Genomic DNA, 57,671 nt, shown 5'->3' on the forward strand with positions numbered 1-57,671 from the left:
TGTTAAGGCAGCTGCTCAGCGAGAGCAGTCTGTTGTGCTTTATTGGCGGGGCGCTTGGACTTTTGCTTGCCGCTTGGGCAATAGAGGGTATACAAGCGATGATGGGTTCGCGTTTGCCACGCTCTTACGAAGTTGGTCTTGATGCCAACGCGCTGATTGCCGTTGTTATCCTGATAACTTTAGCCACCATAGCAACGTCTATCATTCCTGGGTATAGCATAGCCAACCCTAAAAAGCTTGCCGAAGCAATTAAGCAAGCAGGGCGCAAAGCCACTTCAGATAAACAAAGCCAGCAAGTACGCCGTTTTTTAGTGTCAGGAGAAGTGGCTATTGCCGTTGTTTTGTTAATATTCACTGGATTGCTACTAAAGAGCTACACCTTACTTTCGCAACAAGACACTGGGTTTAACAGTGAAGGCATTGTGACAGGACATGTATGGCTAGCTGACAATTATGAGCCAAAACCGACACGCCCAGCTTACTGGTTGAGACTAGTTGAAGAGCTTAAAAATATTCCCTCGGTAATATCGGTTGCAGCCACTTCCACAATGCCAATGGGACGAACGGGTATTGATTTTCCAGTGAGTTATTCATATCCCCAAGCGCCTGCCGTACCGAGAGGTGAAGAACCCAAGGCAGCAGTAAGAACGATAACGCCTGATTATTTTGAGCTCTTAGAAGTTGATATTATAGAGGGACGTGAATTCGATATGAGAGACACGCCTGACAGTGCACCCGTTGTTGTGATTAATGAGCGTCTTGCCAAAGAAGCCTGGCCAAACGAGTCAGCGGTCGGCAAAACCTTAACGGTACCTGATTGGATGGGTGGAAGAAAACTTATTGTCGGCGTAGTAGGCAATGTCAAGCATCGTGGGCTCAGAGCGCAAGTACAAAACGAGTTTTTCTTACCGGTCACGCAATTACACTATCCCGGTATGAGCTTTTTAGTAAAAACGCAGTCCAAAGACTTCAATCAAATTAAGAATATGATGCTACAAAGCGCTATCGAGCTAGAAACTACTGCTCCCATGATTCTACTAGAGTCCCTCGAAGCACTTACCAAAGATTCCATTGTGTCTGAGCGCATAATGCTCAACATCATGGGGATTTTTGCCGCACTGGCCTTATGTCTGGCAAGCATTGGTGTTTATGGCATTAGCGATAACATGGTGAGTCAACGAATCAATGAAATTGGCATTCGCATGGCAATTGGCGCAAATGCATCGCAGATAAGAAAGTGGATTATCTTGGATACAATTAAACCTGTTGCAGTAGGTGCTATCGCCGGTCTCATTTGTGCACTTATTGGTGGTCGCTTGCTCGCAAGTTCGCTCTACGGCGCAAAACCGTGGGATTTTGTTACTTTTGCATCAATCCCACTTATACTGATAATAGTTGGGTTTATTGCTACATGGCTACCTACTCGCAAAGCGACGCGAGTACATCCACAAATCGCATTGCAGTACGATTAAATTTACGCTCTTAATTATATTTAACCTGAATCCTGTTTAAGAAAGACAATAATAAAATGGTAAAACCATGCTCAATAGCACCATATTAGTAGCCGACGACCAAAAGCATATTCGAGACTCGCTTGAACTTTTGCTTGAACCAGAAGGCTACTCACTTATACAGGCAAGTTCTCCACCGCAAATATTGGATAAAGTGCGCAAACACAATATTAGTTTGATATTGATGGACATGAACTATGCAACAGATACCACATCCGGGCAAGAGGGGCTGGCGCTGATTGAAAAGCTTCGGGAAATGGATAGCAAGCTTCCAATCTTGGTAATGACCGCATGGGCAAACATTGAATTAAGTGTCAAAGCAATGAAACTCGGCGCCAATGACTTCGTCGAAAAGCCATGGAATAACCTGCGCTTGCTGTCACTGATCAGCAATCAATGCAAGCTAGCAAATGAGCAAAAAATCAATCAAAAGTGGCTACAACTAAATAGACAAGACAATGAAACCAGCGATTTTGTTGCCCTTTCTATCACTATGCAAAACGTGATAAAGCTTATAGAAAGAACCGCCGCGACAGATGCAAACATACTATTAACGGGTGAGAGTGGTGTCGGTAAAAGTTTGATAGCCGGCCTTATCCATAACTCTAGCAATCGAAAAGACAAATCATTTGTCAGCGTTAATATGGGCGCGCTGGCCGACACGCTGTTTGAAAGCGAGTTGTTCGGTCATCAAAAAGGGGCGTTTACCGACGCAAAATCAACGCGTATTGGCCGTTTTGAAATGGCCGAAGGCGGCACCTTGTTCTTGGACGAAATTGCCAACATTCCTTTGCCACTTCAAGCAAAATTGTTGAGGGTGCTCGAATCAGGTGAATTTGAATCCCTGGGCTCCTCAAAAACCGTACGAGCAGATGTCAGAATAATCTCTGCCAGCAACGTGAATTTTGAACAAGAAATTGAATCAGGTAGGTTTCGGCAGGATTTGCTCTATCGATTGAACACCATTGTGATTGACATACCGCCGTTGAGGAAAAGACCGGAAGACCTTTTACCCCTCGCAGAACAGTTTTTACGTGCACAACTTAAAAAATATAGGCGAACAGGTCTCAAATTCAGCGATGAGGCGCTCAAAGCAATTAGAAAGTATCATTGGCCTGGCAACGTAAGGGAACTGTCACACTGTATTGAACGTTCAGTGCTAATGGCCATGGGTACACAGATTATGGCGCAGGACTTAGGTATTGCGACTGCAGCGTTACCGCTAACCTTGGATAATATGACCTTGGAGCAGGCAGAACAAAGCTTAATTCAAAGTGCCTTGCAAAAGCACAACGGCAATGTTTCGGAGGCCGCAGATCAACTGGGCATTTCGCGAGCCGCCCTCTATCGTCGACTGGAAAAATATGGCAATCTCGAATAAGTATTATTATTCATCAATTTCACTGTAATGTATTGCCTGCATGCAAAATCGAAAAGCATCAAACATTAAAACTAACAGATCGCCAGAAAAAACCGTGTTCGTCTGGCTAGCAGGACTCAGCCTAGTCTTTATCGCAAGTTTATGCCTGATCCTGTGGGTAGCAGACTTCTCGCTTTTAAGCGTTCTCACTATCGTTCCACTAATGATACTGCTGTGCATATTTGTTGTATCCCATGTTCGTAAAGTTCTCGAGTCGCACTTTTTTAGTTTAGCCAACGTACTCGAAAGCTTAAAAATGAGAGAATATGCCTTACGCCTTAATCCACCAACTGGCGATGACGCATGGACTCAGGTATACCGGGAAATTGACGAGCTTGCTAAGGCTCTCCAAAAAAATCAGATTGAGACGGTTGAGTCTGGAATTATTCTTGAAAAACTTTTAGGGGAATTTGATATCCCTGTCTTTGTGTTTGATCGCCACGAAAAGCTTAGCAATATCAATCAGGCTGCCGCTCACCTCTACGACAAAAGCAAAGCAGATCTATTGGGATTAAGCACAAAACAGCTTATGTTGCATGATGCGATGAAGCTTGACTCAGGCCAAGTATTTGACCGGTGGTTTCCAAACAGAGGGGGGCGCTGGGAACTAAAGAAAAACTTCTTCATTCAGGATGGTCAACGGTTCACTTTGGTGCTCGTCAACGATTTATCAAAAGCACTGCGGGAGGAAGAGCGACATGCGTGGCAGCGATTAATTCGCGTATTGGGCCATGAACTCAATAATTCACTTGCATCGATTATTTCAGTAAGTGATAACTTGTCCAATAAACTTCAGGACGAAAAAGACGAAAAATGGTTAAGGTACTGTGAAAAATCGCTCGGTGTGATCAATGAGCGTAGTCAAAGTTTATCTCGTTTTGCTCAATCTTACGCCCAGCTTGGAAAGCTGCCTCGCCCCCATAAAGAACAGTTTGATATAGCAAAGTTGATTGACAGTGTGTGCACCTTGCTTAAAGGCACTTTTGACTATTCAAAAACACAAACACTTCAGATTGAAGCAGACCGAGACCAACTGGAACAAATGCTCATTAATCTTTTAAAAAATGCAGTGGAGGCATCATCAATCACGAGCCCTGTTAACATTGAATGGACAGCATTCGAACAAGGAGTGAGGATGCGCATAAAAGACTGCGGGGCAGGCTTGCCCACGAGCGACAATTTATTTGTCCCTTTTTTCACCACAAAAGAAAACGGTAACGGCATTGGCCTATTCTTATGTAGACAAATTGCAGAAGCACATGGCGGCTTTCTCACCTTGCTTAACCGTCAAGATGCCAAAGGATGCGTGGCAGAATGCTGGTTACCTTGCGTATCCAGCTAGCAATTTCACTATTTTTGCAGACTATTCCCAGCCTTGGATAAACGACAGTGCATACGTTTGTATTACGAGCAGCTGGGCATCAAAACTTCTCAGGTCTCAGTATTTTAATGTCCTCAAGATACGTAATCCCAGAATAGTTCTTAAAATATTTGTCGCGCACCTTATCCATAATCGCTTCTGCCATTTGCGTATTATTTACGATTATCTCAATTTGAATATTAGCAAAATCATCCACCACCGATGCGCGTTCAGTCGTGGAGCGAATATTCCGACTCCCCTTGCCACCAGCGGGAATAATGGTGTAGCCAGTCGCGCCGCAATCATCAATAATTTTGCACACGCCTTTAGCGATAATTTTTTCAGTAACGATTACGACTTTTTCTGCGATATGAAGCGTCATTTTGCTCGTCTCTTTTTCTGTTAAGCGTGTTAAAAAACCATTTGTGCCAGTACGATGAAAAGCGGAATGCATATGGCAATTGCCACTGGAGTGCCCACACTGGTTGATGCGCCAATGTACGCTGACGGATTTGCCCATGGAATACCGCTTCTTAAGGTTGGCGGCCCTGAAATATCCGAGCTAGAAGCGGCCATCACCGCTAGTAACACCACTCCGCCGGGGCTAAAGTCGACTATATGATGGGCAATGTAGCCTAAGCCAAAGGCAATAAGCCCATGCACAATAGGGCCTAAAAAGGCATATACAGCGTACCAATGCGCCACCCTTCTTAACTCATTGATGCGCGCATAGGCCTCCATTCCCATAATATGCATAAGTATAGATAAAAAACCCCGAAACAGCGGCTCATAAAAGCTGTCGAATACTCTGTCGGGCGTGGTCAGCAAACCCAATGCTAAGCCTAAAAGTAATGCAGACAAGGCTGAACCTTGAAGGCTTTCTTTGATAATGCCCCACACATCCACATCGCTCTGGTCGCTTTGTTGGCTGCCATCTTCGGCGCTGCGTTTTTTCATGTATATATTGGCAAGCACAATTGCAAGCACCAGTGCGGGTATGTCCATGAAGGGATACAAGGCTGGCACCCACGCTTCATAAGCAATGGACTCCTCTTCCATGACCACCATTACCGCAGCAAAAGTAGAGGCGCTAACTGCACCGAATAAGCCAGCAGTCGCGTAGCCATCTTCTTTTTTGACACTGGGAATGAGCGAGAATATGAACACCCCTAAAAGAACAATGACGATGCCAGTGACCATTGCAAAAAAAGCCGGTAGCAGCATTTCAGCCAAATTCGCATCACGAATTTCCATACCGCCTTTGATGCCAATTTTCATGAGCAGCATGAACACAATAAATTTATAAATCGCATCCGGGATGCTTAATCGACTTCCTAATGCCGCGATAAGCATGCCGCCCACTAAAAAACCGAGCGTAGGAGACTGAAACTGCGACAGCAAACGCAGTAGAAAGTCGTAAAGAAAGTCCATTTTTTCGTCTACTTCAAGAGTTCGTGATCAGGCGGGAGTTGCTTGCTTATCCATACCACTAATCGGTGCTTTAAATTGGCTAAGTCTTCTTTGTCTTCCGGCAAAGGCACAATGAGTTTATCATGCACTAACAATCGATAAAGGCTTTCAATCTTTTGTTTTGAGGAATCTGTGGGCGAAAAGGATTTATAGCCCCTACCCTGAGCGTAACGCTGAGCAACTTCTATTGCTTTTTTCAAAAGTGCGTTTTCATTTCTTATTTTTTTCATGGCGTCAGTGCACAATGTGCGATCCAAGCTTAGGTAAAACAAGAGTAAGCGATATATATGGGATACGCAACAACCCCCTGACGAAGTCATAGATAGCACCTTTACTGCGCATTCCTCGAAGTTATTGAGAACTAATATATAGATAAAATAATCTCGGGCCCTTGAGTCCTCACAATACCTTTTTGCATTTGCAAGTTCTGAGACTAAGCTTAGTGAGACGATTGCTCTTGGGGATAGACTGAATGCCTGCATATAGAAAGTTTTTGAAAACGAAGCTCGAAGATCAATTGGATAGCAAATTGTTTCCTGGGATGCGCACGATCGGTGCAGGCTTTGATGCTACTTCGGAATTTTGTTCGCCTAAAGGGGTGCGCGCTCAGATCATTGATTTAGGCGAGAACGTGGCGAGTGGGGTTGGCGATCTCATCATATCTGAACGAGTTGAGCTACGTGATGCGGCCTCTGGTATGTCGGAGATGATAGAAACGAGTACAATGAATGAATTTCACTCAGAGCTATCCGCGCGATTCAAGCTCAGCGGAAACTACGGCTCCTTCAAGGGTGAGATTTCAGCGGCGTTAGATAAGAACAGTAGCTCAAAGATTTCAACGCACTATCAATGCTATAACAGACAAATCTACCAGTGGATGCTGCAGTTCAATTTTACCGCTCACGATCTAAGGCGCTACATGTTGGATGAGGTGCAGAAGCATTTCGACGATGATGAATATGCGCCAGCCGATTTAGTCCGCGACTATGGGACACACGTTCTTTACCAGATTATTTTAGGTGGGCGGTGTTCGTATCCCTGCACTATTGATAGCACAGAAATGGTAAACGGAACTGAGATCAGAGGGGCCGCTAAAGCTAGCTTTGAAGCGGTGACGAGTTCAGGTCAAATGGAGGCGGACGCTTCCAAACGCGAGAAATATACTGAGCTAGACACCAAATCTTCAGGGCGCCTGCGAGTAATAGGGGGCGATCCTGCGAAGGCTGATGCTATCAAGACTCCGGGGATGTTGTCTAAATGGGCTGATAGTGTCAAAGACCACCTGATGTTTGTCGACTGCCCCGATAACGGGATCGTTAGAATCAGTGAATTAATTGAGAACTCCGCGCGCAAGAAGGCTGTTGACGAGGCCATCGAGAAGGCGTTGGCAGGCAGCCCATACCCCGCGCCAGATCCAAATTTAGTGCCTATTTATGGTTTCAAACGCACCTGTGATTCTGAAGGTAGACCAAAAGGCTGGCCGTGGTATTTTTCTCAAAATCCGCAACCCCAAACGGGTTTCAGTGCGGCAGGTAAACGATTCTGGGCGTTTAAAAGCCAAGTCGCCGATACCGTACCAGTTTACCAGCAAAAGCAAGGCGCCGATGGGGGAGGTAGTTCTTTCTACAAGTTGTCGGTCGAGAAAAATATTGAGAACTGGACCAATATGGAAATCGCTTTCTACGCCTACCCGAATGAGGTTGGCTCAGCTAAGCCACTTTACGCCTATTTTAGGAATGGTTACAAAGATACAAGCGGCGAGTTTTATACAACAACCCGCCTCAAAAACCAGCCTTGGACGCCCTTACCTGGTGCACCTTGCTACGTTCCAGATGTCTAGCCTCGTAAAAGGTAGCGATATGAAAAAGTGTTTTTTGTTTTTCTTGGTACTCACCATGAATGAAGTACAAGCAAATGAGACCTTAAGGGCTGCTATACCAAGTGCTGAGGTAATCATAAACGATTCAGACTACTATCAACATATAGTAGGTTCTCGCCCCGGACGGAAAAATAGCTTTAGGTTGGAGCTAGAGCAAATAAATGGGCAGACGGTGGTGCATAACTATGGTCATGGTGGCTACGGTGTAACGCTTTCGCCCGGAACTGCGATTACATCTATTCAATTAGCAAAGAATAAGCTGGTTTCTGCGCCTAAAATTGTGGTAATTGGTGCAGGTATAAACGGTGCAACCATTGCCTATATGCTTGCAAAAGAAGGTTACAAAGTCGAAATAGTCAGTAAAGACTATTATCCTAAAAATGTGTCTGGCGTAGCGGCCGCCCTCTGGAACCCATATACTCTCGAGGCTGAGAGTGAAACCCGCTCACAATTGCTTTTTCAAGTCCAAAACGATTCGCTCAATTATTTCATTAATCTTATGCCAGATGATTCATGGGGCATCAGGCCCGTAGACGTATTCGTCCCGACCAATGACGCAGTGGTGTCTGAAATTCCTTTCTTTTTGCCTTTTGAGCAAACACCGATTAAATGGCACCGAACATTACCGATCAGTGGATTCAAAATAAGCGGATATCAAGCCTCCACATATTTTATTGATACAAGCATCTATATGCCCAAGCTCATGAAAGAACTAAACAACGCGGGTGTTTTAATTACTCAAATGGAAATACAGAGCTTGGGTGATTATACAAAAACCCTAGAAGCGGGTTCAGTTGTGTTTAATGCTACGGGATTGGGTGCAAAATGGTTGGTACCAGATACTAGCGTGGAGCCTATCCGAGGAGACTTGTGTATTTTTGACAATCAAGATATACGCTCTGAATTAAGTAATGATTATATTCTTATGTGGGGTGAAAGACCTGATTACCTCTTTACCCGCGTATCTAATAAAAAACAAACGGGGCAATATATTTTGGGTGGCGTTTATGAATATGGCGATGCATCAACCGAGATAAAGCCCCACTTTTGTGAACGAACAATAAAGAGTTACCATGCGTTTATCGAGCAAGCGACAGGTGAGTCCGATTCTGATGAGCCCTGAGTTTGGCAAGTTGACAACAATTAGGAAGAACTTGATACAGCAAAGTCATCTTTAAGCCAATGATGCAATGCACGAATTCATTGGTAATCAAACGCTAATATATCGCAAGAAGCGTTTACACCTCCGTTTAAAAAACAGCCGCCCTTAGAATAAAAATTAGACACTCATCTATTTACAAATCGACGATTAACTGGAATCATCTACTGAGTGATTGCATACGGAAGTACTCGCAACGGTCTTCATTTAAGGCGAGGTAAATGCCACATCTCTCGCAGCTTCAACAGGAATGCTCGCAAACGTTTACAATACTAAATCAACGGACTGTATACCATGAATCAATCTTCAAATTATTTAAGCCGAATGGGGCTTTATAAACTCGCAATAGCGTTTAGTTTCATTTTTTGTGCGGCAAACTCACATGCCAGCGTTATAAACTTTTTCGCCTCAGATACTGATTTGCATGTAGGCGACACCTTTTCTGTTTTTGTTACATATGAAGAGATTGTCCAAGAGCGGGATTCAGCTAACTTGCTTGAAAGCGCCTCTTTCTTTTTTGCTTTCGACCAAGATATTATAAGTAGCACAGGTTCCGAAATACTGCCCGAAGGAATCGGTTTCTTTGACTTAATTTCTAACCAAGAAGTGTTTGTCCCAGGCCCGCCGGATAGTGACCTTACCGTTAGAGATGTTGAACTCACATTCTCACCTACCACCACAGACGATATGCGCTTTGCGTCGCAAGTTACCAATAATGCGGACGATTTTTTTACGATTGGTCGATTCGATTTCATTGCAACTGACGTTGGCTCTTGGACATTTTCTCTAGGTGACCCAAGCAGCTTTTTTACCACACAAGAGGTGCTTGAAACAATTAACACAACGTTTCCTAGATTTACCATCAATATAAGCGAACCAATAACGCAAGCCAATGCGCCATCATTGGTTGTATTTAGCTTGTTGTGTTTAGGGCTAATTGCTTATCGCAAAACGCCACGGTAAGCATCCCTCATACGACATAATTGCTAAAAAGCTTGGGCGGATTAGTCGAAGCCCTCTGCCTAAGCTTCGGCCCGCTTGTTACGACTATTCTCAAGATGCAGAAAATACACACGCAACAAATTCAGCCGCTCATACGACACCCTTTCACCGAGTGCTTCAAACACGGGTTTTAATCGCTCAGTGCCGTGCTCTTTAAATGCTGCTAGGCCTGTTGCGAGCGTTACATCGTCCAGCGCCATCTCTGACAAAATCTGTGTTGTCGAATTTAGGCTTTCACCCTGTTGTACATACTTGTAGAGGTGAGTGAAAATGGTGCCTTCTTTCACTTTATGCGCCTGAACAAGTTCTGCGATAGACTTGCCGCTAACAAACTGTTGAGCTATCTCGCGCGTTTTATTGCCTAATTGCGGTTTATCATTGGCTTTACTTGCCTTGCTTGGTTTGACTGAAGCACTCTTATGGTTCTCGACTTCCTTTAAGTTATTGTCTTCGCAATATTGGGCAATAATCGGTATGAAAATGTCGGCATATTTTTGCGCTTTACTTTGCCCCACCCCATGAATTTGCAACAAGCTTGGCTCGCTATGCGGAAAGTAATATGCCATTTCTTGCAGTGACCTATCTGAAAATATGGCGTAGGGCGGCACATTGGCTTCATCCGCCAAACGCTTACGAAGGACTTTAAGCTGCATCACTAAATCTTGATCGCCAACTGGCATTTCAGGCTTGGAAACAGGTGTTCTAGATGTGCGTGATTCAGGCTTTTGCAGGCGCGCCATAAATGCTACACGCCCCTTCAAAACATCTTGGGCAGAAGGGGCTAGTTTTAGACCACCATATTGTGTGTCTTGCAGCAAATACCCTTTCTGAATAAGCTGCCTGCCCAGCGCCATCCACTGTTTTTTGCTGTATTCATTTCCGATGCCGTAGGTGGATAACAAATTGTGGCGGTTGCTGAGTACCTTTTCCGCATTTGAACCGCGCAGCACGTCGACGATGTGGCCTGCCCCAAATATCTGTCCTGTACGATATACACATGACAAAAATTTCTGGGCTGCCACGCTTAAATCTTCTTGCTGCTTGTCTTCGTTTAAGCAGTTGTCACATTTACTGCACTCATTTACCGCATCGTGCTCACCAAAATATTTAAGCAAGGGCGTGCGCCGGCAACTTTCCGTTTCTGCAAGGGCAAGCATTTGATTTAGGTGCATGGTTGCCAAGCGCTTTTCTTGTTCGTTTTGCATCTGCTCAATAAAAAAGCGATTTTTGCCAATGTCGCCGTAGCCAAAGAGGAGCAAGCAATCCGCATCTAGACCGTCTCGCCCTGCCCGACCAATTTGTTGATAGTAGCTCTCAATATTTTTAGGTAAATCGTAATGCAAAACATAACGTACATCGGGTTTATTGATGCCCATACCGAAGGCGATAGTTGCGACGATAATTTGCACATCGTCGCGCACGAATTGCTCTTGGTAATCACTGCGCTTTTGGTGATTTAAACCCGCATGATAAGCGAGCGCTGAGTAGCCATCGTCTTGTAAACGCTGGGCAAGTTCATCTACTCCCGAGCGCGACTGGCAATAAATAATGCCCGACTGCTGAGGGTGCTTGTCTATAAACGCTTTGGCTTGCTGGTAGGGTGATTCTTTTTCACTCACGGCAAGATAAAGATTCGGCCTGTCGAAACTGGCAATAAACTCACTGTTACTTGCAATGTTGAGCTGGCGTTTAATATCTTCTCTAACTCGAGGTGTAGCCGTAGCGGTAAGCGCCACACAAACTGCACCATCAAAGCGCTCAACGAGGGTGTGAAGCTGACGATACTCTGGTCGAAACTCATGCCCCCATTCTGATATACAATGCGCTTCATCGATGGCTATGCAAGAGACCTGCACGCTCTGCAATATATCGAGTATGGCGGCTTGCAAGGCGGTTTCAGGCGCCAAAAAGACAAGTTTTGTTTGTCCGCTTTTAATTCCCTTAACATTATGATTGTATTCTTGTGGGCTTAAAGTACTGTTTAAAAAGCAAGCGGGAACGTTTAACTCATCCAATTGCCGAACTTGATCCTGCATGAGTGAAATTAGCGGCGAGATGACAATAGTAAGCCCATCAAACATCAATGCAGGTATTTGGTAGCAAAGAGACTTACCCCCACCTGTTGGCATAATCGCGAGCGTGTTTTCAAAGGCCAAAACACTGCTGATGATATCTGCTTGCGACGAGCGGAATGCGTCATATCCAAAGACTTCTTGGAGAAGTTGGTTTGCGCGACTTAAGCTATATTTCGTGTCAACGCTTTGCTCAGAAGGAGATGAGTTAAATTCAGCCAAGATGTTTTGCTCGTTGAAGTAAAAATTTATCCATATGATACCTTTTTCCATATTTTAGTGACGCTGTATTTAGGTATAGTATTAAACGTGCAAAACGTAAATACTACGCTTGATTTACAACGTCGTTGGTCTAAATGACTCAGATAGCATCAACTAGGATAACAATGACAAGAGGCTTTTTTGCGATTTGAACCATCTCAACCATCTTGAAGTGTGCTTGAAATATATCGACTTCGCTCGTAACTGCTATCGAGAAGATTCATATTATCTTTCCCTCAGCAATATTGACAAATTAGCCTCAGAACGACGCATATTGCTCAAGGATGAAGAACTTCTTGCCAGCGGCGAATTGCAGCAACGAATTGTTGTCAGCCCCCATATAGACAATATGCGAGAGCAAGTCGATATCTATCGTAAAGAGCGCATGCTGATTTATGGTTGTTTAATGGTTAAAGGTCAATTGACGGACCAGCCTGGCCTTACAAAAACGAGGAATATTCATTCCCCCATTTTTTACTTTCCTGCACAGATAATGGATGGCGATGATCTTTATTTCAGTATTGATACGCACGATTTACGACTCAATTCAGTTTTATTGAGGCAGTTGTTGAGGCCAGACGTAGACGCGTCTATTATCGAAGCCTTTCCATCTGTGACTTGGCCTGTTTCGCAAGGAATTATCAGCAAAATAGATGACTGGTTGAGTGCTAATACGCTTGTCTCAAGAACAGAGGAGTTAGTGCGCTGGCCAAGTTTTCGAGAATGTGAAAATCACACTAATGATAAAACGCTAGCTATCAGTACTGCTTCTTGTTTAGTGCTTGCCGACCGCACAAAAGGCTCACGAGGTATTCTTCATGAGCTTAAGTCTTTATTGGATAGTCAGGCGCTATCTAGACCAATTCAGAGTTTGTTTACCGACAAAGCCCCTGATACAAGAGCCTCGATTTCTCGACCTGAATTGCTTCCTTCCATTTTAAGCACTGCACAAACATCAGCACTTTTTAACGCGGCTAACCATACCCTCAGCCTGATATCTGGTCCTCCCGGCACTGGGAAAAGCTATACGATAGCAGCAATTGCCATTGATAGAATGTTGCAAGGCGAATCCGTCATTATTGTTACTAAATCGGCGCAAGCGACGGACGTTATTGGACATTTGCTGAAAAGCGAATTTGGACTGGATACGGGTTATGTATGCGCCAATGAACAAGGCTTTATTAAGTCGCTTAAATCGTATCTATCCGCACTGTTGAATGAGGGAGTCAACACTCACGATAAGGTTTCTGATCTTCAAAACAACTTAATGCGCTCCCATATGAACTTAAGATCCTTTCAAAAGCAATATAGAAAATTGCTTTGGTCTCTCAAACACTCGCACGACTCAAACCCTTGGTATAAAAAATGTATCGCATCTGCGTATCTAAAATTTTATGGTTTGCTGAAACTATGGGACATAAAAGATGATATTAAAACGACGCAAAAAAATCTCGAACAGCAGTCCGCCAAATATATCAACGCATTTCGTACTAACACTTTACAGCAGGTGTTAGTTGATTATCGAAAAGCATTGGTTCAATTTCAAAGTGGATTGAGAGCACGCAATTCAAAAACCGCTGATGAACGCTTCGCCGCAACGGATTTTGACAAGGTATTAAAAGCATTCCCAATATGGCTATTGAGCACCGATGAATTAAACCGTGTTTTGCCCTTTTCGCATGAACTCTTTGACTTAGTGATTATGGATGAGGCAACCCAGTGCGATATGGCTAGTGGACTACCCGCTCTGCAGCGCGCTAAGCGAGCGTGCATTGTGGGAGATGGTAAACAGCTGCGGCACCTTTCGTTTTTGTCAAAAAACAAACAGGAATTGATAAGAAGGAAAAGTTTTGGTGACTTCGCTTCACAAAATACAATGAGTTATCGAGACCAGTCATTGCTGGATATTGTGTCAGACGCAATATCAACACAAAGCGCAGTGTGTATGTTGGATGAACATTTTAGGAGCAAGCCAGAGCTCATCTCATTCAGCAACTCCCAGTTCTACGATTCAAAGCTAATTGTGATGCAGGCACGCCCAAATGTTTCGGACACAATGGCTTTGCATCTTGTAAAGCTACCGGGCAAGCGTTCAAGCACTGGGAAAAACAAAATTGAAAAAGATGCGGTCATTACAGAGATTGAGCGTGTTATACAGAAGTCTGCTACATTGGCGACTAAACCCAGTATTGGGGTTATGTCACCATATAGAGAACAAGCTCAATACATAGAAAACGCGATTAATCGCCACTTTACACCTCAACAAGTTCTCGATTTCAGAATGAAAATCTCAACACCATTCGGGTTTCAGGGTGAAGAGCGAGACATAGTATTTATCTCTTTTTGCATTGATAACGTGTCATCAAGAGCAGCGACGTACCTAAATAAAGAAGATATGTTCAATGTGCTAGTCACTCGCTCAAAACAAGCGCAAAAAGTATTCTATTCGATAGACTATGAAAGCTTAAAGCCAGACAACTTGTTGCATCAATACTTGAGCTTTGAGCACAAGACTACTCAGGTAAACGCATATATTGATGAAGCCTGTGAATTTGCGGGTGAAGTAAAGTTATTTTTAGAAGAAAACGGCGCAACTGTATGGATTGATAACGCCATTTTAGGACAGCAGGTAGACATCATTTGTTCATACAGTGAAAAGGTCGTCGCTATTGATTTAATTGGTTTCCCAGGAAAGTTTGAGGCTTACTCCTGTTTTTCTACCTATGGTATTTTTAATCGCGCAGGCGTGGCTATTATTCCTTTGCCTTACATCGCTTGGCGCAAACAACAGGACATTTGCAAAGAAAAACTAATGTGCTTTTTGAAGGCGTAAGGAGCTGTCGCTACGCTTTATCTGCTAGATACCTAATCGTGCCTTTATCAGCGCTTCACTCACTACTCAACAAAAAGCTCAAAATATCCTCAGCTGTAACAACACTGCTTAACTCATCCTGATCAGTTACAAACAATCGATGGATATTGTGTGCTTTGATAAGTGTCACAGCTTCAAGTAAAGATGCGCTGACGTCCAGGGCATGCACCCGTGGTGTCATAATCGCGTGCACACAGCAGTACTCTGAGGCGCGGTCTCGAATCTGATCAACCATCGCTTGTCGATTGTCTGTGAACGGTCCAATGTATTTATCGATAATGTCTTGCACCGCCTCAAAATCTAAGGACTTACTTTCAAAACAAATCACATCTGACTTGGTCACAACACCCACTAACTCATTATCGGCAGAGACTACCGGCGCGCCAGATATTTCGCCGTCGTAGAAAAACTTTGATAGGGTTTTAATTGACCAACCTTCATACGCGGTAATGACTTCTTTTGTTGCAATATCGGCTAAAATTGCGTTACTTAACACATCAACCACACGATTTTTTTCCGTACACGTATTTTCCTTAATCATTGCATCACCTTTTTTGTTGTATCCCTTTTCAAGGACGCGTTTTTTGTTACCTTTTAGTCTCGCTTATAAACAGCCGCCGCAGCTTCCACAGCGCCAATCTTGTTTACTTACCGCTTCGTAAAACCACGATATATGCTTTTCATCGATTGGGATTTGATGCTGATCAAACACATCAAACAACCAATCTGATTTTGCCTCTATCCACTGCTCTAGAGGGAGGCCTTCCGCGCAGTCTTCGTCATCTGGAAACAACCAACTGAAGATCCCGTAAGTATCCATGTGCATCTCTTTCGCGTTTGAAGGTAAACAAAGCGGAAGCGAGTGATAGCTAATTTCCCAATGGCCTAAACAAAGGGTATGACCCTTTGCGGTCCAATTGGCTGAAAACGGATTTGTAGACATAGCCTCGTCTTTTTGCAAAGTGTATGTTTCGCGCTAGCCTCAATGTTGAACTAGCGAACAATTAACGACGCAGCCTTAACTGACATCAATCATATGAACACTTCCATCTTCAGCCACTTCTGCAATTTTGCCGCGAGGCTCATCCATAAATATCAGTGTAAACAAACCCACTAGCGCAGTTGCAGCGATGACGTAAAAGAAGGTGCTGTAGTCAACAAAAGAAAGAACGGTTAGGAACGTGACGGCACCCACATTACCAAACGCGCCAGTCATACCGGCGATTTGACCGGTCATTCTGCGTTTAATCAGCGGCACAACGGCAAACACCGCACCTTCTCCAGATTGAACGAAGAAAGAACATCCCATTACAATAGCAACTGCTAACCATAGAGGCCATTGACCGTCGACCATGCCCATGAGGAAGTAACCGATTGCTAGGCCTGCGGTGAGGATCATAAGCGTAGATTTACGACCAAACTTATCAGAAATCCATCCGCCAGCGGGACGAGACATTAAGTTCATGAAAGCATAAGCACCTGCCAACAGGCCTGCAAGTACTGGGTCTAAATTGAAGGTTTCCGCAAAGAACAATGGCAACATTGAAACAACCGCAAGCTCGGAACCAAAGTTAGTGAAATACAAAATATCCAGAACCGCTACCTGTTTAAAGTTGTAACGATGAAGCTCTGGCACTTCTTTGCTGAAAATTTCCTTGTTCACTTGATACACTTTATAAACTTCAAGCACATAGAGTAGCCCTAAACCCACATAGACTGATGTCACCGCGGTGCTGCTTAGCATATCGACGCCGGCTGGAGAAAGTTTCCAAGCGAGTAAGGCTATAGCGGCGTACATCGGAAGTTTCATGATGAGTAACAGATAGAAATCGCGCACAGAGGTGACTTCCATTGCGCCTAAATTTTTAGGCTTGAAGTAGGTGGAACCTTTAGGTGTATTTGTCACATTTGCGTAGTAGATAAAGGCGAATACCAAGCTAATAACACCGGTGATACCAATGGCATAACGCCATCCATCTTCACCGCCAAAAAGCACAGCTATCGTAGGAAGCGTAAAGGCTGCAGCGGCGGAACCAAAGTTACCCCAGCCGCCATAAATACCTTCAGCGGTACCCAACTCACTGTGCGGGAACCATTCTGACACCATGCGAATACCCACAACAAAGCCAGCGCCAATAAAGCCTAAGAGAAATCGAGCAATAGCCGCCTGCAAAAAGCTATCTGCAAAAGCAAACATAAAACAAGGGATTGAACATATCGCAAGCAGTGCAGAATACACTAGCCTTGGACCATATTTATCGGTAAGCATCCCGATTATCACGCGGGCGGGAATGGTAAGCGCTACGTTAAGGATAAGAAGTGTCTTGATTTGATCGTTAGTTAAACCAAGCGTTTCTTTTACCGCCAAAAGTAGCGGTGCAAAGTTAAACCATACCAAAAAACTAATGAAAAACGCCATCCAAGATAGATGGAGAATTTTCATCTTCCCGCTGAATCTGAAAATGTTAAAGGTGTCACTGGTCATGAGTGTCTCCACGAAAGTTATTTTCTATCGACCAATTATCTACTCATCTTGGCGCTTTAGATTGACCTAGATCAATACGCGTATCGCACTAATCACAATGCTCTGGGGAGTTACCTATTAGTAGGTAGTGCTTGATGACGGGTGATTTTGAGCTTGTAGAAGCGAACCAGTGGCTTAGATTGATTTCAGTGCTGTTTTTGCGCCGCTTTACCAATACATGACTATCATTATTTTTTACTTGTGTGTCGTAACACTTCGTTTTAATAATAATGTAGTCAATCTCAGCAAGGGCTGTGATAATTAGTTCATACCCCAAACCTAGGACCATTCCTTATGTTTAGCCACATCATGTTAGGTGCAAACGATATTCCCCAAGCGAAACAATTTTACGACGCCATTCTTGGTGTATTAGGACACAAACCAGGCGTGATTGACGCCAAAGGACGATGCTTTTACTTTACTGATTCAGGCGTGCTTGGTTTAAGCATTCCTCTTGACGGCCAGCCCGCCTCTCACGGCAATGGCTCCACCTTTGGATTTTTAGCTGCATCACCTGATTTAGCCGATGCGTGGCACAAAGCAGGTTTGGCCAACGGTGGTGTTGCGTGTGAGGATCCTCCAGGTGAGCGTGAAGGGCCTAACGGCACACTATACTTGGCTTATTTGCGCGACCCTAGCGGTAATAAAATTTGCGCATTGCATCGCGTGAAGTAAGCAGAGTATTAAACTTCCCATCATTGCTCTGTAGTAGTGGGGTAGGTGTCAGAAAAACTTACAAGCCTACGCGATACCTTTATTTTTTTATTATTTTACAATGGCTTATGCTGGGTTTAATTATTGCATGGACTGCTTCAATCTGTAAAAACAAAACGTCGTAACTAAAGGAATAACCATGAAAAGATCGCTTATGATCTGTCTTCTTTCTCTGCTTGCTTCAAGCGTATCTGCTTCAGTCGTAAAAGTAAGCACTTCCGGCACAGTAAACCCCCTTGACCTTCGAATTGATGACTCTGTTGAATTTTGCTGTAGCGATGAACTAAGAAACTTTAGTTGGTCGTTTGAGTCTACCTTTGATTTAGACGACTATTACACGCCGTCTTGGGCGTCTGGTGACCCAAGCTTTATAAACATTGCACATGAGTCGAGCACGTTTGTAGATGGCGTTAAGGCGCCCACGTTTTTCAATAAAGCTGACTCCACCAGCGCTTTTCGCCATGGACTGCAAACTTACGACGGAAGCCTGGTGGGAAGTCCAACAATTACCAGCGTATTTTCATTCTCAATGGGTAATTCTTTTGATGAAGACTCACGTTTTATGGTAACTGAGTCACTATACGTAAGAAATATGAGCATTGATGGATTTTATAGCAATTTGTACGATAATTTGGACGATGCACTCAGTCCAGATCGCTTTTTTGATGCCCTTTTGAATGATTTAATAAGCGCAAGAACCACTTTCAGCTTTGTATTGGGTGATGCAACGAATCCGGAAGACAATTCATTGCTTACAGGAGGGGCGTTGACAAGCATTTTCGATTTCAATATTTCTCTACTAGAAGACCCCGCCACCTCAGATGTGAGTGCACCCAATACCATACCTTTGGTGATATCTTCTATTTTCGTTTGTATGCTCTTTCGGACTAAATCTAGCAAATAGTATTTACAAGGCCTGAACAGAAGTCCAACAATGGCTATGCAATTAGCATAGCCGCCGGTTTGCACATTCACTGCATCAGCATAGACGCATCAATATCAAACTCAAAGCCTTTGATATCCGCTTCGCTAACGAGGCGATGCAGATACTGAGAAATCGCCTTTCGATGGACTTTATCATTTAAATACTTTTGAATTTTGTCCTCAACTAAGTCGTAGGTGAGCGCTTTGCCCTCTATTTTTCTGACCACATCAACAATGTGGTAGCCAAAACGAGACTCCACCGGCACTTCCATCAAACCTAAATCGGCAGCAAATACTTGACGTTCAAACTCGCTTACTGTTTGACCAGAAGACAGCTGCCCTAAGCTACCGCCCTGCTCTTTTGACGGACATACTGAATATTGTTTTGCTGCTTGGCTAAAACCAATTTCTTTCGATTTGATCTGCGAAATTAGCTGCTCTGCAATCGTTAGCATCTCGGCTCTATGCTCTAAGTCTTTTGGGTCGGCCGCAAGCAGAATATGCCTCGTTTCCACCAAAGGAGATGATCGAAACTGCTCTGGATTAGCCTCAAAATAGCGAACGCACTCGTCATCAGTGGCAGTGGGCACATACACCTCCTGTGCAAACAGTGCGTCAATAAGCTCAGGCTCTTTTTCAAGGCGTTCACGGTCAACACTATCGGTTAAACCTTTTTCTTTAGCTTTTTGTGCAATAAGCTCTGCAATAATCAAAGACTGTGCAGCCTCAACAATGGCTTGTCGTCTTGACTCAGCAGGGTGATATTGTACTTCGGTATCAATAGCAGCCGCGGGTATAGTTGTGCCGTTGACCATGATGTCAGGCGTATTAGTTAATGACATGATAATTCCTTCGCTTCTCTTAATTGAAGTAGGTCAATATTGGCTCACGCATCGTTCTCATCCGATGAAAAGTTTGGAGCATCCCTGCTCCCACATGAGCGACCATATAATTGTTATGACAGCCTAGGCGCGTTTGCGAACAATTTGGTAGCTTCTGCGCACATACTGCACCGGCACGCTCCAGATATGGACAAGGCGGCTGAACGGAAACAATACAAATAGCGTAATGCCCAGGGTAACGTGCATTTTATAAATCCAGTGCACATCAGAGATATATTCAACAGCCTGTTCCGGGCGGAATGTGAGTAAGTAGCGTGACCAGCTCATTAGGTTGTACATCACTGCGCCATCCATGTGTCCCGTAGAGACAAATATTGTTAGCATACCAACAATAAGTTGAAGGTAAATGAGCACTAAGATCCCCGTGTCCATTAAGCTGCTATTGGCTTTGATGCGTGGGTCAAACAGTCTTCGTTTGACTAACATAGTCATACCAATGAAACAAATCACACCAAAAAATCCGCCTACGCCCATCGCGATGATTTGTTTAACGGGCATGGTGATGCCCAGTGCGTGCCAAATTTCCCATGGCAGTACGAGTCCAGCAAAGTGACCACCAAGAATGGCGATAATGCCAACGTGGAAAAAGATGTTGGCAATTCTAAAGTTCTTAGAGCTTAGCATTTGACTAGAACCGGTTTTCCAACTGTATTGTTCTCGATCGTATCGCAGCAAACTGCCTAAAAAGAATATGCCACTAGCCACATAGGGATATATGCCAAAAAATAATGTATCGATGAAATCCATGACTAGCTCCTTACGCTTTGTTCATTTAGCTTGTTTGCCGCGTCAATAAATTGAATCGGCACATCTTGGTCGCGACGCTGAGACTCAGATGGTTTAGACGTATTGCTCGGGCATCCGCCGTTTATTGCATCGCCGCCAAAGGTAACGGCTTCTTCTTCCCAGACTTTGTCTAGCGCTTTTTTGGTGTCGTCACGCTTTTCGTCTTTGACTTGTTCGCGTAGGGCGTCTAAATCAATATCGGCCTCACTTAAGTTCACCAAGGTTTGAAATATTGCACTGTAATTACAATCTCGTTTTTCTAGACGAACGGTGAGCAGTGCCAGTACATGCGCAATGTCCTGCAGCCAACCCTTAGCGTTTTCATTCCCCTGCGTGCTAACAAACTCTAAAAAGAGAGGAATGTAGTCAGGCAGCTCGCGCACACCTATGTCCAGCCCGGCGGCTTTATACTGCTTCATTAAATCCACCATGGCTTGACCGCGGTAGCGCGACTCGCCATGAATGTGTTCGTAAATCAGCAAGGATAAAAAACGGCCTCGCTCAAACAAACCATCGTATTCTGACTGCCAGTCGAGCAAGCTATTGGCGAAGCGCTCAGACACAAAACTCACAAGTGCGTTTTTGTCTTGCTCGCTTAAATCATCGCTGGCATGAATGTAATCAAGTACATCCTGTCCGTGCTCATAAAGCGCTTCACTGGGATAGTCGATAAGTCTTGAAAGTAGGCTTAAAATTTTCATTAGTCTTGTACCTCCACTGGAATGACCTGACGAACAGTTTGCTTCTTACCACCAAATAAGTCATTGCCGCTGTCGCCACCGCTACAGCCATTACCAAAGCTAAAACCACAGCCTGATTTCATATCGTAGGCATCTTCAGCATAGGCTTTATGGCTGGTAGGAATAACAAAACGGTCTTCGTAGTTGGCTAGCGCCATGTATCGATACATCTCTTCCACTTGAGCCACGCTTAAACCGGCTTGCTCAAGCGCTGCTAAGTTTTCTTCGCCATCTACCTGCTGAGAACGCTTGAATATGCGCATTGCCATCATGCGCTCAAGGGCAGTTTCAACCGGCGCTTCATCGCCTGCGGTGAGCATATTAGCTAAGTATTTCATAGGAATTCTCAAAGACTTCAAATCAGGGAATACCCCCTTCATTGGAACCTTGTTCGCTTCAACCGCAGTTTGGATTGGGCTTAATGGCGGCACGTACCACACCATAGGAAGTGTTCTGTACTCCGGATGCAGCGGCAGCGCCACTTTCCAATCCATTGCCATCTTGTAAACTGGCGATTCTTGCGCGGATTTAAGCCATGCATCTGGAATACCTTCTTTGCGAGCTGCTTCTTGTACCGCTTCGTCAAAGGGGTCTAAAAAGATATCACACTGGGCTTGATACAAGTCTTTGTCGTTAGCAACCGATGCAGCCTCTTGCACTCTATCTGCGTCATAAAGCATGACACCTAAGTAGCGAATTCTACCTACGCAGGTTTCAGAACATATAGTAGGTTGACCGGCTTCAATTCTGGGGTAGCAGAAAATACATTTTTCAGATTTACCCGTCTTCCAGTTGTAATAGATTTTTTTGTAGGGGCAGCCACTAACACACATTCTCCAGCCGCGACACTTGTCTTGGTCAATCAAGACAATGCCGTCTTCTTCACGTTTGTAGATTGCGCCAGATGGGCAAGATGCCACACACGCTGGATTAATGCAGTGCTCGCACAAACGCGGCAAATACATCATAAAGGTTTTTTCAAATTCGCCGTACATGTCGGCTTGAATCTGGTTAAAGTTCGTATCGGCGCGGCGTTTTGAAAACTCTGTTCCGAGAATTTCTTCCCAGTTGGGTCCCCATTCAATTTTTTCCATACGCTGACCGCTTATCAGCGAGCGTGGGCGTGCAACGGGCTGATGCTTACTTTCACCTGCCTTGTGCAAGTGCTGATAATCAAAATCATAAGGTTCGTAGTAATCATCAATCCCGGGTAAATCTGGGTTAGCAAAAATATTGGCTAATATGCGCAGTTTGCCGCCCTGTTTAGGCGTGAGTTTGCCGTTGTCATGACGCTTCCAGCCACCATTCCACTTTTCTTGGTTTTCCCATTCTTTTGGGTAGCCAATGCCGGGCTTAGTCTCAACGTTGTTAAACCAAGCGTATTCAACGCCTTCACGTGAGGTCCACACGTTTTTACACGTCACTGAACAAGTGTGACAACCAATGCATTTGTCTAGGTTTAGCACCATGCCTATTTGCGCTCTGACTTTCATGATTAGTCCTCCGCCTTGCTGTTTGTTGCGCCAGAGTTAGGCAATTCGCTGCAAAACTCTTCGTTAGTTTGGTCAACACTGTCGTCGTCTAACCAATCAACTTTTGCCATTTTGCGTACAATGACAAATTCGTCTCGGTTACAGCCCACTGTGCCATAGTAGTTAAAGCCATATGATTGCTGGGCATAGCCGCCAATCATGTGTGTAGGTTTCATTACCGCTCGAGTAACTGAGTTGTGAATACCGCCACGCGTTTTAGTCATTTCAGAGCCAGGCACGTTAACGATGCGCTCTTGGGCGTGATACATCATGCTTACCCCTTCAGGCACTCGCTGCGATACCACGGCTCGCGCTGCAATTGCCCCGTTGATGTTAAAAACTTCAATCCAATCATTATCAACAATGCCTGCACGCTCGGCATCTACCTCAGACATCCATACAATCGGGCCACCACGAGAAAGCGTCAACATGAGCAAGTTGTCAGAATAGGTGCTGTGTATGCCCCATTTTTGGTGTGGCGTTAAAAAGTTAAGCGCAATTTCGGTGTTCCCATTGGGGTCACTGTTCATAATGGGCTTAACGGTTTTAAGGTTAATAGGAGGCTTGTACAAACACATGGTTTCACCGAAGTCGCGCATCCATTCGTGGTCTTGATAGAACTGCTGACGCCCTGTCACCGTTCTCCAAGGGATATACTCATGCACGTTGGTATAGCCTGCGTTGTAAGATACATGCTCATCTTCCAAACCCGACCATGTAGGCGAGCTAATAATTTTACGCGGCTGCGCTTGCACATCTCTGAAGCGGATTTTTTCTTCTTGCTTCGGTAAGGCCAAATGAGTGTGATCAAGACCGGTAAATTCGCCCAGTGCTTGCCATGCTTTCACCGCTACCTGACCGTTAGTTTCAGGGGCAAGTGATAAAATCATTTCAGCTGCATCAATTGCGGTTTCAAGCTTAGGACGCCCTTTACTAACGCCCTCTTCTAAGTGAGTTCTATTCAATTCACCTAAAAACTCAACTTCTTTTTCAGTATTCCAATTGATGCCTTTACCGCCGTTACCTAACTTCTCAAGCAACGGCCCAATGGACGAAAAGCGTTTGTAGGTATTCGGATAATCGCGCTCTACCACCACCATGTTTGGAGCGGTTTTGCCCGGAACGAGATCGCACTCTCCTTTCCACCATGCTTTTACACCAAACGGTTGCGCAATTTCTGCAGGCGTGTCGTGTAATATTGGCAAGGTAACAAGGTCTTTTTCAACACCCAAATGGCCTTCAGTGAGTTCTGAAAACTTCTTAGCGATACCTTTGAAAATTTCCCAGTCAGAACGTGATTCCCACACCGGATCAACTGCAGCACTCAAAGGGTGAATAAAGGGATGCATGTCTGAGGTATTTAAGTCGTCTTTTTCGTACCAAGTTGCAGTAGGAAGGACGATGTCTGAATATAAGCAGGTAGTTGACATTCTAAAGTCCAGAGTGACTAATAAATCCACTTTGCCTTCGGCTGCATTATCTTCCCATTTAACGTCTTCGGGCATTTTACCGCCCTCCTCACCTAAGTCTTTACCCATCAAGCCATGCTTTGTACCAAGCAGGTGACGAAGCATATATTCATGCCCTTTACCCGATGAACCTAATAAGTTGGAACGCCAAATAAACATGTTGCGTGGAAAGTTTTGTGGATTTTCAGGCTCCATACAGGCAAAGTTTAAATCACCCGACTTAAGCTGCTCTACCGCATAGTCTTGCGGTGATTTACCTGCGGCCTCTGCGTCTTTGCATAGCTGCAGAGGATTCATACCCAACTGCGGCGCCGACGGTAACCACCCCATGCGCTCGGCACGGGTGTTGAAGTCAATGATAGATCCCGACCATTTACTTTTGTCTGCCAAAGGCGAGACTACTTCAGTCATCTCTAGTTTTTCATAGCGCCACTGACTTGAGTGGTTGTAGAAGAAAGACGTTCCGTTCATATGACGCGGTGGACGCTGCCAATCTAATCCGAATGCCAAGGGCTGCCAGCCGGTTTGTGGGCGCAGTTTTTCTTGACCTACATAGTGCGCCCAACCGCCGCCACTTTGACCTACACAGCCACACATCATCAGCATGTTGATTAGGCCACGGTAGTTCATGTCCATGTGATACCAGTGATTCATACCAGCACCGACAATCACCATGCTGCGACCGCGAGTTTTATCTGCGTTTTCAGCGAATTCACGTGCAATTTTAATCACGTCTGCTCGCGCTACACCGGTGATTTGTTCCTGCCAAGCTGGCGTGTAAGGAATGTCATCATCGTATGAGCTCGCTACGTTAGGGTCGTCGTAGCCGTTGTCTACGCCATAGTTGGCAAGAGTTAAATCAAACACGGTTGCAACATAAGCTTCGCTGCCATCCGCTAGAGTGAGTTTTTTCGCCGGTATTTTGCGTGCAATTATGTCGTCGTGCTCGGTGTTTTGGAAATAACCAAATTCATGCTCAGCCCCCCCAAAGTATGGGAAGCCTACACTTACCAGCTCATCGTGCGAGCCTTTTAAGCTCACACGTAAATCAAGCTCATCGCCAGATTTACCGTCGGTTTGGGTAATATTCCATTTGCCTTTTTCGCCCCAGCGATAGCCCACTGAACCCGTTGGAGAAACGAGCTCGCCGTCGCTATCGTTTATAGAAATCGTTTTCCACTCAGGGTTATTGTCTTGGCCTAAGTTGCTGTCTAAATCGGAGGCGCGTAAAAAACGACCTTGATGCAGGCTGCCGTCTTCTGCTTTTTCAAGCATGACCAACACTGGGAAGTCAGTGTAGCGTTTTACATAATCTGCAAAATACGCGGAGGGTTTTTCAACATGAAATTCTTTTAAGATGACATGGCCAAATGCCATGGCCAAGGCTGCGTCGGTGCCTTGTTTAGGCGCTAACCATTGGTCAGTAAGCTTGGCAACTTCAGAATAGTCTGGCGTGATGCCGATGACTTTTGTGCCTTTATAACGCACTTCTGTTAAAAAGTGCGCGTCTGGCGTCCGGGTTTGCGGAACGTTTGAGCCCCAACAAATAATGTAGTTTGAGTTGTACCAGTCGGCCGATTCGGGCACATCGGTTTGCTCCCCCCAAATTTGCGGTGAAGCTGGCGGTAAATCACAATACCAATCGTAAAAGCTTAAACAGTTGCCACCTATAAGCGATAAGTAACGGGCACCTGCAGCATAAGACACCATTGACATTGCTGGAATGGGTGAAAAGCCTGTGATGCGGTCAGGCCCGTACTTTTTAGCGGTGTAAACATTTGAGGCGGCAATAATCTCATTCGCCTCAGTCCAATTTGCGCGCACAAAGCCACCAAGTCCACGCTGCTGCTTGTATTCCTTCGCTTTTGCTGGGTCTTCAACAATAGATGCCCAGGCATCTACTGGGTCTTTATGTTGGAGCTTGGCTGCACGCCAAAGCTTGACCAGACGCTTGCGAATTTTAGGGTGCTTTAGACGGTTCGCGCTATAAATGTACCAAGAATAGCTCGCGCCACGTGGGCATCCTCTTGGCTCATGATTAGGTAAATCTGGGCGCGTGCGCGGATAATCCGTTTGTTGGGTTTCCCATGTCACTAAACCGTCTTTAACGTATATCTTCCAGCTACAAGAGCCTGTGCAGTTTACCCCATGGGTTGAGCGCACAATTTTGTCGTGTTGCCAGCGACGGCGATAGCCATCTTCCCAATCTCTGTTTTCTTCGGTGGTAACCCCATGGTCATCGGAAAACGATTCTTCTTTGCGTTTAAAAAACTGCAATCTGTCTAAAAAGTGACTCACGCCAGACTCCTTAAGTAAAGTGAACGCAACAATTTTTGAAAATGAAAATGGCCGCGAATTCAAGCTATGTCTGGATTAAATGCTAGAAACTGAAGGGATACAATAGGGCAAAAAGTCGACAAAAAAGTGCGTATACCTCCAAATAGGTATGCGGATATTTAAGGCTTTTCCTTTGTTTTAAAGGTGTATAGACTAGGTGTTAGCTTTTTTGTTGCCCGAGGCAACAGCAATTAGTCTTTGTAGGTATCACCTTTAAGTCAAAGATATAACGTGCAGGTGCTTGCCATGATTCGAGACTTCGTCCACTCCACTGTTTTTAAAATTGCGTTGCTGATGTTTTCGGTGAGTTTTTTAGCCGTCATCAGTATGTTTAGCTCTGTATTTATTAGTGATGGCGCTCAAACCGACGCTGCGTCAATTAACGTGGCAGGCTCACTTAGAATGCAAAGCTATCGCCTGGCGCATTTCACACAGTTAGCGAATAAGAGCGAGCAGCAAAAACAAGAATATGCAGCGCTAATTCAAACCATGGACGAAACCCTCACAACAGGCGTGTTAATTAACAAGCAAGCCTTAATCGGCACAAGCACGTCTCAGGCTTACTTGGCTGAAATAACTCAAATATGGTTTGGTGAAATAAAGCCCCTGCTGATGCAAGAAGAGATTGATTCGCAGCAATTAACTGCTGCTATAGCCACCTTTGTTGACAATATTGATTTGCTGGTTTCAGAGTATCAGAATCATGCAGAGGGAAATATTGCAACCATCCGTCTAATACAGAGTGTGTCGCTGTTTAGCACGCTGATGCTGATTGCCTTCGCTATGCTTATTGTCAACCGACATATCGAAAAGCCCTTATCGAAATTAACCGCGGTTGCCAAGCAAATCGGCCACGGGGACTTTACCGTTCGTGCCGATGAAAGCGGAAAAGGCGAGCTTGCAATTTTGGCTAAAACCATGAATAAAATGTGCGATTCAATCTATCGCTCGCAGGCGCAATTGGAGGGTCAAGTTAAGCGCAAAACTCAAAAACTCTCCCGCACAAACGAATCCTTGAACTTGTTATATGAAGTGTCGAACAAGCTAAATACGATTGACCCTGCTGCGGTCAATTTTGAGCCACTATTGAAACAACTGGCAAACGTGACCGGTATCCACGACCTCGACCTGTGCATTATGACTGCCCAAGGCGACTCTCCATATGAGCACTTAGTCAGCACAACAAAAGACCTGCCCGAAAAGTGTATTAAGCATGAGTGCGGCGACTGCACAGAGCATGACATTGTGTTCCCCGATAATGGCAGCAAAATACGTTATCAATTAACTCAAGGAGAAGAAAACTACGGTGTTTTATCGGTAGCCCCCCAACAAAACACGCAGTTGACAGACTGGCAGCATCAGCTTTTTGAGTCTGTCGCTGAGCAGATTGCAAATGGCCTCAGTATGAAACATAAACATGAGCAAGGCAGGCGAATGGCCTTAATGAATGAGCGTACCGTTATTGCCCGAGAGCTTCACGATTCACTCGCCCAAGCTCTTTCATACTTAAAAATACAAGTCACACGCTTACAAAAACTGCAAAGCAAAGAGAACGCTCAGGCGCAAATTGAGGAGGTAATTGCTGAGCTAAAAGGCGGACTTGGAGCGGCCTATAGCGAGCTTAGAGAGCTCTTAACCACCTTCAGGCTAAAACTGGATGGTCAGGGCATTAAAGCAGCTTTGGAACAAACCATCAGTCAGCTAAAAACGCGTTCAGAAGCGTTTGAGTTTACGCTAAATTATCAAGTCAGTAGCATTCCCTTCTCCCCACAAGAAGAAATTCACTTACTACAGCTTGCACGAGAGGCCACACAAAATGCATTCTATCACTCCAAAGGGTCAATGATTTGGATCACCATTAGCAGCAACCAGCTATCTGAAGTCACGGTTTCGATTAAGGACAACGGCGTGGGAATCCCCGACGATCCAAACAAACTTAATCATTATGGACTGGCTATCATGCAAGAGCGTGCACGAAGCCTTCAAGGTGTATTGAGCATAAAGCCCATGCCAAAAGGTGGAACGGAAGTTCGATTTAGTTTCACGCCTGAGTATGCGAAACATGATGAATTAAAAGCACAAAGTGCTTAATAACCTGAATCCTGTTTAATAGGCTTTCATTTGGTAGCGAGAAAGCGCATGCAAACAACGAGCATTTAAGCCTCTCGGCGTCGCCAATATGACAAAAGGGGCACTATCTCTTGTACCCCAATTGCCACACGGAATCTGTGTTCATGTATTTACGGGTTATAAAACTCCCCATCTTTTCGTAGGTAGAACCAATAATTGATGATTACGCATATTGCATAGAACACGGCAAAGCCTATTAATGCTACCTCTGGTGTAGTGGCTTTTATTTGCTCACCCAACACTTTAGGAATGTAAAATGCGCCATAGGCAGCAACTGCAGATGTCCATCCCAGAACAGGACCAGCTTGCTCCTTAGGAAATACCATAGCGATCGTTCTAAAAGTTGAGCCATTGCCAATGCCTGTAGCAGCAAACAAAAGTAAGAACAGAGCGAAAAACGGAATGAAGAATTCTTCTGGTGTGGGCGATTGATAAGCCTGCTTCATATAATATGCAACGCCAAGTGCTGAGCCTATCATCACAAAAGAGCATATCTGCGTCACAAACGCGCCGCCGAGCTTATCTGATACCCAGCCACCAACAGGGCGAATTAAAGCACCAATAAAAGGCCCCATCCAAGCGTACATGAGCGCACTTGGCCCATTCACATTGATAGTATCATGGGTCATTACACCGTCGACCATTACGTGGCTATAACCAAAAATGACTTTTATCGCGAGAGGGAAACATGCCGCAAAACCAATGAATGAACCAAAGGTCATGGTGTATATGATACTCATGACCCACGTGTGCTTGTTATTAAAGATTTGGTATTGACGGGTAAGACTGCTGCCAATTGCCCCCGGCAATAGTTTGAGCGCAAACACGGTCGCCGCCACAACTAACACAAGCACGACTTCTTTTGGCACGCCAAAACCTGAGCCATTGGCCGATTGTGGTAGCATTAACCACAAGCCAAATGCTGCAACAACGAGCCCAATTAGCAACATAACGGTAATCAAGGCAAAGGAAGTTAGCGGGTTACCTATGTTGGGAGAAACATCCGGCGTACGAATGTTGTTCATGCCAAACCAAGAGAATATCGCTAGAGGTACTAACAGAAGTAGCCACACAAAACCTGCATTTGAAATATAACTTTCAGTTCCAGCTGGGATTTTTCCAATTAGAGTGCCAGACGAGTTGACCAAAGCCATTGGGTCGCCGCTAAGTGCGCCAAATGCCGCGAAGGTCATAAATAATGGCACGACAATTTGCATCGTCGTCACCCCAAAATTACCTAAACCCGCGTTTAAACCCAAGGCTAAGCCCTGCTGCTTTTTCGGGAAGAAAAAACTGATATTAGACATTGAGGATGCAAAGTTGCCGCCACCAAAACCTGATAAAAGCGCCAGAACTTGGAATTGCCATAATGGCGTATCGGGATTCTGCAAAGCGAAGCCTGTGCCAATTGCTGGTAGCATCAATAAAGAAGTGGTAAAGAATATTGTGTTTCGGCCGCCGCACAGCCGAATAAAAAAGCTACTGGGAATGCGCAAAGTGGCGCCGGTTAAGCCAGCTATGGCCATCAGAGTGAACAGCTCTGCTTTTTCAAATGCAAAGCCTAAATTGAGCATCTGAACCGTGATAATGCCCCAATAGAGCCACACTGCAAAGCCACAAAGCAAGCTTGGAATCGAAATCCATAGATTGCGATTCGCTATTTTTTTACCCTCTCTATCCCAGAATTCTTGGTCTTCTGGATCCCACTTATGTAGGTCAGACATGTTACTTCTCCAGTTAATCAAATGTGTCGTTTCTATTTACACTATGGTTGATAAACAAAAGGCTAACAATCCGCATCAGTGGGTATAAATCAGATTAAAGTAGGCACAAAAAACTGCTTACATTTGAGTGCCTTGCATACTCACTTTACCTGCAAACTCGATTACATACGTTGTAAATAAAGGCGTACGCAATACAGACTTAGCTACTCCTTTAGAGGTAGCTCAATTTACCTCCAAGTAATCTTATGCGCCTGTTTGGCTCACCCGTTAAGTGGTGTATAGTGAGGTGAACAACGAGGCAATTCGCACTCAATACTCACAAGACCATGGAGCTAGTCATGTTTCAAGACCAACCTGCCACCATAATGATGGTTGATGATCATCCCTTACTTAGAAAAGGTCTGAACCAACTTATTGAACTTGAAGACGATTTGAAAGTAGTTGGAGAAGCAAGCTCTGGTGCACAAGGTATCGATTTAGCCCTTGAGTTAGAGCCAGATTTGATAACGCTTGACTTAAACATGCAGGGTATGGATGGTCTTGAGACCTTAAAGAACATGCGCGACAAAGGCGTTGACGCGCGTATTATCATGCTTACGGTGTCGGACAACGATGAAGACGTTGTTGAGGCCGTGCGCTTGGGTGCAGATGGCTACTTGCTCAAAGATATGGATCCTGAAGAGATTATCGAAAAGCTTCGCGAGGCAGCGTTAGGTAAAATGGTAATGAGCTCCAAGCTAACGGAAATACTTGCCACCGCGCTGAGAAAGCCAGAACGCGCTGGTAGTAGAGCCTTGGCAAGCTTAACGAGCCGCGAGTTGGAAATACTCAAGCTGATTGCAAAAGGTATGAGCAACAAGCTTATCGCGAGGGAACTAAATATATCTGATGGCACAGTAAAAGTGCATGTAAAGCATTTTCTTAAAAAGCTAAATTTGCGCTCTCGCGTTGAGGCTGCGGTATGGATGGTTAACCATCAAAACGGAGCTTAAAGTAATGCCGAATCCATGCGACGCGCCGGGTCTAATGCCCATTGAAGATGCCAGAAAAATCATCCAGAGCATTGTGGCAAGCAGTCAGTCACTCTTAATAAATGAGCCTTCACAGCGATGTGAGCTGAACGAAGCATTGGATCGCGTTCTTTGTGAAGACATTATCTCGCCAATAAATGTACCTGCATACGACAATTCTGCGATGGACGGGTATGCGCTGCGCTTTTCTGATTTGGCAAATATCAAAGTGCTGACTCAGACCGGAAAAAGCTTTGCGGGCAATCCATTTAAAAAGGCATTGGAGCAAGGTGAATGTGTTCGCATTATGACCGGCGCTCAAATACCGAGTGGCGCAGACACGGTGGTAATGCAAGAAAACACTCGTGCTGAAGGCGATAAAATAACCTTCATAGAATCGGTAAAGCAAGGCAGCGCAATCCGCCCCTGCGGCGACGACATTGCAAAAGATAGCGTGGTACTGAAAAAGGGCAGACGAATCACTCCCATCGATATCGGCTTACTTGCATCTTTAGGTATCAATGATGTCCCCGTGTATCGAAGGCTGAAAGTGGCAGTATTTTCAACGGGTGATGAATTGCTAAAACCAGGAGAAGCTGCAAGAGACGACAGAATTTTTGATTCCAATCGCCCAATGCTCGTCGCTATGCTCAAACGAAGAGGTGTACATGTTATTGACATGGGCATCATTGCCGACAGCAAAACATTGATAAAAGCAGCTTTTGAAAGCGCAGATGCACATGCAGACTGCGTCGTCACCAGCGGAGGAGTATCGGTAGGTGAAGCAGATTATACTCGTGAAATTCTAGAAGAATATGGCAGTGTAGATTTTTGGAAACTCGCCATTAAACCTGGGAAACCTCTAGCCTTCGGACGTTTAAACAAGAGTATATTTTTTGGCCTACCCGGTAATCCTGTATCCTCTGCGGTGACCTTTGATCAAATTGCTGCACCTGCGTTAGACATGATGGCAGGCTGCGGTGACGCCTCTGACACAAGCTTAGTGGCCCAGGCAGCAGGTGCTTTTAGAAAGCGACCCGGACGCACTGACTACCAGCGCGCATTTTACTACGTTGATGATAACGGGAAGCTGAAAGTGAAACAGGCAGGCTCGCAAAGTTCTGGTGTGTTGTCGTGTTTTAGTGATAGCAACTGTTATGCGGTGCTTGAAAACGAACGCGGCGATGTGAAGGCAGACGAGCAAGTCACGATAATGCCGTTTCAAGCTGGCATCACATAATCATTTCTTGCGATAGCCTAGGGACGCCACCAAAATGATCGCCCATACCAAACGAATTATATTGTTCGTATGTGGATGGTTATTTGTAATTTTAGGAATCGTAGGTGTTTTGCTCCCACTTGTGCCTACCACCCCTTTCCTGCTCCTTGCCGCATTCTGCTTTTCAAGAAGCTCTGAGCGCTTCCATAACATGCTACTCAATCATCGCATATTTGGGCCGTCTATCAGAGATTGGAATGATCATGGTGTCATAAAGCTTCACATCAAATGGCTTTCAAGCGTCCTAATGATCACAATGGTGACTTATCCGCTGTTGTTCATGATTAAGAACAACTGGGTACGAGCGTCGGTAGCACTAGCAATAATATGTGTGTTAATTTTTATTTGGACTAGACCCAGCGCTCAAGCTAAGTGATATGGATGGTGGCAAGTAAACACTCGATGCAAACCAAAATGGACACAAAATCGATACTTTTGCGCAAGACGCATGCATACAGGGAACGCCGCTTTATTTCGCCTAACCGACTTTTATATTTTACCTACAATGAAGCGCCTTTTTTATTATCGCCAGCTAACTCCCTATCAAGTTCTTTGAGCTTTAAAATGTCTGCGTTTAACGAACGCTCTACCGTTTTGCGTCCCAAATATGCGACAGGTGCATATGGATGACGTCTTTTGAATAATTTCTTTAAATTCATAGCTGATACCCCTTTCCGGTATGTCATGTAGTTAAACTGCCGTTTTTATAAAAACCTGAAGCAATTTTTGTACCCAATTTCGCATGACTGAGCTAGTGTAACAAAACTGTCATAAAATTGAAATATTTATATATTTTTAATTCAGAAAAGTGGTTTTCGTCACATACATGACGACACTCTGGCTTTCTATGTACATCAAGCGTAGGGCATCTTCGTTCTAGAAGAATGCTAAGTTTTGTCACAAAAAAGCCGCTACAGCGCGGCTTACGACTTTCTTCGATTCACTTAAGTGGCGCAGCACATAGGCCATGCTATGTTGAAAGTGTTTCACATCCTTTCAGGCGGGTATTTTTTAGTCTTATTGATAAAGACCTTGCTCTACTTTTTCCTCATAAGCTTGGTAGGCAGGCAGCGCAATTGCGGCTAACACGCCGATAACAAACACTATCGGTAAAATTAAGCCAGCAATCCATAAGCCGATATGATTGGGTAGTGGCTGAGGACCATAGTTATTGCTACCTTGCGTGCCCCTTGCAAAGAGTATGTATAAGCCAAAAATGATGTTAACCAATGGAATAAACATTATTAGGTAGTACCATGCAGACTTATCAATGTCATGTAAACGACGAATCCCAACAAACACGAAGCCAATCAGCATGAAAAGATACACAATGAATATCATCACCTGACTCATTGAAATTCCTGAATCAACTTCGCTGCTTGTAACGCCGCCAAAACCGAAAATTAGTCCTGCGATGATCGCGAACAAAAGATAAACGCCGCTCGAATAAGCAAGGTAGCGAATGCGACTAATTCATTGTGACCGCGAAAACACATGCACCCTTTCGCAAACTTCAGTGTTTGCGCTGAGCATGTCAGCATCGGGTGTTTGATATAGGTTTGATTCAGTCATAGTTACTTCCTTTATGATTGTAATGGTTTAATCGACGTCCTGTCATTGAACAGACTCGCGGCGCAAGATAGCACTCAAAACAATTAAGTGCACTAAGTGCCATTGATAGTGGAAGAGTGCCTGTCTATTTCAAGTTATCTGGGAGTGAAGTACACGGTGTAAAACAAGCTCCACCTTGCTCATTGTGCTTTACTTTGTATATATGCATGTCGCCTGCAATAAAAAATTGGCTGTTATAACTCGGCATCGACATCAGGTCATATTCAGACGCAGCTCTTGAATCGAGGGCTTAGGCAAAAGCGTTGCGACACACTTCAAAACTAAGAGGTAGTTTTAGTTAAACGCGATTTGACTTAATATAGAAGTGAATGTAGCAAATGTGTTCTATTAACTCACCAAGTTATTGAGGCATGACAATGCGTTCTATAAGTCAAAAAAAAGGCCTAAGTCCAGAGGATTATCTTCGTGGTGAACGTAAAAGCAGCATTAAGCATGAGTTTATAAATGGTGAAGTTTATGCCATGGCAGGTGCGAGTGCTAACCATGAGCGGATCTGTCAAAACCTTACCCGTCGCTTTGGTAATCAATTAGAAGGCTCACCTTACGAACCTTTTGGCTCCGATATGAAAGTGCGAATTAACAATAACTTCTATTACCCAGACGTGCTAGTGGATTGCCATTTTGACGAATCAGAACCCTACTATACGCAGACTCCGGTCATAATTGTGGACGTGGTATCGCCATCCACACGTAAAATGGACGAAAAAACCAAACTCATCGATTATTTAAGCCTACCCAGCCTGCAAGAATATGTGCTGATTGAGCAAGACGTAGCAGACCTTACCGTATACCGTAAAAACGACGACTGGCGCTCCACTCACTATTTTTTAGGCGAAAAGATATATTTTGATTCTATAGATTGCACGGTTAGCGTGGAAGAAATTTATCAGCGTGTGAGAAATGACGATGTGGTGGCGTATATTCGTGAACAAGAGGCGCTATTACAACTCAGTAAGGCTTCACAGAGCTAACGGTGACTACTCGCCAGTAAAATATAAAGAGATGTCCAGTTTTAGTTGACCAGAGCTCAATTTGCCAAGCCCCATTTTTCGATTGCCTCGTTGTCTGAGGCTTTAGAATCGACCCATTTCAAGCCCTGTGGTGTGCCTTCCTGTTTCCAAAGTGGCGCGCTGGTCTTTAGGTAATCCATAATAAATTCGCATGCTGCGAAGGCATTCTTTCGATGCTTTGAGGTCACGCCAACGAACACAATCTGTTCAGACGATGCTATCAAGCCGACTCGGTGAATTAATCGAATATGTCCGAGTTGCCAGCGTTTTTTCGCTTCGGAGCAAATCGTCAGCAAGGATTTTTCCGTCATGCCGGGGTAATGCTCAATGACGATGCTGGAGACGGAGCTTTCAAGATTAAAGTCTCTGACTAAACCCGTAAAGGTAACCACCGCACCATCGCTGTCGGCGTTATCTCTTAAGGCTTGGTATTCATTACAGTGATCGAAGTCTTCCTCTTGAACGGAAATCATGTTAGCCACCCGTGACGGGAGGAAAGAACGCAACCTCATCGCCATCGTTGATTTTTGCATCTTTTGAACAAAGCGTTTGATTAACCGCCACCAGCACATCTTGTTCTGTGAGCCTATTCCAGCTTGCGTCTCGATTAAGTAGCCCATGAATAAGGTCTGAAACGTTACTTTCGCCCGAATACTCAACATTCATCGAGGCGCAATTTAATTGTTCTCGCAAGTTTGCAAACAACTTTACTTTAAGCATTCTCTCCCTCCACGCTTGCAATTAAACCTCATTAGCCGCGACTTTCGCAGGCTTGAGCATCAGCAACTTTTAAATGTGGTATAAAATTACAAGGGCCTTGAGCCCCATCTAACTGTGCTTTTATTATTCCATTATATGCAGTTTTGCATGCCCCTGTTGACCCTGGCATACAAAATATCACCGTATTGTTTGCCAAGCCTGCTAAGGCTCTTGATTGAATAGTAGAAGTACCAATCTCGGTGTAGCTAATCTGCCTAAACAATTCGCCAAAACCTTCAACCTCTTTGTCAAACAACACCGACACCGCTTCGGGCGTCGAATCTCGGTGAGTAAATCCTGTTCCCCCTGTAATTAATATAGCCTGAATCTGAGAGTCTGCTATGTAATCAGAGACTTTTGAACGAATTAAGTAAATATCGTCAATGACAATGTCTCGCCTTAATATCTTATGACCGTCGTCGCTTGCGCTTAAGGCCAAATACTCTCCTGACGTGTCGCTGGCTCTGTCTCGCGTATCAGAAACCGTCAATACAGCAATATTTAGTGAAACAAACTGTTTATTCGCGTGCCCCATTTAAGCTCCCTCTATGCTTGTTAAGTTTTGCTTGCGCTCAAGATCATTATCAAAGTGCTGCGCAGCAAAGCGCCATTGCTCAGGCGTATTCGTGTTAAATAATGTGGTATTGCTAGAGAAACTAAGCTCCAACAAGCCAAAATGCGAACTCAAACGCTCAACGGAATAACACTGAGTGCAGCGCAAGGTATACTCTAGTGTGTATCGAAAATCAGGCGTGTTATGAATAAAATACGGCAGGTTATGCTGTTTAAACCGTGCGTTACAGCGCTTGTCTGTGCCAGAGTCAATAAGTTGCTGAAGGTCAGCGCTTTTCACAAAAGGTAAGTCTACCGGCACAACCAACAAATTATGCCTGATAAAACGATGCGCCATGCTATGAATGCCCGACAAAGGTCCTTTGCCCGGCAATATGTCGGCTAGATGCTGCGGCGCCCCATCATTCCTGCTGATGACCACTTTATCAACATCACTACCTTTTAAAGTATTGACCGTGCGTTCAAGCATCGACTGATTCTCAAGGTTGAGAAGCGCCTTATCCCTTCCCATTCTTGACGAACGCCCCCCGGCCAGCACTACTCCAATCACCTTTCGATTTAACATTTGCTCTAGCCTCCTAACATCGCCAGCTGTTTAGTTGCACCAGTAAACCCTTGGTGCAAAGAGTGCGTTTCTTCTTTTGTTTGCACGTGTGCGCATATAGCCTCAACTGTGGCGTCAACATCTTCATCTTGAAGATAAGGCAAAATGCTTTGTCCTTCTTCCGCAAACAAGCACAAATGTAGTTTACCTTGGGAAGACACGCGCAAACGATTGCAAGTAGTGCAAAAATCCTTGCTGTAAGGCATGATTAAACCAATGTTGCCTTGATACTGTGAGTGTGAAAACTCTTGTGCAGGCCCTGCGTCTTTGCTTCTAATAATGCGTTCCCAGCCTTGCTCTAAGAGCTGCGACTTTATGCTTTCGCCCGCTACATGATTTTGGGCAAAAAACTGCTGATTATCGCCTGTCTGCATAAGCTCTATAAAGCGCCAGGTTACAGGGTGTTCTTTTAAGTAATTAAAGAAGCTTGATAGCTCCTTATAATTAAATTGTTTGAGCATAACGGTATTAAACTTGACTGTTTTTATGCCTGCTTGTATCGCCGCATCTACCCCTTCCAAAATATCTTCCAGCTTGTTTTTTCCGGTGATTGCCGCAAACATCCTTGGGTCGAGGCTATCTGCACTGACATTTAGTGCGTCAAGACCTGCGTTTTTGTATGCTTGCGCATCTTTATTCAAACGAAAAGCATTGGTGGTTAGAGCCACCGTTTCAATTCCGACGGTGTTTTTGCAGATTTGAATAATGTCTGTCAAGTCTCGCCTCAAAGCTGGCTCGCCACCCGTGACGCGTATTTTAGTTGTGCCCATACGCGCAAACGCCCGCACCAAAGTATTAATTTCTTTTAAGCTCATGCCCGATGTTGGCGTATCACAAGCATTGCCTTCAGGTAGACAGTAGTTGCACTTAAAATTACATAACTCGGTAATTGAAAGCCGCAGATATTTAAATTTTCTGCCAAATGTATCTTGTAGTTCCACTTAAACACCTTTCCAATTGATTAGGCTTGCCCACTTTTGAGGCTACCTGTCGGGAGGCGAGCGAGTTTCCTCTGTTCACCTGGCTGTTAACCATTCATTAGCTTATGCAGCTAACCATGAATGGCGTCAGCGGCTTAGACTTCGTAGCATTGAATCCATCTTTTGAACAAAGGCCTTAGAAAGCTAAGCTCGGAGTTTTCTAATAAGTAACAGTTAGTGTGGATGATTTTCTGTGAATATGTAATTGGGCTGAAGGGATACTCAATAGGGAGTAGTTAACATTTAAGAACGTTCGTAAAAAAGCCCGATGTTCAATATTGTGTATCGGGCCATTATGTTTAAAAGCGTATATCAAGCACGCGATTAGAAGCTAAACGTAAGCATTGCCCATAATTTGTTTGTATCAACGGCAAACTCATCTGAGCTAAAGTTTGCATAGCGAACTAACAGTCCAACTTTATCAGCAAGCGGATACGTCGCGTTTAAATTCAGCTCGCTACCAAAATCAATGGAGCCAATATCTGAATCAAACTCGTGCCAAACCGCCAAAAGACCCAATTTCCCGACCTTACCTGAAGCCTTAAAATAAACATCATTAAGGCCAACCCCGGGGGTATTTAAAAACTTATCGGCAAAGCCATTAAACTTATGTAAGGTCGCAAAAGGTGTTGAGAAACCTATACCGTTATCACTGCCCAGCGACTCATAACCAAGCCCTAGCGTGACTGCTGAGATTTTCACACCCGCCTCTAGTGCCAAGTATTGAGCTGAGAAGTCAGTAGGGTTATCTCCGGTATCGGATTGGGTCGCATAAGATGCATGTACTTTTACATTGGAAATATTGGCATCGTAGCTCATACCAAGGGTTCGGGTTGAGATACCAACGGCCGTATCAAAATCTAGCTCATACGCAAATCCAGTCAACTTGTGGTCTTCGTTGATTGGATAGTTGACGTTGAGCAAATGGATATTGCCTTGTAGATCAGCATTTTGACTGTCGGGTCCAAAAATACGATTTACATTGTACACATAGCTATAATCTACATTGAGTTTGTTATCGCCGGCGTACTGCACTCTGTAAGCGTCATAAGTTTGTTCATTTTGACGCCATGCCACGCCGCCAACAAAGCGCTGATCATTGTGGTTAATACGCTGACGCCCGAATGACAAATCCAAATTACCCGTTTTATAGCCAAGGTAGGCTTGGTTAACTTCTGTTAAGGTAGGATCAGCCACCACCGGATACTGAGTGTTGCCATTTACCGTGCTGTTGTAGTTTTCATTGCCAATTGCACTGATATTATCGACTTCAAACACGCCGTAAAAACCCTTTACCTCGGCACTTTTAAAGCTCAAGCGAGATAAGAGTGTGGATGCATTTGCAGTTTTGTCGATATTGTCTTGGTCAACACGCTCGTAACGATAGCGCATTTTAACCTTTGTCTCGCCATCGGTAATGGCACTTTGCACATCCTTCAACACAGCTGTTTGGGCAATCGCCTCTGATGGGAGCAATACGCTTGCGCCAAGGGCTGCACTGATAAGTAACGCTAGATATGTTTTCATTATCAATTTCCTACTGTAATTAACTGCCTGCAGTATACACTCATAGAGATAAATATATGATATATTTCAATAAGATACCCACACTTACTCCGTTCATTACGATATAGGTAAGTGGCGATACCACTTTTGAGAGAGGGACGATGTAGCGTGTGAGTAGATTGAACGCTAGAGGAACAACAGTGGGGTCCGTGAAATGGCTACATTGACCATAAAAACGAAGGTTAATAGCGCAAAGACACCGCAAAGCAACTTAATCCTTCTCGTTTTTCCGTGCTTTATAGCAAAGCTACCTAGAAGGATGTACACCACTAAGGCAAAAAGCTTGGTTGCCAACCATGGTTGAGATGTTGGCCATAGCTGAGCTTGAAACATTAAGTAAACGCCGCAGCTTAATAGCAGTGTGTCCACTATATGCGGTGTCACTTTAACCCAGGCTTGATGTAACAGTGGGCTTTGCGATAGTGACCAAGCAAAGCGTACACAAAAGAACGAAATACTGACAATAGCCAGACTCAAGTGAAAATGTTTGATAATCAGATAGGACAATTTTTCTAACCTTGGTATATTCTTGTTAAAGCGCTTTATGGATACTACAGTCCAACTTACACAACTTAGGAAATATGTGATTTAACGCATGTTTAAAGCTAACACTTTACCTTGTGTAATAACACCCAATCCAGTTTAGGTTAATAAAATGACGACCAAAACGCTCTCTACGGCTGAGGCCATGCGCTACAGTCGCCAAATCCTCCTATCAGGATTTGATTTAGAAAAGCAGGAGCTTCTTATTAACAGCTCTGTTTTGATGATTGGAGCCGGAGGCCTTGGCTGCGCAGCCGCACAATACTTAGTTGCCGCGGGTATAGGTAAGTTAACGCTGGTCGATGACGACACGGTGGAAAACACTAACTTGCAGCGTCAAGTCCTACATTTTGAGGACGATATTGGTGCGAAAAAAGTTGATTCTGCGCTCGCTACCCTTAGCCAAATTAACCACTACACTGAGCTCGTAGGCATCGATAAACGTCTATCGGAAACTGAGCTTGAACCCCTTGTGGATACTCATAACCTTGTTGTGGACTGCACGGATAACCTACAGAGCAGAAATACCCTTAACGACCTATGTTATCGAAACAACACCCCACTGGTTTCGGGTGCAGCCATCCGCATGGAAGGGCAAATTTTTTGTGTGATACCTACATTAAATAGCGCCTGTTATCGCTGCGTTAGTCACTATTTTGGTGAGCAGAATTTATCTTGCGTTGAGTCAGGCGTGATGTCACCCGTGGTCGGCATTATTGGCGCAAGCCAAGCAAATGAAGCCATTAAAATTTTAACCCAATTTGGACAAGCGCCCATTAATTGCTTGCAAATTTTTGATGCTGCGCAATCTCAGTGGGATAGCGTTAGAGTTAATGCGCTTAAGACTTGCCCTACATGTGCCAACCCGCATGAATAAATAGCTAATGAGATACATCATCAGTGCTTGATTTGCTGCTATCTAGGAGAAGCGACCTTGGCGAATATCTACTTCAACCAACACAAAACAAGTTTTCAAGAGTTCTCTATCAACAGTCGAAAAATGGCATCGGTGTTTGAGAAAAGTGGGGTTAAATCAGGCGAAAGCATTGCTTTGTTGCTTCGAAACGACATTGCAATATTCGAGGCTATTGAAGCTTGCCGATATTTAGAGCTTAGTTTTGTGCCGCTTAATTGGCATTCAACCGCTCAAGAACTTCGTCATGTTTTGCTAGACTCAGGTTCAACAATTTTGTTAGCGCACAGTGATTTACTGCATGAGGTACAAGACGCACTTCCTCAAAGCATACACATTATTGTAAAAGAAACGCCAAACAATATTGCAAACCTTTATAAAAGTGTTGCTAGCGGCAAGTCGATTAACAACGCACGCGCAGTCAATTTGTCGCTGGAAATGCAAGAAGCCTTGCCCATTGCATGTCAACCCAAGTCGTTTAAAGGCATGTTTTCGTATACCTCGGGCAGTACGGGCCGTCCAAAAGGAATTCGCCGAGAAATAAACAAAGATAAACCTGATTTGTATGCAGTGTATGAGCAGCTTGCAAAGAGCCTGTTGCAGTTGAATGAAGGGGATCGCTACTATATTTGTGCACCGCTTTATCACAGTGCCCCCAATGCCCTGTCACTTTGTTGTGTGGCTGCCAGAAACGTCGATATATACATTGAGCCCAAATTCGAGGCACAGCATTTTTTAGCCGATATAGAACGCTACAAGATTACGCATGTTTACATTGTGCCGACCATGATGATAAGACTGCTGAAACTCCCCGATGACGTGAAAGCAAAATACGATGTTTCATCATTAAAATATGCTATTTCATCTGGTTCGCCATGGCCTGCAGATGTGAAAGCATCAATGATTGACTGGTTTGGTCCAATATTTTTTGAATCTTACGGGGCAAGCGAAATTGGGTTTATGACACTGATATCCTCGCAAGAATCGATTAAAAAGCCCGGCTCAGTTGGCACTATTCTTACAGGTGGCTCAATCATGATCCTAGATGAAAATCATCAGGAACTTCCAGTTGGAGAGTCTGGATTAATATACGTGTACCTACCTATGTTTGGAGACTTCACATACACCCAAGGAGATGTCAGCAGCCTGCGCTATAAAGGCCATACCACATTGGGTGATGTTGGCTATGTGGACGCTGACGGGTATCTCTTTATCAATGATCGGCAAAAAGATATGGTGATATCTGGTGGCGCGAATATCTTTCCCGCAGAAATTGAAGCCCTTATTTTGCAGATGCCGCAAGTGCTTGACTGCGCAGTGTTTGGCATACCCGATACCGAATTCGGAGAAAAGCTTGTGGCGGCTGTTTGCCTAAAACCGAATCAATCACTTTCACTGGAAGCACTTCACACGTTTTTACAGGGTAAAATAGCCCGCTTCAAATATCCTCAAAAGCTTGATATTCACGACAGTTTACCCAGACAAGACAGCGGTAAAATATTTAAACAAAAACTCAGGGAAGCGTACAATTAAACCTCCCTAAGCTTTGCTTCGGCTAATTTTAAGCCTTCGACTGACGAAGCTCCGCTTGCTCCCAATCTCGTTTAATCTGTGTGCTAGACCAGAAGAAGGTCAATATTGACAGCAAGTAAGGCACACCGAGCAAGGTGAGAGAGAAGCGCAAGGCTTCAGCAGAGCCCATCGATTCGGTGTACATTTGGCTGATGATGCCTACCAAAGTGGGACCTCCACCTAGCGCAATGATATTGAGTACGAAAAAGAACAGCGCCGTAGACATGGCGCGCGCATTAACGGGCGCAAGCGTTTGCGCAATAGCAAAACAGGGTCCTAAGTACATTCCACTGGTGAATAGTAGTATCGCTAACAAAGCAACAGAAACCCAAGGATCGGCAACGTATAATGCAAGTAAGAAGCAGGGTACGCCGATTATCATCGCGTAGGTGGGCATGAGTGCGTAGGCGCGGCGATCTTTCTTGCCCCATTTGTCGGCAATCACGCCCCCTAACCATACACCCACCGCATATGCGGTGCCGTTTATAATACCAAAGACAATAAGCAGTGTTTGTATGCTTACATCGCTGTGAACGCGCACGTAAAAGTCGATGATCCATGTTGAGATAGCGTAACTGCCGAAAGAACCAAACGAGATACCTAAGCACATCCCCCACCATGTAGGGATTTTCAGTAGCGTTTTAACAGCGTCTTTTAGCTTCATGCTTTGAGTTGAGCCGCTCGGTGCTAGCGTGCGAGTAGGTTCTTTGATTGTGAGCTTCATCACAATTGCTAGCAATACGCCCGGGACACCTACTGCAATCATAACCGTACGCCAATCCGCGGCACCGCCTTGTAAAAAGAAGGCTGCAGCAAAGTATGCTGCCATTATTCCAAAGGGGATCCCAAGGGAATAAATCGCAAGCGCTTTTGCGCGTTCAGTAGGTTTATAAAGATCCGATATCATTGAATGACTCGGCGGACTACCGCCCGCCTCACCGATACCAACCGCCACCCTTGCGATTGCCAATTGCGTAAAGTTTTGTGCAAAACCAGATATAGCAGTAAAACCACTCCATACGGTCAAGGATATAGCGACAATATTCACGCGACTATATCGGTCCGCAAGCCACGCAATAGGAATGCCGACCACCGTGTACAAAAGCGCAAACGCAAAGCCTTTTAACCAACCCAATTGGGCGTCATCCAAACCTAAATCTGCCTTTATAAACGGAGACAGGATACCTATGATTTGGCGGTCAATAAAGTTAAATGCGTAGACTAAGGTTAATATTAAAAGTACATACCGACGGTAAGCGATGGAAGGTTCTGTTTGTGCTGCGACCGTGGCGGGTTCATTTGCAGTGCTCAATGCATATTCCTTTTAATGAAGCCGCAATTTGGATTGATAGAACAAAAACCTGCGGCGATGCATCAATGTGTCTCATTTGTAAACAAAACGCCACTTTTTGTGAATTATTTGTGAAAATTAGTCTTGTCTATGAATGGCTTGGTCCATGTAGCCCGCCTACGGGAGCACAAAAAGTGCAAATTACGTGCACTAACCGGGTCGGCCATCGGCTCGGGGCTTGCTAAGAATTGGAAAATAGACCCATGCGAAACAGGCAAAGCTTAAACACCATAAAATGCCAGATATTAACCACAGCTGACTCGTCATATGCGGCGCGCTAGTTTGTGCAACCCCCATTAACGGGCTGCGAATAAAAGCGGCAACAATAATTGCAATAAAAGCAAGCGTCATCAGCGCATGAGGATTAAGCTTTCGACCTGTGTGGCCAAGCGATACTCTTGACATCATCGCAATAATCATACCGCCGATCACGCCTACGGTTAAGCCATGCAAGGCCGCGCTAAAGCTCATCCACTGAAATAAAAAATGACTGCTTATCATGAATAAGCCAATGGGTATAAACAACATCGCAGCGTGCAGTACCCATACCAACGGCACTTTAAAACTCACCCAAGGTCGCCAGCGTAAATTTCGCACTAAATGCAGGCAAGCACTTAGCAAGCAAAGCACACCAAGCAATAATGAGTCTGACTGGAAGAAAAAGACAATTCCAATGACTACCGCCACTAGACTCAACATAGCGGATATTTCAAGCCATTTGAGAGGAAGCACTTTTGTTGTACCGGTGCCATTTGCGGTAAACATAGGGACTACTCTCCCCCCAAGCAGCGCAACCAATAGCGTGCTCAGAAATACCATTGCATAAAACCCTTTGTTTGAGAGCTCGCTTGAAAAGGCAGGTGATGCATCAAGCATAGGCAAGTAGGTCAAAATGTTCGCTATTGTCATTAAGCTCAGCACAGGAATAAACACCATGTTGCGATACTGCTTAATTTTTATAAGTGGTTGCGCCAAGAAAAAGGCGGTTAATGGCAAAAACAACACATCAATCGTCATAACGATAAACACTGAAATATCGAAATTGACAAAGATAAGCACCCGGGCTAACAACCAAACTAAGACTAAAAAAAGCAGCTTCATTCCCTTAATACTGGGTTGCCCTGTCCAAGTTTGTACCGCAGTAAGTAAAAAACCTGAAATAATGGCCGCGACAAAGCCAAATAGCATTTCGTGACTGTGCCACCAAAGCATGCCGTTAAGTGGACTAGGCGCTGCTAGCCCCTGCAAAGCCAACAGCCAAACAAGCATCCCTAACAAGGCAAACAAGCTTCCTAATAAGAAAAACGGTCGAAACCCTAAGCGCAGCAGAGGCGTGAGGGCCAAGTCTTTTTCAGTGATGTTGATGGAAGACATAAGCGGCTAATCCATTTCCAAGAAATTGTGTTGCTGGGCATTTATTACTCGCTGATTGTAACGCTCACGTTTAATCGCAAAATGCATCAGCAGCATGCAAACCGCAAGCACCCCATAGAGCAACATAAAACAAGCACTGTGAACGCCTACCACATCAACGGCGGCGCCAAATAAAACAGGGAGAGTACATCCGCCAAGCGCCCCAAGCATGGCAACCATACCGCCGACGCTACCCATTTGTTGGGGGTAGTAGTCATTAATGAGTTTAAATACACTAGCTCGGCCAAACCCCTGAGCCAGCCCAATAATGAGTAGTAACAAGGTAAATAGCCACACGTTGAGCTCGATGTTTAGTTCAACATCCTTTTCAACGCCGTGGATAGTCATAGTGGTGGGCGGGTAGCTTAAGAAAAATAAACATACGATACAAATCCAAAACACCCCCCAATTGATATTTCGAGCACCAAACTTATCAGCAAACCAACCTCCTGCTGCTCTCGCCATACTAGAACTAATGACGAATAAAAGCGTGAGAATCATCGCTTGATTGAAGCTGAGTTTATAGGCATTAACGTAATACTGCGGTAGCCATAATATGAGCGCCAAAAAGCTGCCAAACACAAAATAGTAATATAAGCCAAAACGCCATACCTTTGGGTGCTTAAGTGGTTTTAAATAGAAACTTATGTTTTTCGGGGTTTTAGCGCTCAAATATAGAGGCGTTTTAGGCGCAATGACTGCAAATAATATGCAGGCGCACAAGACCATTACACTGTAAAATAAGCCAATGTAGTCTAGCCCCCAAATATCCCTGATGTAAGGTACGAGTATAAGGCTTAATGCCGCACCCGCATTTCCTGCCCCAAATACACCCATCGCCGTACCCTGCTCGCTGGAATCGAACCAGTCGCTGATGTAGCGAATGCCGATGGTGAAGGAGACGCCTGAAATACCGAGAATAAGACCAACTAGCACATAAGCTAAGTAGCTTTCAACATTAGGTAAAAAATAGAGCGCAGGCAGTAAAATAAGCATCTGCCAAATTAACAAAGCTTTTGTTGAATAAAGCTCGCAAAGCACTCCAACTGGCAGTCTCAATATTGCGCCAGTTAATATGGGAGCTGAGAGCAACAAGCCAAACTCGGTACTGGAAAGATTCAGGCTGGACTTTAATTCGATACCAATCACTGAATACAGCGTCCACACTGAGAAATTCACAGCAAATATGATGGTTGCCATGACCAGTGCGATGGTTGACTTGCGCTGTTTAATCGCGTTATCCAATGTTGTGTCTTATTTTTTGGCTCATATTTGCAATATAAAGCCTTGTATTTATCTTCGCCATATCCCCAACTAGTCACCTTGACCAAAGAGGGCGATAATTAGTACCCACAAGGTGGTATATGCTCCCTGTTTTTCAGGCTATAGAGATGAGCATCGGTATACCCACAAATAGTGTAGGGTCATTTACATGCTTCTTTCTGTGACTCTAAAGCTTGCATTAGTGCTAAACCCGAGAAGCAAAGCATGTCATGATATCTAAGAGATTCTAGTTGTATTAACGAAGCGTTCAGTTTTATCGTGTTTTCAGCGCTTTGCCTATACGACTTTAGACGAGATAATTTTAATGGCATATGACGGTTCAACATCGCGCGCGCTAAATCTAGTCATTGGTCAATACTCCATCGCGGGTATCAAGACCATAAACGAAGATGCGGCTGGCGCGCACCAACCAGAGCATGAACATGCGCTCGTTAATAAAGGTGTAGCGCTTGCTATTGCCGATGGCGTGAGCAGCGCAGAGGCTGGTAAACAGGCAAGTGAATACGCAGTAAGCAAATTCATAGAAGAATACTTCACTACACCTGACACGTGGTCAGTCAAACAAGCGGGTCAAAAAACGCTGTCGTCAATTAATTTAAACCTCTTCAAAAAAAGTCACGAATTCAGTTCTCAGGAAAAGGGCTTTCTTTGCACTTTTATTGGTGTAATCGTGAAATCCTGCACCGCATATTTTTTCCACGCAGGTGACTCACGTCTCTATCACATTTGCAAAGATGACAAGGGTAAAAAGGTGATGAAGAAAATTACCCGAGACCATACCGTAAATATTGGTGGGGGCAAAAATATTCTGTCACGCGCAGTAGGCATGGATAACGTACTACAAATCGACTTTGGCAAACTTGTCCTTAATGAGAGCGATCAGCTATTGTTAACCACCGATGGCGTGCATGACTTTTTGAGTGAAGATGAAATACTTCAAGTCATTTCAGGCACACAGCCCTGTGAAGCATCACAGCAGCAAGATGCCGAATCAAACTCAGCTCAATCGCTTGACACTATCTGCCAAAGGCTTGGTGACTTAGCGGCAAACAAAGGCAGTGACGACAACATAAGTTGCGTATTGGCTAATATCGTCTCTTTACCCCATGAAAGCAGAGACGACTTCAATTCAAAGCTAACTCGCCTTCCCTTTCCTCCCGATTTAGCACCTGGGATGAAGGTTGATGGCTACGAAATTATTGAAGAACTATTTGCCAGCACTCGCAGCCAAGTCTATTTGGTTAAAGATAGCGAAAGTGATAATACGCTCATCATGAAAACTCCCTCAATTAACTACCAAGACGACGTGCATTACATCGATCGTTTCATTCAAGAGGAGTGGATTGGAAAACGCATTAAAAGTCCTCATACGGTCAAAATTATCACACAAAATCGAGAACGGACATTTCTTTACTATTTGATGGAAAGAGTGCCGGGTATATCGCTCGACAAATGGATGCTGCAAAATCCACTTCCCTCGCCCAAAAACGCGATTGATATTGTCAAACAAATCGCGAAAGCGTTAAGCGCATTACATGAGGCAGAAACAATCCATCAGGATTTAAAACCAGCCAACATCATGATTGATGATAAACGGCATGTAAAGGTGATCGATTTTGGTTCGGTGTTTGTGGCAGGTATTGCAGAAATTTTTACGCCTATTGAACATACGGGCGCGCTTGGCACCGCTACCTATTCCGATCCTTATTATTTGCATGGCCGAAACACCGGCGTGCAGGGAGATATATATGCGCTCGCGACCATTAGCTATGAGCTGTTTACTGGACAGCTTCCCTATGGGGAGAAAATCGAAAAGTGCGAAGCAATGGATGACTTCGATAAACTGCGCTACATCCCAGCCAGTAATTACAACCCGGTTGTACCGCTTTGGTTTGACCGAGCGCTTGAGAAAGGCGTGAGCTTAAAACTGGACAATCGCTATCACCTTTTAGATGACTTTGTCCGCGACCTTACCCATCCTAACCCAAAGTTTTTAAAAGACGACCCGGTTATAGAAAGCAACAAAGGACTGATGTTTTGGCAGATGATGTCTGCGTTTTGGATATTAATGTTGATTATTGTGGTCGTTTTGTTTTCGGCCAACACTTGAGTTTAGCCCATGCCTAGCCTGACTGTACTGCTGTTCCCACTTCAAGCTGCGCAAACCAGTCTAAAAAGCGTTTGATGTTGTCACCGGTGAAGATACGGCCATGTTGAGGACACATCATATCGATTTCCAGTTTACTGATGCGCTCAACCCAGTCATTTTTTGCGCGATTTGAAGGCATCCAGCATTTATGAAAACCTTCCATTAAGGGGATATGAGCGTCAAAGTCCTCGACTTCCATGGGTGCATCGTGCCCCTCTATGGCCGCGCCAACGTCTCCGCTCATTAAGATTTTAGCTTGGGCGTCATAAACATTAAAATTACCAGAAGAATGCAAGTAATGAGCAGGAATAAACTCGACTTCAATATGATCAAGCTGCAACCTTCCACCGCTATCAGGAATACCATTAAATGCCATTTTATCCATTCCAAAGTGGCGTAAAAACCCTTCCCAAATCTGCGGTGAGTGTAAAGTCGCATTGGTAAGAGCTTTATCCCACAATCCTAATGAAGAAATAATGTCTGGGTCTTGATGCGACGCAAACACTTGCGTAATGTTTTCAATCGGGACCTCTCGCACCACACTTGCCAACATTGGCGCAAATAGCTCGATACCACCTGGATCCATCAAGAATCCATGGTTTTGCGTTTTAATCATGTATTGATTGGTATCTATAACACTATTGGGTTTGTCTGGGTCACGACCAAACACAATCCATTCGTGATTGTGCTTAGAATAAATTGTTTTACTTTGCATCTTAGATTTTCGCTCCGCGTGATCGGCCTGTCGCAATTAGCTTAAGCGCGCGCCCTACATTTGATTCAATGCGATTAATGGCGCTTGATATATTGTTTGCATTATCGCTAAGTTGATTTGTATACGCTTTATCTGCTTGCGAGGCTTCAACAAGTGACATTGATGCCAACACTTTGCCTACTTCAAGCTCTTGTTTTAAATCCTCAAGCTCCCTGACTAAGTGACGAACAAGGCTCTCGATATGCTCTGTCTCGTTAGTGACTTCGTTTTTGATATCAGAATATTTTGTTTGCAAACTGTCGAGGTATTCAGCACCCTCACCTTTGTCAAAGGCCCGTTCGAAGTGTTGTTGCGCAGTTTGGGTTTTGACGACTGTCGATGTCAGTTTACTAATGACCATCGCTTGTTTGTTTATCGCATCTGAAGCGTGGATAGTTTTGCGCGCCAGTTGGTCCAAAAACTCTGCTAGCGCCCCAAAACCAGCTGCATCGCTTCCTGCTCTAACAGCAAGTACGGCTGCATTGTTAGATGCCAAAGAAATCTCTTTAGCCACGACCTTCGCCTTATCTAGCTCTGCTGCAATAATTGCAGCAATAACGAAATGCTGAGTGGAATGTGTTTGGATAACCGACGTGATAAAGCTTAACTCGCCAATAACTCGATTGGATTTTCTTGTCGGTCGAATACCACATAACGACGAATATTTTGCCCAGTGCTAACGTCTTCAGTCATTCTATTGAGGTAAGGCTCGGCGTCGTCACTGCTTGGTGGGGTTTTATTGTCACCACTTAAACTAGCAATAAACACAAAGTCCCAGTGTTTATTGATGCTGTCAGCTTCTTTACTGAGTGCGCCGAAACTTGGGACCTCTTCCGGTAGTTTATCGACCACCATAACAGGTGATATGGTGCCTTTTTTGTCATCGCGTTTTGCACTTTTTTTTGTCGCCTCGGCAGACGCAAATAAAAACAACAAGCGCTGCGGGTCGGGTTGCTCATTCGCCATTTCTAGCAAATCACTGAACATTGAAATCATTTGAGAAAGCCTTAGAAAAATACCAAGCTCTAGAGTATTCGGTTTATCCGCGTATGTGAATAATGACTAAGGGGTAAGCTTATACCTCTTAATGGGTATAAGCTTACTTACGATAAGAATTGCGAATACTTGAAGCATTTAGAAACGATAAGTTGCAGACACCCTAAAGTTGCGCGGGGCGCCCGGCTGCACCCATACATCTGCAAATGAGTTTAAGTAGTAAGTCTCATCAAACAAGTTTTCTAGTTCGCCTCGCACAGATAATGACTCACTTATCTCGTAGTTGACGAATGCGCGAGCCAATGTATAACTTGGCAGCTCAAAATCGGTACCGAAGAAACCATTTCTATCGCCTACATAAACGACGCCTCCGCCATACTCGAAAGGTCTGCCTGACAGTTCGCTCTCTTTAACTAGCTGCAGGCTTAACTGATGCTCAGGAATGTTGAGTAATGGGCTCCCAGCTTCTACGGTAAAACCAAAGTTGGCATCGAAAAAAGCGTTTTCAGTTTGCGCATCTACGTAAGAGTACGAAGCCCATAGCATTAATCCGTCGCCAATTTCTCCGTTTAGGTCAATCTCTATACCTTGGCTTTCAGCTTCGCCAATTGCCGCGCTGGTAAAGGCGGTAGGGTCATCAACCACCAGCAGGTTTTCTTGCTCCACCCTGAAAAGAGCAACGGTACCTGTCAGATTTCCATCGTTTAACGTGAATTTGATACCCGCTTCCATAGAGCTTGATTGGTTGGGTTCAAATCCGTTTCCGTCAGCGTCGTTACCCGATAAGGGACGGAAATTTTCGCCATATGCAGCATAAAGCGACAAGGTATCTGTTGTTTGATACACAATGCCAAACTGAGGGCTTACACGGCTTTCTGTTTGGGTAGCTGTGGTGTCTGAGCGTCGGTTAATAAGTTCTTGCTCATAGTCATCAAACCTAGCACCAATACGAATATCGAGTTTGTCAGTAATGCTGATTTGATCTTGAATGAATACACCTAGCGATTCTTGGGTTTCCACACGGTCAGTGTTCGGGCCAGGTGTGGGAAGCGGGTATGCGCCGTATACAGGGTTAAATACGTTGATAAATTGATCACCGCGCACCCGCAAAAACACTTGGTCGTTTTCGAATTCATCCGAATCTATCCCAACAATGAGACGATGTGCTAAACCCGCAAGCTCAAATTCCCCGGTTAGCTCTGCACGAAACACTTGATACGTGGCATCATAGTCGCGTGTTCGTCTAAAGCGATTAATTTCACCGTCTATCACATCACCAAAGCCCGTTTCAGTTGCCGAACCTTCTAAGGACGTGTCACGATAATTGACCCCCACTAGCGCGCTCCAGTTGTCATTAAAGTCGTGCTGATACTCAAGTTGATGGCCTAATACATCTGCTTCCATAGGTCCCTCACCGGGCTCTCCTAAAAAACGACTTTCTGGAATTAATCCGAGAACGCCGTCAATAGCAATAACGCCTCTGTCAAAGGGCACTTCTTGGCGACTATACTCAAGTTCATAGACTAACTGGCTTTTATCATCAATTTGCCACGCTATTGACGGACTCATCGCTCGACGTTTGGTTTCTATAGTATCTCTGAAACTCTCGGCATCCTCATAGTAACCAACGAAGCGGACCGCTATATCATCGGATATTGGCGTTGTGTAGTCTAAATCAACACGGTAAGTATCAAAGCTACCCGCTAGTACACGGATGTTTCCTTCTTTATCAAAAGTTGGGCGTTTGGTTACCAAATTAATTGTGCCGCCGGGCTCACCCCGACCGAAAATTGCTGCTCGGGGGCCTTTTAATACCTCAACTGATTCAATACCCGATAAATCACGCGCTCCACCAAAACCGCGTCCGGCGTTAAAGCCATTTACCAAATAGTTGCTCGGCAAGTTTTCATCTCCCACAAAACCGCGAACCGCAAAGCTGTTCCACAAGCCACCGAAGTTATTTTGACGGGCAACAGAACTTGAAAGATCGAGCGCTTGCGATAAGTCAAATGCGCCCGCATCGATTAACACATCAGAGCTAATCACCAGCTCTGACTGAGGCGTTTCAAGCGTCGAAAAGTTGCCACGATACGCTTGACGTGCACCAATGACTTCGACCCGTTCCACATCTTCTGCGCCAGCTTCAAGGCCTTGAACCGGATTTGAAAGCGCGGGAAATGCAAAAGAAGCGCCGATAAGTGCGGCCAAATAGGTGGGTATACATCCCTTTTTGTGTAACATGGTATTGAACCTTTTTATAAGTATTTAGTGTTTAATTGGAGCCGCTTTGTTTTGTTTGTTCAAAGCGCGGCAAGTCATTTAAATATGATTTGTCGTAAGCGTCTTTATCGGTAAGCCATGGGTAATAAAACATGCGAAGCGAGGCATGAAACGCACGAATTTGCTGTTCGTAGGCTTGTGCAGCCAGCACGTCTGTGTCAGCAAGATTGCTCATCTTTCTCTGGATTAATAGCGGCGGTGAAACTAGAGAAACGTAGCCCGCCAGGCGATGTTTAAGTAAGGTCACGTCTGCGTATTCTTTGGCAAGCGGCAATGCAACCTGGTCACCAACTTGCTGAAAGGCGTAGTACCACATCCAATCGAAGGCCTGCTCATCTACCACATACTCTTCGTATTGCGGGTGGCTGGCAAAAAAAGCATCCATTGTGGTCTGGACCGGCAAGTCCCATGCGTCGTTTACGGTTTCACGCTGAAGTAGCAATATGTCGCCACCTTGCGGCCCATGAACGGATTGCTTTATCGCTAAGTCACCTAAAACGGGGAGGACAAAGGTTAATAGCACCCACAATCCGATTAGGCCTGACGCAATTTTGGGGGCGCTGTTGGACTTTTTACCAAGGTATAAGCTTAAGGCGGTCCAAAAGGCAAAATATAAGATACACCACAGCGTGACAGCGAGTATGTCGCCAAACGCGGCATCGCTAATAATGGCCCCCACATAGAAGGGAATAAGAAAGCACATAGACACAGCGATAAAACGCACGCTGGTTCTCGCGCCCCACAGGGAATAAAAAGACTTGGTCGTAGTGATGAGTAAATCGTGTCTGCCGCTTGAGCGCTCGGATGCTATTAAATCATGGAATAATAAAATCAGAATAAGTGGAGAAAGCGCACTTATCACAAATGTAAAATCGATTTTTCCCGATTGAGCAAGTTCAGCGTTTTGTGCGTCACTTTCGTAAATTTGTCCTTCTAGCGCTAGCATTTTTATGCGGTGCTTCCATGGATAAACGTCTCGCTCACCTAGTGCAGCAAACGCTAAGTTAGAGGGTTCTGAATAGGTAAGATGAAAACTGTAATAGGCCAATGATCCTGGATCATCATACTTAGCTTGTGCCTCTGCCCGGTCAATTTGATCGGCAAGTTTAAGGCGCTCTATGGTCTGGCGTTGGGTGTCAATCTCACTTAATCCGGTGATGACGGAGAATAAAGATACCAATAAACTGCACAATAGCAGAACCACTACATAGCGCTGGCGAAGCATGAAACGCCATTCTCGAACGAGCGAGAAGATCATACTGAATGCCCCCCTGCGGCGCGAATTAACAATATTAGCGCCACTATCCATACAAGCAATTGCCCCAATGCACTGACGCTTTTAAATAAGCGAGTGCTTGCATCATCGATAGTGAATGTAAAATCATCCACGACCTTCCAGTTAGCTGAGCTCACACGCGCACGCTGCCATGCCTCGTCACCGTTATTCCGGTTGATATCGTCAATGTAACTAAGCTGCTCTTTGTGCGCTTGATTCAGGGACTGAACAAAATTAAAACGCAGGTCTTCGGTTTCTCTTATGAAGCGATGATGTGTTTCTATGCTGGTGCCTGCACTTATCATTGAAAGCGAGCGAATAGCAATTTGCGGAGATAACCACCCAAATAGGCGCGCAATCTGCGTTTGCGCCAACTCTTGGGTCATGCGCTGCTCTGCAAATCGATTAAGCACTTTTGTTAATTCCGCCTCAGACGCACTTGCCACGGCGCCTCTGAAGTTAATGGGCAACTCTTCTACCGTTTCAACATCGTATTGTGCTAATAACGACTGCCGAAGCTGTGTAAATGCTGGGTCGTTTGCATTGTGCCCGTCGCCAAGTTTGCGTAACTCGGCAATGACGGCAAAATCTGTCTCTAGCTTTCCTGGTGCTGGTGCGGATACAGACGCGGTCGTGCTTGCGATTCGCGGCATCGCAATACACAGCAAAATCCACATAAAGCTCAATGCGGTAAAGCTTTCGCTGTTTTTTGAAAGCGCAGTTGAGCATAGTAAAACCAAGAGCGCCCACACAAATAAATACAGGCTGTAGGAGACTAAAAAGAAAACCACTACACTCGCTGCTTCGCCTTGAAAAATCGCGAACACGCCAGATAAGAGCAAAGGCAGCATAATGAGCCCAACAACAGACAGCAAAGCTAATCCTTTACCCAAAATTAGCGTGAAGATGGATGTGCCTTGAGCCGACAAAAATGAAAGCGTCTGCGATTCTCGCTCTCGACTAATCGAGCTGTAGCCAATTAGAATCAGAAGCAAGGGCGCTAAAACCTGAAGCACAAAAGCTGGCGATAAACTGCCTAATTTTGTTAAGCCTGTGCTCTGTTTTTGTTCAGCGAACATTGCACTGTTTTGACGATGTCCCTCTAAATAAATAGAGTTGCCCGTGTAAGCATCGACGCCTGGGTCAAGCATACTCAGAGGTGAAGGGGTTCTAAACGCATAATGTCCATAGTGGACCATTCGATGTGGATGTCTGTCTGGCTGTTCCATAAACACATCTTCAGATGTCTTCTGCATACTTTGTCGTTCATGGCTGAGCTCATGCATGTTCACCGCCGTGACCACTACGGACGATAAGCTAAGCACCACGCCAATTATCAATACGACAAGCGCTACTTTTGAACGATACCAATATCGCCATTCATCTTTTGCTACGCTCCACATATGAGGCAAACGGGAGTGATTGTTACTTGCACTGGCAATCATGCTAGTTGAGCCCTCTGGGCAAACGCGGCATGGACTTGCTCAGTGTCAATCTTTCCATTTTGGGGCGCTTCAAACTCACCAACCAATTCACCATTTCTCAGTAAACCGATACGATTAGCGACTTGGCAGGCCCCATAAACATCGTGCGTTACCATCAATATACTGGCGCCAGATGCAGCAAGCTCTCGCACAAGTTGATTGAACTCATCAATAGCAACAGGATCTAACCCGGATGTTGGCTCATCAAGCAAAAATATTGGAGCCTCTCTTAGGAGGGCTAACGCAATCGCTGTTTTTTGGCGCATCCCTTTTGAGTAAGTATTTAAATGACGGTCCCAAGCGCTCTTTTGCAAGGCAACTCTCTCAAAGGCTTGTTCCATATCCTTTTTTGACTTTTCAATACCAGCAAGAGACAAAAAATACGCCACGTTTTCTCGTGCGCTTAAGTGTGGATACAAGCTCGCATTCTCTGGTAGGTAAGCCGTTTTTCGTCTGATGACGTCAATGGCTTCGCCAACTTCATGAGCATCAATTATTGCTTTACCGCTTGCAGGTTTGTTAAATCCTAAAAAGGTCTTGAGCGTAGTAGATTTGCCCGCGCCATTTCCTCCAAGCAAGGCGTATATTTCACCTTTCGCTACTTGAAAATTTAAGTCTATTAGAATGGTTGCGCCGTTAATTTTGACGCTGAGAGATTTTGACTCAATCATGTATTGCGTTTGCGTGACGTCTGACACACTTCATCCTTGCGGGTTATAATATAACATCCATAGTGTAATGATATATTATGGCAAGCGCAAACTCATGATTTGTATAAACAAGAGTTTTTCATGCTTAAGAGACTAGCTACTATTCTTATGAAATTGGCAAAGGTGCCGCTTGCAGCCAATTCTCGGGCGCATACTCGCTTCTGGCAGAAGTGACATGAAGCGTAAAGGCGTGGCGGGATTTATTGGAACGATTTGCTTCACTGAAATGCGGCAGTACACCATTAAATACCACTAAGGAACCGGCGGATACTTCGAGTGCTTTTGCAGCATCGTCGGCAGGCCACGAAATATCTGATAAAGACACAAGTTCAGTTGAGTCATCAGGGTATCGTGTAAACTGTTCTTTTAGTGGAAAGTTAGCGCCGTGTTTGTGTACTTGTAAGCAGCCATTTGTCAGATTTGCATCCTCCACGGCTAACCAGAAGGTGATGACCGATTGCGGCTGCGTGAAAAAGTAAGTCGCATCTTGATGCCAACGTATTTCGCCGCCTATTTTTGGCTGCTTGAATATATACATGGACTGGCGAATTTCAGGCTCGATTACCCCCACATTTTTGGCAATACTGGATATTTCTTGTCGTTGCGAAAACGCAATAAACTCCATGACATGCTGATGCAAAGCATGTCCAATTTTATTGATACTGAGGTGCTTATCCTGCCCCAGTGCCCCGTCGTCATTGAACGCTTCCTCTTCAAAAAAGCAGCGCACTTTATCACCTGAGGT

Annotated in this window: 50 protein-coding genes and 1 riboswitch (2 of these 51 running past the window's edge); of the genes, 17 read left to right on the forward strand and 33 right to left on the reverse strand. The window is 44.7% G+C overall.

The window, feature by feature from the left end; translation table 11 throughout:
• The 3 genes from PN836_RS06600 to PN836_RS06610 all read left to right on the forward strand — a co-directional run.
• Window positions 1-1,472, forward strand: partial view of an ABC transporter permease gene (locus PN836_RS06600; protein WP_395344455.1) — the 3' portion only. The gene continues 922 nt to the left of window position 1, outside the view; only the last 1,472 of its 2,394 coding nucleotides appear in the window; its start codon lies beyond the left edge, outside the window; the stop codon is at window positions 1,470-1,472.
• 67 nt (window positions 1,473-1,539) lie between these two features.
• On the forward strand, window positions 1,540-2,892 hold the full coding sequence (locus PN836_RS06605) for a sigma-54-dependent transcriptional regulator (RefSeq protein ID WP_395344456.1): 1,353 nt from the start codon (window positions 1,540-1,542) through the stop codon (window positions 2,890-2,892).
• Window positions 2,893-2,932: 40 nt separating this feature from the next.
• The gene (locus PN836_RS06610; protein WP_395344457.1) at window positions 2,933-4,273 is read left to right on the forward strand and encodes a sensor histidine kinase; all 1,341 of its coding nucleotides are present in this window, start codon (window positions 2,933-2,935) and stop codon (window positions 4,271-4,273) included.
• 79 nt (window positions 4,274-4,352) lie between these two features.
• Here the strand turns inward: PN836_RS06610 and PN836_RS06615 are convergent, their stop codons facing one another.
• The 3 genes from PN836_RS06615 to PN836_RS06625 are packed head-to-tail and all read right to left on the reverse strand — an operon-like array spanning window position 4,353 to window position 5,991.
• Window positions 4,353-4,673 (reverse strand): P-II family nitrogen regulator, encoded by a 321-nt coding sequence (locus PN836_RS06615; protein ID WP_395344458.1) that lies wholly within the window; start codon window positions 4,671-4,673, stop codon window positions 4,353-4,355.
• A 29-nt stretch (window positions 4,674-4,702) separates the two neighbouring features.
• Window positions 4,703-5,722: a sodium-dependent bicarbonate transport family permease gene (locus PN836_RS06620; protein WP_395344459.1), complete on the reverse strand. Its 1,020-nt coding sequence runs from the start codon at window positions 5,720-5,722 to the stop codon at window positions 4,703-4,705.
• A gap of 8 nt (window positions 5,723-5,730) precedes the next feature.
• The gene (locus PN836_RS06625; protein ID WP_395344460.1) at window positions 5,731-5,991 is read right to left on the reverse strand and encodes a DUF5062 family protein; all 261 of its coding nucleotides are present in this window, start codon (window positions 5,989-5,991) and stop codon (window positions 5,731-5,733) included.
• Window positions 5,992-6,233: 242 nt separating this feature from the next.
• Here PN836_RS06625 and PN836_RS06630 point away from each other — a divergent pair, with 242 nt between their 5' ends.
• The 3 genes from PN836_RS06630 to PN836_RS06640 all read left to right on the forward strand — a co-directional run bounded on the left by PN836_RS06630 (window position 6,234) and on the right by PN836_RS06640 (window position 9,762).
• Window positions 6,234-7,601 carry an MAC/perforin domain-containing protein gene (locus tag PN836_RS06630; RefSeq protein ID WP_395344461.1) on the forward strand — a complete coding sequence of 456 codons (1,368 nt, stop codon included), beginning with the start codon at window positions 6,234-6,236 and terminating at the stop codon, window positions 7,599-7,601.
• A gap of 19 nt (window positions 7,602-7,620) precedes the next feature.
• Window positions 7,621-8,763, forward strand: coding sequence for an FAD-dependent oxidoreductase (locus PN836_RS06635; RefSeq protein ID WP_395344462.1), 1,143 nt, complete (start codon window positions 7,621-7,623; stop codon window positions 8,761-8,763).
• A 330-nt stretch (window positions 8,764-9,093) separates the two neighbouring features.
• On the forward strand, window positions 9,094-9,762 hold the full coding sequence (locus PN836_RS06640; protein ID WP_395344463.1) for a hypothetical protein: 669 nt from the start codon (window positions 9,094-9,096) through the stop codon (window positions 9,760-9,762).
• A gap of 59 nt (window positions 9,763-9,821) precedes the next feature.
• Here PN836_RS06640 and recQ read toward each other — a convergent pair whose 3' ends face one another.
• Entirely contained in the window at window positions 9,822-12,095 is a 2,274-nt protein-coding gene (gene recQ / locus PN836_RS06645) for a DNA helicase RecQ (RefSeq protein ID WP_395344464.1), read from the reverse strand.
• A 187-nt stretch (window positions 12,096-12,282) separates the two neighbouring features.
• On the opposite strand from recQ, the gene PN836_RS06650 reads away from it, so the two are divergent.
• Complete coding sequence (locus PN836_RS06650) at window positions 12,283-14,967, forward strand: DEAD/DEAH box helicase (RefSeq protein ID WP_395344465.1); 2,685 nt, start codon at window positions 12,283-12,285, stop codon at window positions 14,965-14,967.
• A 55-nt stretch (window positions 14,968-15,022) separates the two neighbouring features.
• On the opposite strand, the gene PN836_RS06655 is transcribed toward PN836_RS06650, so the two are convergent.
• From PN836_RS06655 to PN836_RS06665, 3 genes are all read right to left on the reverse strand, one after another.
• Window positions 15,023-15,547, reverse strand: coding sequence for a CBS domain-containing protein (locus PN836_RS06655; RefSeq protein ID WP_395344466.1), 525 nt, complete (start codon window positions 15,545-15,547; stop codon window positions 15,023-15,025).
• A 63-nt stretch (window positions 15,548-15,610) separates the two neighbouring features.
• Window positions 15,611-15,949, reverse strand: coding sequence for a hypothetical protein (locus PN836_RS06660; RefSeq protein ID WP_395344467.1), 339 nt, complete (start codon window positions 15,947-15,949; stop codon window positions 15,611-15,613).
• A gap of 75 nt (window positions 15,950-16,024) precedes the next feature.
• Window positions 16,025-17,491, reverse strand: a complete 1,467-nt coding sequence (locus PN836_RS06665) for a NarK family nitrate/nitrite MFS transporter (protein WP_395344468.1) — start codon at window positions 17,489-17,491, stop codon at window positions 16,025-16,027.
• A 333-nt stretch (window positions 17,492-17,824) separates the two neighbouring features.
• On the opposite strand from PN836_RS06665, the gene PN836_RS06670 reads away from it, so the two are divergent.
• On the forward strand, window positions 17,825-18,205 hold the full coding sequence (locus tag PN836_RS06670; RefSeq protein ID WP_395344469.1) for a VOC family protein: 381 nt from the start codon (window positions 17,825-17,827) through the stop codon (window positions 18,203-18,205).
• A gap of 178 nt (window positions 18,206-18,383) precedes the next feature.
• Window positions 18,384-19,148: a hypothetical protein gene (locus tag PN836_RS06675; RefSeq protein ID WP_395344470.1), complete on the forward strand. Its 765-nt coding sequence runs from the start codon at window positions 18,384-18,386 to the stop codon at window positions 19,146-19,148.
• Between the two features lie 67 nt (window positions 19,149-19,215).
• On the opposite strand, the gene PN836_RS06680 is transcribed toward PN836_RS06675, so the two are convergent.
• The 5 genes from PN836_RS06680 to PN836_RS06700 all read right to left on the reverse strand — a co-directional run bounded on the left by PN836_RS06680 (window position 19,216) and on the right by PN836_RS06700 (window position 26,895).
• Complete coding sequence (locus tag PN836_RS06680) at window positions 19,216-20,010, reverse strand: peptidylprolyl isomerase (RefSeq protein WP_395344471.1); 795 nt, start codon at window positions 20,008-20,010, stop codon at window positions 19,216-19,218.
• A gap of 123 nt (window positions 20,011-20,133) precedes the next feature.
• On the reverse strand, window positions 20,134-20,817 hold the full coding sequence (narI, locus tag PN836_RS06685) for a respiratory nitrate reductase subunit gamma (protein WP_395344472.1): 684 nt from the start codon (window positions 20,815-20,817) through the stop codon (window positions 20,134-20,136).
• A 2-nt stretch (window positions 20,818-20,819) separates the two neighbouring features.
• Window positions 20,820-21,557: a nitrate reductase molybdenum cofactor assembly chaperone gene (gene narJ / locus PN836_RS06690; protein WP_395344473.1), complete on the reverse strand. Its 738-nt coding sequence runs from the start codon at window positions 21,555-21,557 to the stop codon at window positions 20,820-20,822.
• Complete coding sequence (narH, locus tag PN836_RS06695) at window positions 21,557-23,089, reverse strand: nitrate reductase subunit beta (protein WP_395344474.1); 1,533 nt, start codon at window positions 23,087-23,089, stop codon at window positions 21,557-21,559. The genes narJ and narH overlap by 1 nt, the downstream gene beginning before the upstream one ends.
• A gap of 2 nt (window positions 23,090-23,091) precedes the next feature.
• Window positions 23,092-26,895 (reverse strand): nitrate reductase subunit alpha, encoded by a 3,804-nt coding sequence (locus PN836_RS06700; RefSeq protein WP_395344475.1) that lies wholly within the window; start codon window positions 26,893-26,895, stop codon window positions 23,092-23,094.
• 270 nt (window positions 26,896-27,165) lie between these two features.
• Between PN836_RS06700 and PN836_RS06705 the strand changes: the two genes are divergently transcribed.
• The gene (locus tag PN836_RS06705) at window positions 27,166-29,025 is read left to right on the forward strand and encodes a type IV pili methyl-accepting chemotaxis transducer N-terminal domain-containing protein (RefSeq protein ID WP_395344476.1); all 1,860 of its coding nucleotides are present in this window, start codon (window positions 27,166-27,168) and stop codon (window positions 29,023-29,025) included.
• A 149-nt stretch (window positions 29,026-29,174) separates the two neighbouring features.
• On the opposite strand, the gene PN836_RS06710 is transcribed toward PN836_RS06705, so the two are convergent.
• Complete coding sequence (locus PN836_RS06710; protein ID WP_395344477.1) at window positions 29,175-30,788, reverse strand: antiporter; 1,614 nt, start codon at window positions 30,786-30,788, stop codon at window positions 29,175-29,177.
• A gap of 338 nt (window positions 30,789-31,126) precedes the next feature.
• Between PN836_RS06710 and narL the strand changes: the two genes are divergently transcribed.
• From narL to PN836_RS06725, 3 genes are read left to right on the forward strand one after another with little or no spacing between them, the layout of a single operon-like run.
• On the forward strand, window positions 31,127-31,780 hold the full coding sequence (gene narL / locus PN836_RS06715) for a two-component system response regulator NarL (protein ID WP_395344478.1): 654 nt from the start codon (window positions 31,127-31,129) through the stop codon (window positions 31,778-31,780).
• A 4-nt stretch (window positions 31,781-31,784) separates the two neighbouring features.
• Window positions 31,785-33,038, forward strand: a complete 1,254-nt coding sequence (gene glp, locus PN836_RS06720) for a gephyrin-like molybdotransferase Glp (RefSeq protein ID WP_395344479.1) — start codon at window positions 31,785-31,787, stop codon at window positions 33,036-33,038.
• Between the two features lie 34 nt (window positions 33,039-33,072).
• Window positions 33,073-33,453, forward strand: a complete 381-nt coding sequence (locus tag PN836_RS06725) for a YbaN family protein (protein ID WP_395344480.1) — start codon at window positions 33,073-33,075, stop codon at window positions 33,451-33,453.
• Between the two features lie 124 nt (window positions 33,454-33,577).
• On the opposite strand, the gene PN836_RS06730 is transcribed toward PN836_RS06725, so the two are convergent.
• Complete coding sequence (locus PN836_RS06730) at window positions 33,578-33,736, reverse strand: hypothetical protein (RefSeq protein ID WP_395344481.1); 159 nt, start codon at window positions 33,734-33,736, stop codon at window positions 33,578-33,580.
• A 358-nt stretch (window positions 33,737-34,094) separates the two neighbouring features.
• A complete protein-coding gene (locus tag PN836_RS06735; protein ID WP_415926391.1) occupies window positions 34,095-34,505 on the reverse strand; it encodes a DUF805 domain-containing protein in 411 nt (136 codons plus the stop codon).
• Window positions 34,506-35,065: 560 nt separating this feature from the next.
• On the opposite strand from PN836_RS06735, the gene PN836_RS06740 reads away from it, so the two are divergent.
• Window positions 35,066-35,680: a Uma2 family endonuclease gene (locus tag PN836_RS06740; RefSeq protein WP_395344482.1), complete on the forward strand. Its 615-nt coding sequence runs from the start codon at window positions 35,066-35,068 to the stop codon at window positions 35,678-35,680.
• A gap of 56 nt (window positions 35,681-35,736) precedes the next feature.
• Here the strand turns inward: PN836_RS06740 and moaE are convergent, their stop codons facing one another.
• The 7 genes from moaE to PN836_RS06775 form a co-directional block, all read right to left on the reverse strand.
• A complete protein-coding gene (gene moaE / locus PN836_RS06745; protein ID WP_395344483.1) occupies window positions 35,737-36,192 on the reverse strand; it encodes a molybdopterin synthase catalytic subunit MoaE in 456 nt (151 codons plus the stop codon).
• 1 nt (window position 36,193) lies between these two features.
• Window positions 36,194-36,439, reverse strand: a complete 246-nt coding sequence (locus tag PN836_RS06750) for a MoaD/ThiS family protein (protein WP_395344484.1) — start codon at window positions 36,437-36,439, stop codon at window positions 36,194-36,196.
• 31 nt (window positions 36,440-36,470) lie between these two features.
• On the reverse strand, window positions 36,471-37,013 hold the full coding sequence (gene moaB, locus PN836_RS06755; protein WP_395344485.1) for a molybdenum cofactor biosynthesis protein B: 543 nt from the start codon (window positions 37,011-37,013) through the stop codon (window positions 36,471-36,473).
• The gene (gene mobA, locus PN836_RS06760) at window positions 37,014-37,616 is read right to left on the reverse strand and encodes a molybdenum cofactor guanylyltransferase (protein WP_395344486.1); all 603 of its coding nucleotides are present in this window, start codon (window positions 37,614-37,616) and stop codon (window positions 37,014-37,016) included.
• Between the two features lie 5 nt (window positions 37,617-37,621).
• Complete coding sequence (moaA, locus tag PN836_RS06765; protein ID WP_395344487.1) at window positions 37,622-38,596, reverse strand: GTP 3',8-cyclase MoaA; 975 nt, start codon at window positions 38,594-38,596, stop codon at window positions 37,622-37,624.
• Window positions 38,586-38,803: riboswitch (molybdenum cofactor riboswitch) on the reverse strand. (Overlaps the previous gene by 11 nt.)
• Before the next feature lie 156 nt (window positions 38,804-38,959).
• The gene (locus PN836_RS06770) at window positions 38,960-40,162 is read right to left on the reverse strand and encodes an alginate export family protein (RefSeq protein ID WP_395344488.1); all 1,203 of its coding nucleotides are present in this window, start codon (window positions 40,160-40,162) and stop codon (window positions 38,960-38,962) included.
• Window positions 40,163-40,327: 165 nt separating this feature from the next.
• On the reverse strand, window positions 40,328-40,708 hold the full coding sequence (locus PN836_RS06775; RefSeq protein WP_395344489.1) for a SirB2 family protein: 381 nt from the start codon (window positions 40,706-40,708) through the stop codon (window positions 40,328-40,330).
• Window positions 40,709-40,856: 148 nt separating this feature from the next.
• On the opposite strand from PN836_RS06775, the gene moeB reads away from it, so the two are divergent.
• Together moeB and PN836_RS06785 are read left to right on the forward strand one after the other, a co-directional pair.
• Window positions 40,857-41,621, forward strand: a complete 765-nt coding sequence (gene moeB / locus PN836_RS06780) for a molybdopterin-synthase adenylyltransferase MoeB (protein ID WP_395344490.1) — start codon at window positions 40,857-40,859, stop codon at window positions 41,619-41,621.
• Window positions 41,622-41,678: 57 nt separating this feature from the next.
• Window positions 41,679-43,190: an AMP-binding protein gene (locus tag PN836_RS06785; protein ID WP_395344491.1), complete on the forward strand. Its 1,512-nt coding sequence runs from the start codon at window positions 41,679-41,681 to the stop codon at window positions 43,188-43,190.
• 28 nt (window positions 43,191-43,218) lie between these two features.
• Here the strand turns inward: PN836_RS06785 and PN836_RS06790 are convergent, their stop codons facing one another.
• The 3 genes from PN836_RS06790 to PN836_RS06800 form a co-directional block, all read right to left on the reverse strand.
• Window positions 43,219-44,541 (reverse strand): spinster family MFS transporter, encoded by a 1,323-nt coding sequence (locus PN836_RS06790; RefSeq protein ID WP_395344492.1) that lies wholly within the window; start codon window positions 44,539-44,541, stop codon window positions 43,219-43,221.
• Window positions 44,542-44,730: 189 nt separating this feature from the next.
• Window positions 44,731-45,954 (reverse strand): NnrS family protein, encoded by a 1,224-nt coding sequence (locus PN836_RS06795; RefSeq protein WP_395344493.1) that lies wholly within the window; start codon window positions 45,952-45,954, stop codon window positions 44,731-44,733.
• A 6-nt stretch (window positions 45,955-45,960) separates the two neighbouring features.
• Window positions 45,961-47,193, reverse strand: coding sequence for an MFS transporter (locus PN836_RS06800; protein ID WP_395345510.1), 1,233 nt, complete (start codon window positions 47,191-47,193; stop codon window positions 45,961-45,963).
• 388 nt (window positions 47,194-47,581) lie between these two features.
• Between PN836_RS06800 and PN836_RS06805 the strand changes: the two genes are divergently transcribed.
• Complete coding sequence (locus PN836_RS06805; protein WP_395344494.1) at window positions 47,582-49,387, forward strand: protein kinase domain-containing protein; 1,806 nt, start codon at window positions 47,582-47,584, stop codon at window positions 49,385-49,387.
• Between the two features lie 13 nt (window positions 49,388-49,400).
• Here the strand turns inward: PN836_RS06805 and PN836_RS06810 are convergent, their stop codons facing one another.
• From PN836_RS06810 to PN836_RS06845, 8 genes are all read right to left on the reverse strand, one after another.
• A complete protein-coding gene (locus PN836_RS06810) occupies window positions 49,401-50,141 on the reverse strand; it encodes an MBL fold metallo-hydrolase (protein WP_395344495.1) in 741 nt (246 codons plus the stop codon).
• Between the two features lies 1 nt (window position 50,142).
• Window positions 50,143-50,694 (reverse strand): hypothetical protein, encoded by a 552-nt coding sequence (locus PN836_RS06815; protein WP_395344496.1) that lies wholly within the window; start codon window positions 50,692-50,694, stop codon window positions 50,143-50,145.
• An 89-nt stretch (window positions 50,695-50,783) separates the two neighbouring features.
• Window positions 50,784-51,176, reverse strand: a complete 393-nt coding sequence (locus tag PN836_RS06820) for a ribonucleotide reductase subunit alpha (RefSeq protein ID WP_395344497.1) — start codon at window positions 51,174-51,176, stop codon at window positions 50,784-50,786.
• A 138-nt stretch (window positions 51,177-51,314) separates the two neighbouring features.
• Window positions 51,315-53,417, reverse strand: coding sequence for a TonB-dependent siderophore receptor (locus tag PN836_RS06825; RefSeq protein WP_395344498.1), 2,103 nt, complete (start codon window positions 53,415-53,417; stop codon window positions 51,315-51,317).
• 31 nt (window positions 53,418-53,448) lie between these two features.
• On the reverse strand, window positions 53,449-54,714 hold the full coding sequence (locus PN836_RS06830) for a DUF3526 domain-containing protein (protein WP_395344499.1): 1,266 nt from the start codon (window positions 54,712-54,714) through the stop codon (window positions 53,449-53,451).
• Window positions 54,711-56,177, reverse strand: coding sequence for an ABC transporter permease (locus PN836_RS06835; RefSeq protein WP_395344500.1), 1,467 nt, complete (start codon window positions 56,175-56,177; stop codon window positions 54,711-54,713). The genes PN836_RS06830 and PN836_RS06835 overlap by 4 nt, the downstream gene beginning before the upstream one ends.
• Window positions 56,174-56,914 (reverse strand): ABC transporter ATP-binding protein, encoded by a 741-nt coding sequence (locus PN836_RS06840; RefSeq protein ID WP_395344501.1) that lies wholly within the window; start codon window positions 56,912-56,914, stop codon window positions 56,174-56,176. Before PN836_RS06840 ends, PN836_RS06835 begins: the two co-directional genes overlap by 4 nt.
• A gap of 118 nt (window positions 56,915-57,032) precedes the next feature.
• Window positions 57,033-57,671, reverse strand: partial view of a phytanoyl-CoA dioxygenase family protein gene (locus PN836_RS06845; protein ID WP_395344502.1) — the 3' portion only. Its footprint extends 192 nt past the window's final position; the window shows 639 of its 831 coding nt (coding positions 193-831); the start codon falls outside the window, past its right edge; the stop codon is at window positions 57,033-57,035.

The sequence above is a fragment of the Ningiella algicola genome (genome assembly GCF_028401415.2).
Taxonomy (GTDB): Bacteria; Pseudomonadota; Gammaproteobacteria; order Enterobacterales; family Alteromonadaceae; genus Glaciecola.

What these genes read in the sequence shown, in the direction of transcription:
- PN836_RS06675 (WP_395344470.1), top strand. Translation starts at nt 18,384, where the DNA reads ATGAAAAGATCGCTTATGATCTGTCTTCTTTCTCTGCTTGCTTCAAGC.
- PN836_RS06680 (WP_395344471.1), bottom strand. Translation starts at nt 20,010, where the DNA reads ATGTCATTAACTAATACGCCTGACATCATGGTCAACGGCACAACTATA.
- moaE (WP_395344483.1), bottom strand. Translation starts at nt 36,192, where the DNA reads ATGATTTCCGTTCAAGAGGAAGACTTCGATCACTGTAATGAATACCAA.
- PN836_RS06795 (WP_395344493.1), bottom strand. Translation starts at nt 45,954, where the DNA reads ATGTCTTCCATCAACATCACTGAAAAAGACTTGGCCCTCACGCCTCTG.
- PN836_RS06635 (WP_395344462.1), top strand. Translation starts at nt 7,621, where the DNA reads ATGAAAAAGTGTTTTTTGTTTTTCTTGGTACTCACCATGAATGAAGTA.
- PN836_RS06810 (WP_395344495.1), bottom strand. Translation starts at nt 50,141, where the DNA reads ATGCAAAGTAAAACAATTTATTCTAAGCACAATCACGAATGGATTGTG.
- PN836_RS06820 (WP_395344497.1), bottom strand. Translation starts at nt 51,176, where the DNA reads ATGATTTCAATGTTCAGTGATTTGCTAGAAATGGCGAATGAGCAACCC.
- PN836_RS06835 (WP_395344500.1), bottom strand. Translation starts at nt 56,177, where the DNA reads ATGATTGCCAGTGCAAGTAACAATCACTCCCGTTTGCCTCATATGTGG.
- PN836_RS06630 (WP_395344461.1), top strand. Translation starts at nt 6,234, where the DNA reads ATGCCTGCATATAGAAAGTTTTTGAAAACGAAGCTCGAAGATCAATTG.
- narJ (WP_395344473.1), bottom strand. Translation starts at nt 21,557, where the DNA reads ATGAAAATTTTAAGCCTACTTTCAAGACTTATCGACTATCCCAGTGAA.
- PN836_RS06740 (WP_395344482.1), top strand. Translation starts at nt 35,066, where the DNA reads ATGCGTTCTATAAGTCAAAAAAAAGGCCTAAGTCCAGAGGATTATCTT.
- PN836_RS06730 (WP_395344481.1), bottom strand. Translation starts at nt 33,736, where the DNA reads ATGAATTTAAAGAAATTATTCAAAAGACGTCATCCATATGCACCTGTC.
- PN836_RS06750 (WP_395344484.1), bottom strand. Translation starts at nt 36,439, where the DNA reads ATGCTTAAAGTAAAGTTGTTTGCAAACTTGCGAGAACAATTAAATTGC.
- moeB (WP_395344490.1), top strand. Translation starts at nt 40,857, where the DNA reads ATGACGACCAAAACGCTCTCTACGGCTGAGGCCATGCGCTACAGTCGC.
- glp (WP_395344479.1), top strand. Translation starts at nt 31,785, where the DNA reads ATGCCGAATCCATGCGACGCGCCGGGTCTAATGCCCATTGAAGATGCC.
- moaB (WP_395344485.1), bottom strand. Translation starts at nt 37,013, where the DNA reads ATGGGGCACGCGAATAAACAGTTTGTTTCACTAAATATTGCTGTATTG.
- PN836_RS06640 (WP_395344463.1), top strand. Translation starts at nt 9,094, where the DNA reads ATGAATCAATCTTCAAATTATTTAAGCCGAATGGGGCTTTATAAACTC.
- PN836_RS06725 (WP_395344480.1), top strand. Translation starts at nt 33,073, where the DNA reads ATGATCGCCCATACCAAACGAATTATATTGTTCGTATGTGGATGGTTA.
- PN836_RS06830 (WP_395344499.1), bottom strand. Translation starts at nt 54,714, where the DNA reads ATGATCTTCTCGCTCGTTCGAGAATGGCGTTTCATGCTTCGCCAGCGC.
- PN836_RS06605 (WP_395344456.1), top strand. Translation starts at nt 1,540, where the DNA reads ATGCTCAATAGCACCATATTAGTAGCCGACGACCAAAAGCATATTCGA.
- narL (WP_395344478.1), top strand. Translation starts at nt 31,127, where the DNA reads ATGTTTCAAGACCAACCTGCCACCATAATGATGGTTGATGATCATCCC.
- PN836_RS06805 (WP_395344494.1), top strand. Translation starts at nt 47,582, where the DNA reads ATGGCATATGACGGTTCAACATCGCGCGCGCTAAATCTAGTCATTGGT.
- mobA (WP_395344486.1), bottom strand. Translation starts at nt 37,616, where the DNA reads ATGTTAAATCGAAAGGTGATTGGAGTAGTGCTGGCCGGGGGGCGTTCG.
- narI (WP_395344472.1), bottom strand. Translation starts at nt 20,817, where the DNA reads ATGGATTTCATCGATACATTATTTTTTGGCATATATCCCTATGTGGCT.
- PN836_RS06660 (WP_395344467.1), bottom strand. Translation starts at nt 15,949, where the DNA reads ATGTCTACAAATCCGTTTTCAGCCAATTGGACCGCAAAGGGTCATACC.
- PN836_RS06800 (WP_395345510.1), bottom strand. Translation starts at nt 47,193, where the DNA reads ATGGCAACCATCATATTTGCTGTGAATTTCTCAGTGTGGACGCTGTAT.
- narH (WP_395344474.1), bottom strand. Translation starts at nt 23,089, where the DNA reads ATGAAAGTCAGAGCGCAAATAGGCATGGTGCTAAACCTAGACAAATGC.
- PN836_RS06615 (WP_395344458.1), bottom strand. Translation starts at nt 4,673, where the DNA reads ATGACGCTTCATATCGCAGAAAAAGTCGTAATCGTTACTGAAAAAATT.
- PN836_RS06770 (WP_395344488.1), bottom strand. Translation starts at nt 40,162, where the DNA reads ATGAAAACATATCTAGCGTTACTTATCAGTGCAGCCCTTGGCGCAAGC.
- PN836_RS06655 (WP_395344466.1), bottom strand. Translation starts at nt 15,547, where the DNA reads ATGATTAAGGAAAATACGTGTACGGAAAAAAATCGTGTGGTTGATGTG.
- PN836_RS06670 (WP_395344469.1), top strand. Translation starts at nt 17,825, where the DNA reads ATGTTTAGCCACATCATGTTAGGTGCAAACGATATTCCCCAAGCGAAA.
- PN836_RS06610 (WP_395344457.1), top strand. Translation starts at nt 2,933, where the DNA reads ATGCAAAATCGAAAAGCATCAAACATTAAAACTAACAGATCGCCAGAA.
- PN836_RS06825 (WP_395344498.1), bottom strand. Translation starts at nt 53,417, where the DNA reads ATGTTACACAAAAAGGGATGTATACCCACCTATTTGGCCGCACTTATC.
- PN836_RS06710 (WP_395344477.1), bottom strand. Translation starts at nt 30,788, where the DNA reads ATGTCTGACCTACATAAGTGGGATCCAGAAGACCAAGAATTCTGGGAT.
- PN836_RS06620 (WP_395344459.1), bottom strand. Translation starts at nt 5,722, where the DNA reads ATGGACTTTCTTTACGACTTTCTACTGCGTTTGCTGTCGCAGTTTCAG.
- PN836_RS06665 (WP_395344468.1), bottom strand. Translation starts at nt 17,491, where the DNA reads ATGACCAGTGACACCTTTAACATTTTCAGATTCAGCGGGAAGATGAAA.
- PN836_RS06625 (WP_395344460.1), bottom strand. Translation starts at nt 5,991, where the DNA reads ATGAAAAAAATAAGAAATGAAAACGCACTTTTGAAAAAAGCAATAGAA.